Raw genomic sequence first — 55,292 nt, forward strand, 5'->3', positions numbered from 1 at the left:
TCAGATTGACCGTGTTAGCCTGTGGACTAGATCGTGCCGACACGAATAGGATGAAGCAGGAAGAAAAAGCTGGTAATTGTTAGCATTTGTTAGCTTTTTTGTATCGGTTAAGTATCTTGTAGAAAAAGATGAAAACTAGAAAACTTGGTAAACAAGGATTGGTTGTTTCAGCACTGGGACTTGGTTGTATGGGAATGTCTGAGTTCTATAGCGGACGTGATGAGCAAGAAGCAATAGCTACCTTGCACCGCGCCTTGGAACTTGGGGTTAATTTCCTCGACACCGCAGATATGTATGGCCCTTTCACTAATGAGCAGCTAGTTGGTAAAGCCATCAAAGACCGCCGAGATCAGGTAATACTGGCGACAAAGTTTGGCAATGTGCGAAGTGAAGATGGTGGTTTTCTGGGTGTCAACGGTAAACCAGAGTATGTCCACTCCTGCTGTGATGCTTCTCTAAAACGGCTGGGGGTGGAGGTAATTGACCTCTACTATCAGCATCGGGTTGACCCCACTGTACCAATTGAAGACACCATTGGCGCAATGGCAGAATTAGTGCAGCAGGGTAAGGTACGTTACATCGGGATGTCAGAAGCTGCTCCGGCTACAATTGTCCGTGCAAATGCAGTTTACCCAATTACAGCATTGCAAACAGAGTACTCTCTCTGGAATCGTGACCCAGAAGATGAAATTTTACCCACTGTGCGGGAATTGGGAATTGGGTTTGTTCCCTACAGTCCTCTAGGACGTGGTTTTTTATCAGGTACAATCACCAGCCCTGATGACCTTGCGGCTGATGACTATCGCCGAATTTCTCCCCGCTTTCAAGGTGAAAATTTCTACAAGAACCTGCAATTAGTGGAACAGGTGAAGGTAATTGCTACTGAAAAAGGTGTAACTCCTAGTCAGCTGGCTTTAGCATGGCTTTTGGCTCAGGGAGAAGATATTGTTCCTATTCCTGGTACGAAGCGCCGTACTTATTTGTCAGAAAACGTTGCAGCAGTGGAGATTGTTCTCACCCCAGAAGAACTGAATCGACTGGAGTCTGTTGCACCCTTGGGTGTAGCCGCAGGCGATCGCTATCCTGATATGAGTACTGTCAACCGCTAATATCTAGGATTCCTGTTTGATTTTTGTGAAAGTGGCCTGCACTCTGCGCTTAAACATTCTTGACAATAAGCCCTGAAGAGGGTTTAGCATCGCTAAACCCCTACATAAATCAAATATAAATCTTTTCCGCTGACTTCATTGCTGGGGTCAATCTAAAATCTAAAATCCCAAATGGTTTGACTGCTGCTCTATCTAATCTAATTCTCGTCGTCCTTCCATTGCTCTAGCCAGAGTCACCTCATCAGCATATTCTAAATCACCACCCACAGGTAAACCAAAAGCAATACGTGTGACTTTAGTAAATGGTTTTAGTAGCTGTCCTATATATAATGTGGTTGTTTCCCCTTCTATACTGGGACTAATGGCCATAATCACTTCTTTGGGCTGTTGCTGACTGACGCGCCGTACTAAAGATTGGACTGTCAATTGTTCTGGGCCAATACCGTCCATTGGGGAAATTACCCCACCTAAGACATGATATTTACCTTTATACTCGCGGGTTTTTTCCAGTGCAATGACATCACGGGAATCTGCAACTACACAGATAGTTGTCTGATCGCGGTTGGGGTTGCGGCAGATTTCACATACAGGTTCAGCCGAGAGGTGATAGCAAACTTGACACAAGCCTATTTGTTTTTTTGCATCAATCAGGGATTGTGCTAAGGCTGCGACTTCTGCTTCTGGGCGCTTCAAAATATGCAAAGCTAGACGCTGGGCGGATTTGGGACCGACTCCTGGTAGGCGTTGCAGTTGTTCAATTAACCGGGCTAGAGGGCGTGCGTAAACCGTAGTTTTGTCTCCTGGATGTTTTCACCTTTACTATGATGACATTTTTGGGAGGGTTTGGAGTATTGGTGGTGCGATCGCAATTACACTAGACATCGACCGAATTTAAATATGCGTTTTCCAGAACCCTTGTAGAGACGTTGTAAGCAAAGTCTTTACATCCTTTTTCGGAAATATCTAATATAGCAGTCCTAAATGATTCATGAATGATTCATGAACACTTCTGTTCCCTGTACCCTATTCCCTGTTCCCTTGACTCACCGATAAGTTATCAACTCCAATAGGATTGCTATACATTGATAATTATTCAATCTCTTCACATCTAACTAATAGCCTTTCCATGTCCTCAGCTAAGGAAATCAAATCTTTCCAAGAGGAACCACTGACTAAACTTTGAGCGTGCGCTAAACGGTTTCGCAAGTGTTCAGCCGATTTGAGGAACCTTTCACCAAACCGCTTTGATTTCAGTTCTAGTTGCTGAAAAAGTTCTGGTTGATTCAATACCAATTCTCGTTTATCGCAAAATTGCAGATAATCTAATAAATCTGTAGCTTCATTTCTTTCCTGACTCTCACGCCATAACTTTTGAGCAGCTTCTAAACGGTCAGGTTTGAGGACTTTTTGCCAAGAATCTTGGGGATAATAAAGCCTTACTAGTCGTAACAGATTCATTTCTAGCAGCGTCACCAAACCAAAAAGCAACATTCTCACTGGTGCTTTTTGCAAATCACCACAAGTAATAATACCACTTACTTTATTACAGTCTAATACAAATAATCTTGGCGTTTGTTTCAGAATAGGAAACAACTTCATCAGTGGGGTGGAAATAGCGACTAGTTCTTGAGGATGAAACACCCGTTGATAGTCGCTGCATTTTCCAGATTGGCTTTTTAGTAATGTAGTTAGTTCCACATAACCGCTGATAGTATCTCCTGTTTTTACCCCCACCACATCAAAATCCTGTAACTGCATCCAATCTAGTACTTCTGTTACATCTGCGTCAGCTGTTACAGCTTTTAATGGTTCGGCTACATATTCTATGGTGATACTGTTCTCAAATAAGCTGCGTAAATCTTGAGAACGGGATTTTAGCTGTTTCATCTGTCGTTAGGAATAAGACATCCGCAGGACTAGTATTTCATGAAAGTCTACATTTTTACTGTCCTCTAGATGTCATCTGGGACTATTTCCTTTACTCAAAGACAACAGTGCGATTTCCATACACTAAAACGCGATTTTGTAAATGCAATCTTACTGCCCTAGCTAACACAACTCTCTCCAAATCTTTACCCTTTCTGACTAAATCATCCACTTCATCACGGTGACTTACCCGCACCACATCCTGTTCAATAATTGGCCCTGCATCTAAATCAGCAGTAGCATAATGTGCTGTTGCGCCAATAATTTTCACACCCCTTTCAAAGGCTCGATGATAGGGATTAGCACCAATAAAAGCCGGTAAAAATGAATGATGAATATTAATAATTTGAGGAAATTGTTTAATAAAGTCTGCGCTAACAATCTGCATATATTTTGCTAAAACAACTAAATCAATCTGGTATTTTTTTAATAATTCTAGTTGTTTAATTTCCTGTTCTAGTTTATTATGTTTAGTAATGGGAATATAATGATATTCAATACCAAATTGTTCCGCTACTCCCTGTAAATCAGGATGGTTGCTGATAATTATGGGAATTTCAGCAATAAATTCCTTAGCGCGTTGTCGCCAAATTAAATCAAAAAGACAATGGTCTTGTTTACTTACCCAAATAGCTATCCGGGGAACAGTATTAGAAAAGTGTAATTCCCATGTAGCGCCTAAAGGTTGACCAATAGCATTAAATGCAGGTTCAATCAAATCTTTTGGTAAATTAAAACCTTCTAACTGCCATTCTATGCGGGTGAGAAATAAACCAGCAGCAGCATCTGTATGTTGGTCTGCATGGATAATATTACCACCATTAGCATAGATAAAATTGGCAATTTTGGCAACTAATCCCCGTTGGTCAGGACAGGAGATTAGTAAAGTTGCTGTTGACTTCATTAGATAAATATCACTTATTTGCTATTGGTGGGAGTTGGTAAAGGAAGAAGAGGTAAAGGCTGTGATTCAAGATTATTTGCGTTTTGTTTCCACTCGGATAATTCACGATTTACTGCATTGCTAAAATCTGGAGATACTAACAATAGATTCATCTTACCATTTTCTTGAATATTGGGGTCAGTTTGAGCATATAAAAAACTCTTGTTAAAATTAGTTTTTCCTAAATTTAACTGATGGGTTTGCTGATTTTTGAGTTTAATATCGATAGTTGATTGAGGTTTATCTAAGCCATATTCTGGGAGTTGACTAAGTGGAGTTGATAAAGTTGTTTCACTTTTACCTTTTACCAATAAATCCAGTAAATAAGAGACAATTGCATCATTTGCCGGTTCTGATATTGGTGATTTTATTAACCATTTTGGCGGTTCAAGTTTATTGCTACGTTCTAGATTCAAAGTGTAATCTTTGGTTTTTACTGTTAATGACTGAATATCATCAGCAGCGAAAGAGAAAAGCTGCTGTTTTTGTTCTTTAGTTTCTTCTTGCCGAGTTGAATTTTTAGTTTCAATGAAGTAAACAAAACTACCCAAACCCAGGGCTAAAAGTATCAAAATTAAAGTGCTGCGTTTCATTTGGTCATCGATAATTGGTGATTGGTGATTGGTGATTGGGAATAGGTAATTAAGTTATTCTTCATTTTCTCCGCGTCCCCGTGTCCCCGTGTCCCCGTGTCTCCCCATCTCCGCGTCCCCGCGTCCCCGTGTCTCCCCATCTCCCTCCGCGTCTCCGCCTCCCTATCTCCTCAGTAACTAATATCTATCTTCGTTTCCACCAAATAATACCGCCTGTTGTCAAACCAATTAACGGTAAAAGCAACAAAGAAGATATGATTAGAATATTTGCTTGGGTGGTTGACATGGTGATGCGACGATTTTTCGGTTCTTTGGGGCGAATTGAAAGAGGTTGCTGATCTTGCTGACTCAACCAAGTGACTGAATTAAGAAATACATCCCCATTTAATTGTTGTTCAAATAAGCCGTCTGTAGCAAAATCCGAGTTTCCTAATACTACTAACCGCGATTCTTTAGGAGTAAGTTGGGAAGTTGTTGGTGTTGGGGAAGTTGTGGGAGTTGGTGAAGTTGCTGGAGTTGGTGAAGTTGTGGGAGTTGGTGAAGTTGCTGGAGTTGGTGAAGTTGTGGGAGTTGGTGAAGTTGTTGGTGTTGGTGAAGTTGTGGGAGTTGGTGAAGTTGTTGGTGTTGGTGAAGTTGTTGGTGTTGGTGAAGTTGTTGGTGTTGGTGAAGTTGCTGGTGTTGGGGAAGTTGTTGGTGTTGGGGAAGTTGTTGGTGTTGGTGAAGTTGTGGGAGTTGGTGAAGTTGCTGGAGTTGGTGAAGTTGTGGGAGTGGGGATAACTTGGGCTGGTAAATTTCTTTTTAACGCCACACCCAAAGTTAGAGGGCCTTTGAGGTCTTTACCTTCATTAAACTCTAATTTTTCGTTTTGCTGGTCACTTTCTGCCCAACTGTTAGGATAGGGTTTAGTTTTGAGTAAAGAAATAGATTCAATACCAGAAACTGGAGTAATTACTAAAGGTCGGACTAGGGGATAAAAAGAATAACCATTACCGAAATCTTTAGTAATAGGATGCTGTCCATATTCTGTGACGAGGGGTGCAGCAGGCCCAAGTCCTAAACTTTGTCCAGAGATATCAATAGCCAAACGATTATCTAATACCACACCCCAATCTTTTAGCAAGCTATCAATTTTGAGGTTAGTATTGGGGTTAATCATCAACAGTAAGTTACCGCCACGATTAAGATAGTCTTGTAAGGCTTGGACTTCACCCTCAAATAATTCTCGTTTTGCGCCGGCTAAAATCACAACAGATGCATCTTCAGGAACTTGGGAAGATTCTGCTAAGTTCAATGGTGAAGCGGTGAAGTTTTTGTCTGTTAATCCTTGAATTGCTTGGGAGATTGCACCTTTACCTGGTGTAAGTTGATGTTCGCCGTGACCTTGGAGAAAGTAAACTTTTGCGGTAGTATTGCTGGTGATTTGTTGGAGGCGATTAGTTAACTTTATTTCTGAGAGGCGTTCATTTTCATTGACTGTCTGGACTAATTGCCGTTTATTTTCAAATTCTAGGTATACTTCACCAAAATCTTTAACACCAAATTTTTCTGCTAGTCCTGGTCTAATTTGAGGATCAATATATTCAAATTTAAATTTTTGACTTTGACGCTGAAAATTTTCTAGTAATTCTTGGTCTAGAGGATCTTTATCTCTTGCAAAAACCCACACTTTAGCGGTTTGTGGCAAGGTCTTTAGCAATTCTTTAGATTGGGGGGCGAGGGTAAATAACTGTGTTTCGGTTAAGTCTGCCCGCAGGTGGTAGCGAGTACCTAAAAAGTTGATTAATCCCAAAATGGTTAACACTGCTAAAGTTGCAACCAAGGCATTTGTACCTGCTTGGGTTGAACGCTGTTTCCACCATTTATGCTGCTGACTTTGTAATATTATCCACAAGCCGCAAATCACACAACCTGTAATTATAAATGCTAATGGGATTAATCCCCATTTTTGGGTGATGATACCTGCTGTTACGCCGACAGATATAAAGAATGGTCCTAGCCAAAATATTAGTTTCCAAAGTTGTTTTTTAATCATTAGTTATTGGTCATTTGGTAGTAATGCCAGGAATAATTAACCGCAGATGAGATTATGCCTTTACTGTCTTTGAAAGCGGAGTGCATCAATTGATTGGGCTGTGAGAAAGATGCCTAATATAATGTAACTGGTAAATAATATTAAGGCGCTGGTGTCGAAAATTCCTTGAACGAGGGTGTTGTAATGTTTGAGTAGGGAAAGATGACTTAATGCTTGTCCTATGGGACCGGGGATATTTTTGGCGATGGCATCAATAGATAACAGCAAGATCATGACGGCGAAACTGAGGACGGCTGATAAAATTGTGCTGTCTGTTAATGAGGAAATAAACATTCCTAAAGATAATATGGCTGCTGCTAGTAAGATTAATCCTAAGTGACCGAGTAAGGGAATTATGGGTGACATGGGGGGATTTGAACTGCTGAGTGCGATCGCTTCAAATCCTAATAGGGGTAAAATCAATGTGATCAAAAATGTTAGCACTCCTAATAATTTCCCAACGGCTACAGCCCAATTGGTAATTGGTGATGTGGCTAATAGTTCTAATGTTCCCCGTTTGCGTTCTTCGGCATAAAGTCCCATTGAAAGTATGGGTAGGATAAATAATAACAGCCACCCCATGCGGTCTAAAAATGCCCGTACAAATTCATAAGGAACATCTATGGGCGGTATTGGGACTCCTAATTGTTGTCCTTGGATGTCATAGGCTGCTACGGTGGGCAAAATACCTCCTGGGCCTAGCAAAATCATGACGAGGAATAAGCCGGAGATAAACCAAAAGATGCCTGCAATACCATAAGCTAAGGGCGATACAAAATAACTCTGTAGTTCTCGGCGATAAATGGCAATGATATTAGCTAGTACTATACCCATCTATGCGGCTTCTCCTTCTGTGTCTGTTGAGTCTACTTCCGGGGGTAAATTCTTTTCTTCTGTGGTCAGTTGCAAAAACACATCTTCTAGGGTGGCGTTGACACGACGCATTTCGTATAAACCGAATCCTCCCCGAATCAAAGCAGCAGCGATATTCTGACCTGGTTCGGTTCCGGGTTGCGATATGACTCGCAGGTGGCCACGGTTTTGGGTTTGGGTTTGATAACTGGTCGGCATTGATTCTACCAGAATCACACCTGATACATTTTGTAGCACTTGTTTTGCCAGGGTCACTTCTCCTGTAATTTCTAGGTCATATCCAGAACCACCTGTCAGTTGTGTCATCAGGTTTTCTGGGGTATTGGTGGCTACTACTTTACCGCGATTAATGATGGCAACGCGGTTACAGGTCATGCTTACTTCTGGGAGAATGTGGGTTGAGAGGATAATTGTGTGGGTTCCGGCCAGACTTTTGATTAAGTTTCGCACTTCGATGATTTGTCGGGGGTCAAGTCCAACGGTGGGTTCGTCGAGAATAATCGCTGGGGGGTCATGGACTATGGCTTGGGCAATGCCGACTCTTTGACGATAGCCTTTAGAAAGTTTGCGAATTATGACTTTGCGTTTTTCTTGTAAATTGCAGCGTTGCATGGCGGCTTGGACTTTGAGAGAGCGATCGCCTGCCGAGACCCCCTTAATTTGGGCTACAAAGTGCAGAAAACCCTCAACTGTCATTTCGGGGTATAAAGGTGGTGTTTCCGGTAAGTAGCCGATTTTTTGTCGAACTGCGAGGGAATTTTCATGGACATCATACCCTGCTATTTTGGCTGTACCTTTGGTTGCTGGTAAGTAGCCGGCTAAAATTCGCATGGTTGTGGTTTTCCCTGCGCCATTTGGCCCCAATAAACCTAAAATTTCTCCTGGTTCGACATTAAAGGTGACATCAGTGATGGCTGAGGTAGAACCGTAGATTTTACTGAGATGTTCAACTTCTATCATTGGTGTTGTGGTTGATTGCAATTTAACATCCACAATATTGACATTTTCCTGAAGGAAATGTGGAGAGATTTTCGCGCACTACCAGAAAATACTGGATTAATTGAACCGCCTGGATTAATTGAACCGCGAAGACGCGAAGGACGCGAAGAGAAGAAAGAAGGAAAGAAAGAGAAGAAAGAAGTATTCACAAACCAAAAGCAGAAATTATAAAGTATAAACTATAAATTACAAAGTATAAATTATAAATTATGGTTGTTGCTACAATCTATATAAACCCTGTTGCAGGTAATGATACTAATACTGGCTCCCGATTAAGCCCTTTCAAAACTATTACCCGCGCCCTCAAAGCTACCACAACATCTGCCATTATTCAGTTAGCACCAGGAACTTACAGCACCGCTAGTGGTGAAGTTTTTCCCTTGATTATTCCCACACAGATGTTAGTGGTGGGTAACGAAGCTAACAAAGGTAACTTAATTGTGATTACTGGAGGTGGTGAGTATCAAAGTCCTAGTTTTGGTCTGCAAAATATCACTATGTTGTTGCTAGGTGATGCCAGTCTGTTGGGTGTAACGGTGACGAATTCTATCTCTAAGGGTACAGGTATTTGGATTGAATCGACAGCACCAACTTTGGCTAATAATACCTTCAGTAAATGTGGAAGGGAAGGAATATTTACGACTGGTAATGCTAAACCTGCAATTCTAGATAATCTGTTTGTGCAGAATGTGTCCAGCGGGTTAATGATGGCACGTAATAGCAAGGGGGAAGTGCTGCGGAATAGTTTTCAAAATAACCCTATAGGGATAGCAATTAGTGATTTTGCTGCGCCATTGCTGGCAAATAATAAGCTTTCAGAAAACCGGATAGCGATCGCACTTTCTCGTGATGCAAGTCCTGTACTACGGCGAAATCTGATTACCAAAAATAGCCAAGGTGGTTTGTTGGTGAATGGTAATGCTGTTCCTGACTTAGGTAGCGCCCAAGATCCCGCTGATAATATTTTCCGGGATCAAGGTGAATTTGATGTCCAAAATTTATCATCCCAAACATTAACTTCTGTAGGTAATCTGTTGAATCCTAGTCAGGTAAAGGGATTGGTGAAATTTATCGCTGCCACAGCAGAAACGCCCAGTCAAGTGGGAATTAGCAGCAGTTTTTCTGACTTAGATGGACATTGGGCGGCGGCTTTTGTGGAAGCCTTAGTCAACAAAGGTTTGATTAGCGGCTTTCCTGATGGTACTTTTCAACCATCCACACCAATTACCCGCGCTCAATATGCGGCTTTAATTACCAAAACTTTTCAACTACTGACTAGTAATAATTTAGATAAATTTAAAGATGTGAGAACTGATTTTTGGGCAGCTGCTGCTATTGCCAGTGCCGTTGATGGGGGTTTTCTCAGTGGCTTTCCCGACGGGACATTTCGACCAGGGCAAAATTTAACCAAGGTTCAGGCAATAGTCTCAATTGTCAATGGTTTAAAATTGACCGGTGGCAACCCCAATGGGTTAACAGTGTATAGCGATCGCGCTCAAATTCCCAGTTATGCTATCAATGCAGTTACAGTGGCTACGCAAAAATTATTAGTAGTTAATTACCCGCAAACAGAATTACTAGAACCATTACGAGAAATTACTCGTGCTGAGGTGACAGCTTTAATTTATCAGGCTTTAGTCACTAGAGGCTCAGTAGAAGCCATCTCTTCTCCTTATATTGTCAAACCAGAAACAGAGATTCCCTCTTTCTCTGATTTAGTAGGACATTGGGCAGAGCCATTTATCCGCGCCTTAGTGAGTATGAGCTTAACTCAAGGTTTTGCAGATGGGAGTTATCGACCAGATAAACCCATGACTCGCGCTCAATATACGGCTTTAGTCGCGGCGGCTTTTAACCCCATAGCCAAACGCCAAGCCACAGAATTTACTGATGTGCCTCCAGATTTTTGGGCAGCTAAAGCCATTCAAACGGCTGCTAGAGGTGGTTTTGTGAGCGGATTTAGCGATCGCACCTTTCGCCCCGATCAGAATGTTCAACGGTTACAGGTGATTGTTTCCCTGGTGAACGGATTAGGACTACCAGCGGCTGATAATAATGTCTCACTAGCTTACAGCGATAAAAAGTCTATTCCTGAATATGCCCGAAGTGCGATCGCGACTGCCACACAACAGAAAATGATTGTTAATTATCCAGATCCCAAGCTGCTTGCACCAACAAGGGATGCTACAAGGGCTGAAGTTGCAGCTATGATATATCAGGCATTGGTTGCCTTAAAGCGTACTAAACCCATTAATTCACCCTATATAGGACTAATTTAAGGTGACTCTTTCCCATGTCTTTTTTGCACACGCTGGTGATTTTGTCCAGCGCCCAAGTTCTACTATATTATTTTGCATATCAGCAATTGACAAGTAGAATGAAAAACACTGCCTATCAAATTTGCAGCTGATGAGAAAACGCTCATGTAGCCAAAAAGACGCTAGGCTAGATGCGATGGGTGAAACATTTATACCTATTGCCTGGAACTAACAGCCCCATGCTAACAACAGCCCCAGATACGTCCGCAGAATTAGCCGCTAAATTATTAGTTCATTATAGTTTTGAACTCAGTGGGTATAGTGCCAGTGAATTAATTAACAGCTGGCGACGAGAATACCCGCTGCATTGGTTACACTTGGCAGTGGTTGAAGCACTGTATCAAGGTCGTTATAAAGCAATATCAGTACAACAAATTTTAACTTTTTGGCTCCGGCGAGGACAGGTGATTTATCATTTCAATATGGAATTTGAACGCCTGATTTGCAGCAAATTTCCGGAAAGCTTAACCAAAATATCTCCACCAGTATTACCACAGTTACCACAAGCACCGCCGATTGAACAAACAAAAAATGCTCAATTGATCCCTGCTAAAGTTGGGACTGCTTACCAAGAAAGTAAGCTTCCCACTCACTCTTTAGCAAATAGTGAGCAAGAAGGGCGCGTTTTAACATCTCCTTCTTTTAAAGTGGCGACAGATACAAGCAAGCGGCAGTTAGCGACTGTTGTTAGTCAAAAGCTGATTTCTCAAGGGAGTTTGATTCCAGCCAAAGAGCTAAAACATCTGCCAGAAAATGCTAATAACCCCCCCATTGGACAGTTTACGCCCCAAAGGAGCGATCGCTCTGAATCCTTCACATCCAAACTCAAAGCGATATCAGGAGAAGAGCCGGAATTTGCTGTTTAATGGTTTAGGAATCAGGGGGCAGGGGGCAGGGGGCAGGGGAGATGGGGAGATGGGGTGACGCGGAGACGAGGAGACACGAGGACGCGAGGAAAATTAAGAATTCTCTGTTCCCTGTTCCCTGTTCCCTATTTACGAATTACGAATTACGAATTACGTTGGCGTAGCCTGCCGTAGGCATTATTACGAATTACGAATTAATTCAAAGGCTGAATAATTGCTCTTAAACCTTTACTACTCAAAATTTGCACCATTTCGCTGGCGTTATTTTGACTACTAAAAGTTCCAACTTGCATGACTCTACGACCTTGCCAGGTTTTGGAAAAAGCATCAGGGGCTACAGAAAGCACTACTTCCCGCTGTTGGTTATTTGTAACTGGAACTATGACACGATAACGTACACCCCTCGGAGTAGTTGTATAAAGTTTGGGTGCTGATATTATTACTGAATTGTTAGGGAGAGATGCTTGAGGTGCAGTAAACTCAATGACTCCCGGCTCAATTCGCACATAATTTAATTGCCGTGTATCTGATTGTTCTCCAGTGGTAGTTAGCTGGGAATTGTTGCTGGGGAAAGAAGTTTGCACATTAGCTGGTATTGGTGATAGTTGACCATTTGGGTAAGTAGTTCTGTCACTGGGTACTATAGCTAAATACTGATTGGGAGTTTTGGTAATTGTGGGGGCAGCAAAGACAATTTCTCTGCCTTGAGGTGTTTCCTGTAGGGAGAAAGAATCAGGTGGAGAGTTTCTGGCTATAGGGGCTGTTCTGGCGTTAATGTCTACATTGCCAATGATGCGGTTTTTGGCTAGGTTGTTGCCTGGGGCAGAGATTAGCTGCTTGGCAGCTTTAGCATTAATATCATAGCGACCATTATTCCGAAATTGATTTCCACCTGGTTCTGTGAAGTTACCTAAATCTGGTGTAGCTTGGGCAATTATGACCAACCCATCTTCTTGACTGCCTGCAATTAAATTATTCCGCAAAGTCGGGCTGGTATTGGCTTGTGCAATAATTCCTGATCTGTTGTTGAGAATTTGATTTCCGATAATTACGGGAGCAGCATTCTGGGCAATGTTAATGCCAAAACCAGTTTGTTGAAAGACATTTTCCAGGACTTCAGGACGGGAATTACCAGTCACAGTGATCCCATTAGCGCCGTTGCGGTAAAAATAATTGTTGCTAATAGTCGGTGTAGCATTGCCTGTGACGGAAATCCCATCTTGGGTATTACCGCTGAATGTATTTTCCTGAACTAGGAGATTGGTTGATTCCAGCCATAAACCATATCCACGGGGATTGCTGTTGCTGAGAGTGACTCCAGTTAAACTTGTTTGGTTAGCACCAACAATGGTAACGTTTTGACCACCAAAGCTACGACTCAGGTATTCGCCACCGCCAATAATTTTGATATCTCTGCCTTTGTTACGAATGTCTCCTTGAATGGCCACACCTTGTTTGAGGAATAAGGGAAATACCTCTCCGGTTTCAGCACTGTATGTACCCGGCGAGAGGATAATGAGACTATTAGGCTGTGCTACTTGTAAGGCTTGGGTAATTGTCTTCCAAGGAGCGCGATCGCTACCATTACCTAGTTTGTCATCTCCAGCACTTGGGTTGACAAATAGGACGTTAACCTGAGAGAGTATTTTCTCGTTGTCAAGTTTCCGTTCTTCTGAGATGGTAATCTGGGCAATGGCGCTGCTAAAACTTGTGTTTAAAAGTGCTATACTCACGATTCCTAAAGCAAAGCTTAAACTCAATATTGAGGCAGGCCAATCTGAATATCTGCCTAGTTGAGGAAAAACCAGCTTTGTTGGCAGGATATCTGCTCTATGCTTATAAAAAAATTTAAAGGGAGGCATCAAATTTAACTAACTCCTCTAGAACACACACTGAAGTTTTATACTTTCATACAGTAATATTATGTGAATAATATTACTCATATTTTGACCAATTGGCTATTTTTCATGCAAATTTAGTTAGTAAATAGTTAATGATACAAATATTATGAAACAGGCTGGAGGTTTTATGATTGGACTAACAACGGAGTTGTTGTAATGGTCGAAGCCCACAGCCAAAAACAGCAAGTACAGCAAGTGGTTTACCGCATTTTAGACGCAAACTTAGACCGCGCTCGTGAGGGTCTGCGAATTATTGAGGAATGGTGTCGCTTTGGCTTAAATGATGCCCAGTTAGCTGGGGTCTGTAAGCACCTACGTCAAGAGGTAGGTAACTGGCATACGGCACAAATGAGGGCGGCACGAGATACTCCAGGTGATGCTGGTACTGATTTAACCCATCCCCAAGAAGAACAACGAGCTAATATTACATCGTTGTTGCAAGCCAATTTTTGTCGTGTTCAAGAAGCACTGAGGGTGCTGGAGGAATATGGCAAGCTGTATGACCCGAATATGGGTAGTGCTTTTAAGCAAATGCGCTATCAGGTTTATACCCTGGAAAGTAATTTAATGGGTTATCAGCGCCATCAATTATTATGGCGATCGCGCTTATATTTGGTAACTTCTCCGGTAGATAATTTGTTCGAGATTGTGGAAGCGGCTCTCAAAGGTGGTTTAACGCTGCTACAGTATCGAGAAAAAACGGCTGATGATGTGATTCGTCTGGAAAGAGCTAGGAAACTTAAGCAGTTATGTGATGATTACGGGGCTTTGTTCATTATCAATGACCGGGTAGATTTGGCTTTGGCTGTCAATGCTGATGGGGTGCATTTGGGACAGCAAGATATCCCTATCGCTATTGCTCGACAATTGCTAGGATCGCAGCGTTTGATAGGGCGTTCTACCACAAATCCTCAAGAAATGCAAGGGGCAATTGCGGAAGGTGCGGATTATATTGGTGTGGGGCCAGTATATGAAACGCCGACAAAAGTAGGTAAGGCGGCAACAGGTTTAGAATATGTCAGCTATGCGGCTCAAAATTGTCCAATTCCCTGGGTGGCAATTGGGGGAATAGATACTAGTAATATTAATGATGTGATTGATGCGGGAGCGCAAAAGGTGGCTGTGGTGCGATCGCTCATGCAAGCTGAACAACCAACTTTAGTCACACAGTATTTTATTTCCCAACTTTATCGGAAGTAGGTGATTAGTCATTGGTCATTAGTCATTAGTCATTGGTCATTAGTCATTGGTCATTCCTCCCCATCTCCGCGTCCCCGTGTCTCCCCGTCTCCCCGTCTCCGTGTCTCCCCCTCTCCCCGTCTTCCCTGTTTTCAATTACGAATTACGAATTACGAATTACGCATTACGAATTACGGATTATGAATTCTAAAATTATTTTGCAAGTAAATGGAGAAACTCAGAGTTGTTTATCCGAAATGTCTTTACCTGAGTTACTTCAGCAGTTGGGTTTTAATCCCCGCTTGGTGGCGGTGGAATACAATGGTGAAATATTACACCGTCAGTTTTGGTCAGAGACTAAAATCGAAAATGGCGATCGCTTGGAAGTAGTTACAATCGTTGGTGGTGGATAGAATAGAAGGCAGGGACGCGGGGACACGAAGATGGGGAGACGCGGGGACGCGGGGACGCGGAGAAAATGACTAATGACCAATGACCAATGACCAATGACCAATGACTAATGATCAATGACCAATGACTAATGACCAATGACCAATGACCAATGACCAATGACTAATGACTAATGACCAATTAATAATTCAACAAACAAGAATAACGAGATTCAGGTGCATATAGCCAACGGTGATAGGTTTTGCGTTTGGCTAATTCTTGACCTTGACGACCAAGTTTTTCTCGTAGTTGTTGGTCTTGACACAAACGCTTAAAGGCTTGTAAGACTTCATAGCCTGAATCTGGATTTACCAACAGTCCATTCTCTTCATGGTGAACTGTGTCTAAAATACTCCCTAAGCGAGAAGCAATTACAGGTTTACCAAAGTATTCTGCTTCTAAATAAACCATGCCAAAATTATCTATGTTTTTAGCTTTTTCTGACTCTACAGTTAGCATGGCGAAAATGTCGCAGGCTGCATAATAACTGGCTAATTCCCGTTCGGCTACATAGCCTGCAAAGTGTACTCTTTTATCTACTCGCAAACGCTGGGATAGATTTTTTAGCTGTGGTTCACATGGTCCTTCACCGCAAATGATGTAATGAACATCTACACCAATAGTTAATAGTAACGGAATATTATCTATTACTCGGTCGAAGTTTTTATGTTTGAGCAATTTACCAACTGAGAGAATCACAATGGCTGTTTCGGGAATGTTGTAAACTTGACGTAAGCGAACGCGTAATTCGTTGAGATGACTAGGACTGGTGGGAGTACCAAATTTTTCTGGTCTGACTACTGGGTTAATGACGTGGGTAGGAGTATCTACGCGAAATTTAGTTCTTAAAGTATCTCTGATATGGGAACTGTGACAGACAATTCCTTCTGCCCGTTTTAGGGTAATTTTAAATAGCCATCTCCACAAAGGATTAGGTGTAATACTAACCAAGTCATTACCGTGGAGGTAGATGAAAAATCGAATTGGTAAGATATAACTAAGTATTAACAAAGCTATAAAATCTTCACCATGACACCATTCAATGTAGCGGTAACGATAGCGGAAATATAGCTTAATGGCTAGTAATAATGAGCAAATAATATTAAAAAAAGGCTTGAATATCTTGCTCAATACATTACCACAGCAGAAACTAAAGTATGGCCAGCGATAAACTGGAAAATTTTGCGCTTTATCAAATATTTTATCTCCTGAGCAACCAGCGGCTAATACAATCACTCTGTCTGGATCTTGCAAACAGCGATTATATACATATTCCCCAATTACAGCCTCTTGCGGACGGAAGATGCGGGAAATAACTAGGATATCTGGATAAGTTATATTGTCCCTAAATTGTGTTCCTAGTTGTGAAATATGTTCCATGATGATGTTTTTAATAAACTTGATATCCTTGAACTAATTTTTCATTTCTCGCAGTTTGATTGGCGATAAGTGGATTTGAACACTCATAGCTGATCTGGCTAAATATTTTGTCAAGATTCGGAATTGAAAATCAAGAATTAACAATGAAGGGAGATTGATTTTTAAATTGGCTTGTTTATATTTTTGTCTGCAATTGACTATTGATATCAAGTCCGGGTAATTGCTGATCAAAAAAAACTCGACCCGTCACCGTGCGGTTCCCTAATGATAACTATTCAACCGGATACGAGATGATGGGTTATTTTTTGGCATAATCAACTTGAGCTAGATTTTATCGCGGATAGGCTTGTGGCAATTTCTTGGAGAATGCTGGTGAAATTACTAAATCTAGCTGATATTAATAGACTAGCCTAAATATGTCCAAAATCCATGCCAAATTGCCAAAATATCTCTAAAAAATTGATACTTTAGGCAACAGATTGTATTTCCTAAGAATGATTTATATTTGTTCATACTATTGTAAAATTTTGCCTTGTTTATCCTGATATTGAAGGTGTTTATTCTCTTGTGGGCAACAGAATAAACTACCAATCGTATATTTTTACCTCTGTACAGATGTTGATAATTTCCACTCAGAGACATACGTGGTACTTGTTATTTTTTTATTGATTGGATCTGTATTTATAGCAAATATGATTACTCTAACCCCCTGCCAATATGTGCTGAATATTCTTTCCCTATCCGGAAAAAAAATTATCCTGATGAGAAAAAAATTATCTGGGTATGTGTCAGTTTATGAAGTAAGATTTTTGGTTTAATTACAGTGAACAGCGAAGAGAATAATTAATTGATTCCAAAGTTCTGTATTTGCAAAGATGTTTCGCGGTACGGTTATCTACGCGAGAAATCCCCCCTGCGTTTGCTGTCAATCCAAGATAATACCCTGTAGATTGGATATATATAGCAGGGAACAGGGAACAGGAAACTCTTAACAGGCTTAAAAGTCTGCTGACTGGTACTGTATTTGCTTGTGGCTATTGTCTCCTACCAATGGGGGGAGAAAACTTAAAAATACTGCAATTCCAGATTAGTTATGCATAAAAAAATACAAAGAATCTTCAAACCCCTGTTAAAAATCACCTTTGTCCTCAGTCTGGTGCTGGCTTTAGCGCTGGGGAATGCTGATGGTGCTTTAGCTGCACGCAGTGGTGGACGTATTGGTGGGGGTTCTTTTAGAATGCCTTCTAGCCGGACTTATACACCACGCACCTACGCACCTGGTGGTGGGGGATATTATCCTGGTGGCGGTTTTGGTGGTGGTTTTGGTTTTCCGTTCTTACTTCCCTTGTGGGGTATTGGGGGAGGTTTTGGCGGGTTGTTTGGTATTTTAATCTTTTTTGCGATCGCTAATTTCTTAGTCCAAAGTTTCCGCCGTGTTAGTAGTGGAGAAGGTGAAGAAGTAAGCTACAACAGCAATCCCGGTGTTTCTGTCACTCGTTTACAAGTTGGTTTATTAGCACAAGCTAGAGGTTTACAAACCGAACTTAACCAAATTGCCGAAAAAGCTGATACCAACACCCCAGAAGGGAGAACAGAAATTTTGCAAGAAGCGAGTTTGGCTTTACTACGTCATCCTGAATATTGGGTATATGCCGGTGGTGGTAGCCAACAAGTGAAATTAAATGCGGCTGAATCACAATTTAATCGCTTGTCATTGGCTGAACGCAGCAAGTTTAGCGAAGAAACCCTTTCTAATGTTAACAATCAGCTAAAATCCGTTCTGGCTAAAGAATTACCCGGTGAAGTCGATAATCCCACTCGTCTCATTAGTGAAGGGCCTGGAGAATATCTCATTGTCACTTTATTAGCTGCAACTTTGGGTAAATTTGAAATTCCCCAAATTAATAGCGCCGATGATTTACGTCAAGCTTTGCGACAAATTGGTAGTCTTCCTGGTGAGCAACTTTTAGCTCTAGAAGTGTTGTGGACTCCCCAAGCTGAAGGTGATACTTTGACTTCTGATGATTTGTTTGCTGAGTATCCTGATTTGAAGTTGGTTTAACCAAGCTTTCGTTATGTAAGAAAATTTCTCGTTTCTCGTTCCTATACTCTGTATGGGAACGAGATAAGATACGTAGGGTGCGTAAAGCCCTTGCGGGCCAGGCTACGCTTAGAGCGATAGCGTAACGAACCGTAAACTTGATTAATGGTACGTCACAGTAGAGTCAGAGACTCTTGGATAGCATTCCCAGTCAGAGACTGGGAACGAGATCAAAATTAAAAATTAAAAATTTAAGATTAATATAGCTGTAGCCAGGATAATTAGGACATTATTAATCCTTGAAACTTAGATATAATAAGGCTTTCCCTGCTGCCTCCTGCCCTCTGCCTCCTGCCTCCTGCTATAATAATTTTTAATTAATTAATTTTGGGTGCAAGCCCCCACCGAATCTTTGATTCAGTGGTCTACAATTAGTGGTGGGTACAAGCCCCCACTGATTGCCATTTTTAATTAATAATTTTTAATTTTTAATTGGAGCGAAGCGACTTGACTTACTTCTTGCACTGAGAAGAGAATTCTGGGGCTAGACAAACTTTAACTGAATAAGAAATTAGCACCAAACAAGTTAACATTCACATCAGCACCAATAAAGCCAGATGTACCGGATAAAGTGACTAATAACTGACCTGTACCAAAACTAGTATTACCTGCAATCCCATCACTAATTCGCAGTTGTGTATTTATACCTGATTTCAGCACATCAATAGCACTAATACCTGTAAAATTGAGTTTATCACCACCGACACCACGAACAAACTGATAAACGGTATCTGCACCATTACCAAAGACGTAGTTAACGTTATCTACTGCATTATCGTTTAAACCTAAATAAAGGATGTCGTTACCAACTCCACCAATTAAGGTATCTGCACCAGCACCACCATTAAGAGTATCATTACCCGCACCACCACTTAAATTATCTGATCCTGTACCACCTTTGATCAAATCATTACTGACAGTACCAACAAAACTATATTTTCCTGCAAATCCACTTAAATCAAATCGTTCAAATCCTACAATAGTTGTGCCTGTAATATTTAAGAGTTGATTGGTAGTGTTATTGGCATTAATGGAAATACTATTTGCAGTTGTTCCTCCCTTAATAACTAGGGAATCAATTCCCGTACCACCATTGAGAGAATCTTTTTGTTGTAAATTAGTAAAGACGCTGGTAATAGTGTCATTACCACTTTGAGTATTGATAATATCTTTTTCGGCAGTTGTAGTGATACTTTCGTTATTAATAGTGCCTGTAAAAACATTATCTAAGTCGTTGATATTAATGGTTAATGGTTTCTCATAAAATAAATTACCTTGGTCTGTGGTGCGAACTCTGATGCTATAACTATTTTTGGTTTCATAGTCGAAAACGAATTTGCTTTTGAGTTGATTGCCGACTATTGTAAATAGGTTATTATTTGTAGAACCTGTTCCAGTAACTAAGCTGTAGGTGAAAGTATTACCTGGATTTGGGTCGGTGCTGCTAAAGTTACCAATAACTGTATTAATTAGTTGATTTTCGGCAATTTTGTTGTTAGATAAAGTCAAGTTTGTAGGGGCTTGGTTAGGAACATCATCATTAATAATTGTGCCTGTAATAGTTGTATTTGTTCCTATTTTATAGGTTGTTGCTGATGACAAATTCAGAGTTACAGTTTCATTATTTTCAATGATTGTATCGGCAGTGGGGTCAATCTTTAAAGTGGCTGTGGCGGAATTAGCCGCAAAGGTAATTGTGCCAGTAGTTGTATTAAAATTAGTTGCCCCAATTTGAGTATAATCGTTATTAAAAGTAGCTGTTCCCCCAACGTTATAGTTGACAGTTAAGGGGTTGGTTAAAGTGCCATTGCGGGTGAAGGTGTAAACTAGATTTGTTACACCATTTTCGGTGACGCTGGTGGGATTTATAGCCAGGGTAATAATAGGTAGAACTGTGACAGAAAACTGATAATCTAAATAGTCACCAAATAAATTTGTAGCGCGAAGAGTAATATTTGCAGTACCAGTTTGGTTAGGAAGATAATCGAGTGAAAGTTGCTTATTATTAATACTAGGAGTGACTAAGGTGGGCTTAGAGTTGCCAACTACAGTAAATGTAAGTTCATCTTTTTGTGAAACTGTGATGCTACTGTAACGAATAAAATTATTATCTCTCGTAATAGCAGGTTGGGCGGGATTATCAACAATGAGAGGTAGATTTGTAAAGGCAGAATTAATGCCACTTCCGTTGTAAATTGGTATGGCAGAAATAGCATCAATAGTTGCTAAATCATTGTTAGAAAGAACTTGTCCAAAAACGGTAAACCCGCCATTTTGATTATTGAGGTTAGTGGAGTTATCTGCTAGGTTAAAAAACCATTGATTAGTGGCACTATTAGGATCATTACCTAGTTTAGCCATAGCGATGGTTCCGCGCACGTTAGAACGCTGGGTACTAAATTCATTTTGCACCGGTGCGTTAGCAGGAATGGTTCCTACAGCTAGATTATTGACTGTAAACCCACCACCTTGAACAATAAAGCCAGGAATAGAACGATGAATAATACTGTTGGTATACCTGCCATTATTGACATAGTTGCGGAAATTTTGAACTGTTTTTGGTGCGCCGGCTCCATTTTGGTCGAATAGGACTACATTAATTACTCCATTGCCTATTGATGTATTTGCTAAATTAAAATGAGCTACGAGTCCTGTTGTGCTAGGGTCATCAAAGTAGTTAATTAAATTTAGATTAGTATCCGCTGCATTTACTCCCACAGAAATATTATTGATGGGGGTGGTGACAATAGGTGTAAATTTGAGCATATTGTTGATAATAGTTAGGGTTTTTCGTTTTATATTTGCCAATAGATAGGCATTAAAAAACCGCTGAGGTTATTGCCTGCGGCTGGCTTTTTTATTTTTAGATAGTTCTTCCTTATCAAGATTACGATAACAAATCTCAAATCTATTGTCAACCCCCCTAAGACTCTATCTTTGCGTTTAGTTCAAAGTAAAAAAAGCTAACGCGAGAGTAACAAGCTAATTACCCATAATGTAGAGACGTTCTATGGAATGTCTCCACACCTAAATTCTCACTTGGGTTATGAAACTACTGTGTTCACAGGGCTGGCGATGCGGTTTTTTGATGCTATGCTTTTTTTAGCTTTTCTCATCAGTGCTAAGGCGAAGAGGGAACCGACTGTGGGGATGGTTGCGCCTCCGGGGATGTCGAAGGGGACGGCTGTTGAGTTGACGGAACCTGAAGTTAAAAGAGAAGAAGAATCGAAAACAGGCTCTCCTCCTGATAACAGACCATAGGAAGAATCATTACCAAGGCTAATAATCTCTTGTGTAGTAGATAAAGGGGAACTAAAAAAGAGATTTAGATAATTAGACTGACTAGACAAAACCAAAAAGTTTGAATCCCCAGTGACAAAGTCATTGGTAAAAAAATCATAACCAAGAGGTCCGCTACCATAGTGCGTTCCATTTGATATATTTATACTTATGCTAACATAAGATGAAGTTGCGGGATCATAATCAAATTGACCAGTGGCAGTTGCTCCATCCTCAAATTGCACATTCTCTAATGTCCAAACCAAAGCATGAGCAGGAGATGCACTACTAGCCAGAATACCAGCAGCAGCACTACCAACAACTAATGGCAGAATACGAGATAGTTTCATAAGAATTTTCTCCCTAAGAGAGTCAAAAAATATACGCGGCGAATAGCGTCCTGAAGCCACAAAAAGCCGCAGTACGGAGTACCAAAAACTTAAGATAATGCTATGCAGATGCAAACGGAACGTAATCCAAGTAACACTGCAATATCAGTAATTACTCTGTTCTAATTTAAACTATCCTTAAGGTGTAGTCAAGCATCTTGATCTTAATTTCTCAAAATTTTTTGTTTCTTTATGCTAATTTCACGAAAATTTTATTTACGTATTTGTACTGTATATGGGTGCTAAGGGATATTAATAAATTTAATGTTATTGCTGATGATTAAGGCAGGAAAATTTGATAGGGATTTGGGATTGAACAAGCTATATGCGTTCTACCCCCAATACTATATCTTTGCGTTTAGTCTAAAGTCAAAAAAGCCGTTGACGCGAGAATAACAAGCTAATTACCCATAATGTAGAGACGTTCTATGAAATGTCTCTACATTCACAATTGGGTTATGAAACTACTGTGTTCACAGGGCTGGCGATGCGGGTTTTTGATGCTAGGCTTTTTTTAGCTTTTCTCATCAGTGCCAGAGCAAATAGTGAACCTACTGCGGGAATGGTTGCGCCTCCGGGGATATCAAAGGGGACTGGTGTAGCTGCCGATGCGATTCCCTGAAAGGTGCCTTGTAGCCTTCCTGTAGCCGGGTTTCCATCATACTCATATAGGTTTCCTAGATTTCCACCTAATAATAAAGATCTAAATTCAGGTGTAAATAAAATTAAAGGATTATTAGGATTAACATCTGAGAAATTCACGAAGCGATCGCTACCACTAGTCGAGATGATAGCATAAACCAAATCGTGATCTCCAACGATATCACCATTCGTAAAGGTGTCTCCACCGAAATTAAAAGAAAAGTTATAGTTAGGTAAAAACGTAAGGGCGAAAGTTCCATCGCCGAGATCTCCGTCAAAGCTAAAAGTTCCCGTTCCCACGATAGGAGGGGTTATAGTGCCGTCTAAGGTATTATCAAATTGAAAATTAAATACCAAAGCTTGTGCAGGAAATGTACTACTAGCTAGGATACCAGCAGCAGCACTACCAACAACTAATGGCAGAATACGAGATAGCTTCATGTAAAACTCCTTGATAGATCAACAACATTGCATCTACGTTGACTACAGTCACGCTCCCTGGTTGCGATCGCCAGAAACGCAATTCAATCCAGTAGCTTTCCGTAAGTAACAGTACCAGTTACAATTATATACCTTAAGGCATAGTCAAGCATCTTTATGTTAATTTCTCTGTATTTTCCGTTCCTTTACGCTAAGTTCAATTCCAATTCATTTACATATTTATACTTAATCGCCTGAATCAGGATATCCAGGATTATAGGATTTTCAGGATTGTTTATATTATATGTAGCGATATCGCTTGACATTGAAGACAGTCACTACACCAATTAACATTCATCAAATCTAACCTTGATTACTACAAGGGTGCAAGATATCATGTAAGATATAGTGATATGATATTGGATGATTTTTGTGTCATGAAAATTATCTCATTTAGTGAAGCTACAAATAGTCTAAAAACCGTTTTAGATGAAGTTACAGAAAATGCAGACTATACAATTATTACCAGAAGAGATGCTGATGATGCTGTGGTAATGTCTCTGGAGTTTTTTAATAGTTTAATGGAAACTGTTCATTTATTAAAATCTCCCGCCAATGCAGCACATTTAGAACGTTTTATTACTCAATTTAAGCAGGGGAAAATAGTGAACAGAGATTTGCTAGATGAGTAGAATGTTAGCATTAACTGATGTTTATATCACTATTATTTCTTGCCGTTATCATTATTAAGTTGATCATTTATAGTTACAGTTTTTTAACACAATATTTTTTGTATGATTTAGACATTTATAGCTTTTAAATTAATTAGAAACAGTATCTTCATCCTGAAAATCCTCAAATCCTTAAATCCTGATTCAGACATTTACCCATAAAGAAAATGAGGAGGTTATGAAAAATATTTAATCTCTTCATCCTGTGAATCCTTAAATCCTTAAATCCTGATTCAGACATTTTCAAAATTCAATATGATGTTGGGTTGCGCTATTGCTTAACCCAACCTACTAAGGATTCAGACATCAGCCGAAAACACCACCCGCAAACCCGACATTCTCAAACCACCTTCTGCTTCATTCCAAGTGCGACTCGCACTGCGACAAAGTTCCGCACTAAAATTCCACGCACCACCACGCAAAACCCGACGATGGATATCACCATCCACATCCCACACCCTACCATCTGTCGGTGCGCCTTCATAATTTTTATGCCAAGGATCAGCACACCATTCCCAAACTAACCCGTGCATATCATATAATCCAAAGGCATTTGCTATATCAAAACTGCCAACATTTGTGATTTGTTTACGAACATTAGTTGTTGGTGGGACAAAATAAAAATCACCACCACTACAATTAATTAAATCAGCAGTAATGCGTTCTCCAAAATGAAAAGCTGTGGTAGTTCCTGCACGACAAGCATATTCCCATTCTGCTTCACTGGGTAAACGATAATTTCGTCCTGTTTTCATTGACAACCGCAAACAAAATTCCACGGCTTCATACCAAGAAACGTTTTCTATTGGTAAATTGGCACCTTTAAATTTTGAGGGGTTGGGGTTTAAAGGTTGGACAATTTGTGGTAAATCTGTTACCGCTTTCCACTGTGCTTGAGTAATGGGATATTTCCCTATAAAAAAAGATGAAACGGTGACTTGATGTTGAGGACATTCTTCTACATCACCTTCATATTTTGGTGAACCCATCAGAAAAGTACCACTAGGAATGGAGACCATTTCTAAAGCGATATTTTTATTTAATTCTTCTAGAAAGAATTTGGCATTAAGTCTGTCATAGCTAACTTTTCTTCCAGCCGTGTTTACTGTAACTACATCAAAATCAAAGGTTTCTAAAGGTGGTAAAGGGACGATATTTTTTGGAGGTAGTGGTGGTGGTAATGGTGTTTCAATGATTGGAAGAATTTCTATAGCCTCTGGTAGTGATTTTTCTGCTTTCAAATCCTGTAATACTTCTGCTGCTGACTGATATCTATCGCTGGGGAAATGTTGCAATAACTGATCTAAAATAGATGTTAATTTATCACTAATAGTAATCCCTTTTTCTTGTAAACGTTCTTTCCATAACCATTTTGCATTCATGGGATTATAAAGAGGATCTTTAAGTCCATAGGTATCTTGCATAGGTAAATCTTGAGTTAATAACCTGACGCAAGTTACTCCCAATGCGTATAAATCACTAGCTTGACAAGCGAAACCTGCCATTTGTTCTGTTGGTGCATAACCTAATGTATAAATGGCTGTGGCTTGTCTGGCTATGCTGGTGTGAGTAACTTGTTTTGCACCACCAAAGTCAATTAATACAGGTTTGTTATCTGTATCTTGACGAATAATATTTTCTGGTTTGATATCCCGGTGAATTACATTTTTTTGGTGAACAAAATCAAGTACTGGTAATAAATCCGCTAAAAGTTGACGAATTTGGGTTTCGTTATAAGCCTGTTCTTGAACTTCTTGGAGGAGAGTTTTACCAATAATAAATTCCTGGACTAAATACAAACTAGCACCTTGTTCAAAGTAAGCTAATAACCGGGGAATTTGGGGATGATTTTCGCCAAGTTCATATAATCTAAAAGCTTCTTCTTTGAAAAATTCGGCTGCTTTTGCACGTTGTGCTGTTCCCTGAACTTGAGGAAAAAATTGCTTAATTACGCAAGGTGCGTTTAGTCTGTCTACGTCTTCTGCTGCGTAAGTTTTACTAAACCCACCTTCACCTAATAATCGCAAAACACGGTAACGGTTTCTGAGGAGTTGTCCAAATGTACCGTGTCCGCAAACGATGCAAAATTTACTGTAGTCAGGGTTGAAGGGGTTTGAACAGTTGGGATTTTGGCAAATTTGCATAGTTGAGGGGAAGATAGCATCTTTTCCAAAGTCGTCCCCAATATTATCTAATTTATAAAAGATATTTAGGTCAGTAAACAAGGATATCTATCTATGTCCTGACATTGGCAGATTATGGGAATAAAAGTGAAGAGAATATGTTGATTTATTTATGTTTGTGGGGAGGTTTTATCTGTTATCACCCTATTTACTAATTTTCGGGTGACTATAATATGCGCGCACGGATTCCCATTATAATATTAAGAATAGAAGAGTTTTGGGATCTTGTCAAGTGTTTGGGTGATTGGTAATTACTAGTGCAGCGTGACAGTAGAGTCAGAGACTCTTTAATAGCATTCCCAGTCTGAGACTGGGAACGAGATAATTACGAATTACGAATTACGAATTATTTCAAGTTTTATTTTCTCCTGAAACGCGAATTAATTCAGCTATAACAGCGACAGTTCCAGTGACGGAAATTAACACGACGCTAAGAGCGTTAATATCAGGTTTAACTCCGGTTCTAATGCGGCTAAATATTTCCATAGGTAGGGTGTTGGAACCGCTACCTGCTGTAAAGCTGGCGATGAGAAAGTCATCTAAACTGAGAACAAAGGCTAGTAAACAGCCTGATATGATACCTGGCATTAATTGTGGTAAAACTACTTTGAAGAAGGCTTGAATTGGGGTTGCACCTAAATCTAGGGCGGCTTCTTCGAGGTGAGGATCTAGATTATTGAGTCGGGATGAGACTACTAAGCTAATGTAGGATAGACAAAAAACGATGTGGGCGGCAACGATTGTCCAGATGCTGAGGGGAATGGCAAAGGCGGCTAAACAGACTAGAGTGGCAACTGCGATCGCAATATCAGGAATTAATAATGGTAAATAAGATATGCCGCGATACAATTTTTTACCAGGGAAGTTATAACGCGCTAACCCCACAGCCATCATGGTTCCCAAGACGGAAGAAACTGTGACTGCACTAAAGGCAACTAGTAAACTGTTATTCACAGCGGATAAAATGCGATCGTCCCGGAACAGTGTTTTATACCATTCCAGGGTGAATCCTTTCCATGTTGCACTGTAGGGTGATTGGTTGAAGCTATAAAAACCTAGTACCAAGATAGGCAAGTACATGAACACAAATATAACTAGTGAGAAAACCGCCTGCCATGAGACACGCGGTTTTTTGATTGTTTTAGAGATATTCATATTTAGTTCTATTTTGTCATACCTTTTCATACCATAAATAAATTATCAAAGTCAAGGTATGGCCGTTGCTTCCGTACCGTATTCACATCAAGATAGGGCGGGAAGCTTGAAAGCACAATATACTTCTATCTGCTGTATGCGGTTATTTTACCTGGGCTAAATTTTCCCATCCCCAGACTTAAATAAATAGACAAATTACCCTAGGGATTGGGGTAAGTACGAATTGGTAAATTTGGTAAATTTGGTAAATTTAGGGATATTTGGGTTTTTTGTGAAAATTAGTCATCTATTGGCAGTCAAATTGATGATATTTAAATTGCTAATTTACCTCTTGAGGTGAGTATGATTTCCCTACCTAGGATAGACAAAAAATATCCAAGTTACAGCATAAGATTTTAAAGCACTTATCAATATAGTTGGTGTTTTAAGTGATTTACTGCTATGGTGAATCGCTGGACATTAATTTAAATCAAATTAAATCAAACCAATAAACACCACTAATTTACAGTCTTACATTTTAGGAGGTTGATAATGAGAATTGCTCAGATTGCTCCACTTTGGGAGAGAGTACCTCCTCCAGCTTATGGTGGAATAGAATTGGTAGTGGGATTGTTAACTGATGAATTAGTCCGCAGGGGACATGAAGTTACATTATTTGCATCAGGGGATTCTCTGACTTTAGCAAAGTTAATATCAGTTCATCCTCGGGCTTTAAGACTTGATAAAACTGTCAAAGATTGCAGTATTTATGAATCGCTACAACTAGCTTCAGTCTATGAGCGAGCCGAAGATTTTGATATTATTCATTCCCATATGGGACATACGCCCATACCATACACAAAACTTGTGAAAACGCCTACAGTTCACACGTTGCATGGAATTTTTACCCCAGATAATGAAAAAATCTTTAAATATGGCAAAAAACAGCCTTATATCAGTATTTCTGATTCCCAAAGGGAACCGAGTCTAGGCTTAAATTATGTCACCACTGTTTATAATGGCATTGATGTTAGTAGTTATGAGTTTTATCCCGAACCAATAGATGAGCCTTACTTGGCATTTTTGGGTAGGATGTCTCCAGAGAAAGGGCCACATTTAGCCATTGAAATTGCTAAACAAGCTGGTTGGCGATTGAAAATGGCAGGTAAGGTAGATGTGGTAGATGTGGAGTTTTTTGAAAAAGAAATTAAACCACATATTGATGGTGAGCAAATTCAGTATTTAGGTGAAGCTAATCATGCTGAAAAAAATGTTCTCATGGGAAGTGCTGTCGCAACTTTATTCCCTATCACTTGGCGAGAACCGTTTGGTTTAGTAATGGTAGAGTCAATGGCTGCGGGTACGCCAGTAATTGCGATGCGAATGGGTTCGACAGAAGAAGTAATTGCTGATGGTGAAACCGGTTTCCTTTGCAATAATACACAAGAATGTGTGAATGCAATTGACAAGGTAAATAAATTAAACCGTTATGCTTGTCGGCGGTATGTGGAAAAATGTTTTAGTGTAGACAAAATGACTGATGGTTATGAAGCGGTTTATCAACAAGTTCTTGCTGAGAAATTTGCTCAAAATGGTCATTTCCGCACTCCTGTAGTTAATTTAATTTAGCGCGAATTTCCTCGATCCGTTGGCGATTTACTCCTAAGTCGCCATAACCTAAGCGGGAAGCTGAACGTACATGAATGATGTTAGAGTTACGGTCGAGATAGAATTCTACATCATCGACAAATCCCATCAAAGCACTTTTGAATTCTGCATATAAATAATCTTCTGTTTCAGTAATTATCTTAGTTCTAGGTAAAAACTGAATGAGAGTTCTCAGATTAGCTAATGCTTGTTCTGGGGTGGATGTAAAACTCAGGGGTGCGATTTGATGAAGTGAATCTGAAGCCTGACTGGAGACACAGTTAGGGCTAGAAGGACAGGGTGCTAATTTACCTGATTGAACGCCTAAATTATTTGGTCGTTTGCCTGCAAAAATCATAGGGTTAAGTAGGGGTAAAAAAATAAAAATGAGGATGCTAAGAAAGATAAAACCTAAAAAACCTCTTCTTGTTTTTTGAATCGACACGAAAAATATAAATCTATGATGAGGTTGATCATTCCATCATAAATGAAAGTGGTTAATTGAAAATTAAAGAAATAAGACAATTCCTGGATTGCTCCTCCTGGGGAAGGATAGAAAATTATGAGACTTATGGTATGACTCAATGCGCGATTGCCTCTGGCAATAGCGTAGCAAATCGTTTTATCATGCGATTAATTACCATTTAGCCTCAAATAAATTTATGACATCAATAATTTCCATTAACGATAGTCACTCGTTAAAACTTTCACCCCTAGAAGTCCCCAACCGCTTATTACTTGGCCCAGGTCCTTCTAACGCCCATCCTGCGGTATTACAGGCTATGAACACCACACCTTTAGGGCATCTAGATCCCGCATTTTTAGCCTTGATGGATGAGATTCAATCTTTGCTACGCTACATATGGCAAACGGAAAACCCGCACACCATCGCCGTTAGTGGTACGGGTACAGCCGCAATGGAAGCCACCCTGGCTAACACCGTAGAACCAGGAGATGTGGTATTAATTGGTGTAGCTGGGTATTTCGGAAATCGCTTAGTAGATATGGCGGGAAGATATGGCGCAGATGTGCGAACTATAACCAAGCCTTGGGGACAAGTTTTCAATTTAGATGAAATCAGTACAGCAGTAGAAACCCATAAACCCGCAATTTTAGCCTTAGTTCATGCCGAAACATCCACCGGCGCACGTCAACCCTTGGAAGGGGTGGGTGATTTGTGTCGTAAACATGGCACATTGCTATTAGTAGATACCGTTACCAGCTTAGGTGGTGTTCCCATCTTTTTGGATGAATGGGGTGTTGATTTAGCTTATAGTTGCAGTCAAAAAGGTTTAGGTTGTTCTCCTGGTGCTTCTCCTTTTACCATGAGTGCGCGGGCAATGGAGAAGTTGCAAAAACGCCAATCTAAAGTTGCAAATTGGTATTTAGATATGTTGTTGTTAGGGAAATACTGGGGTACTGAACGCACATATCACCACACAGCCCCGATTAATTTATATTATGGTTTACGGGAAGCGCTGCGTTTAATGGCGGAAGAAGGTTTAGCTAATTGTTGGCAACGCCATCAAAAGAATGTAGAGTATCTTTGGGAAAGCCTGGAAGAAATCGGTTTAAAAATGCACGTTGAAAAGGAATACAGACTACCAACTTTAACTACAGTTTGCATTCCTGAAGGGGTAGATGGTAAAGCCGTTGCCAAGCAGTTATTACTTGAGCATAACATTGAAGTTGGCGGTGGTTTGGGAGAACTTGCGGGTAAGGTTTGGCGTGTGGGTTTGATGGGTTTTAATAGTCGTCCTGAAAGTGTGGATAAGTTGGTTGAGGCTTTGAAGCAAGTTTTGGGTAAATAGAATTCTTGTGGGGTGGGCATCTTGCCCGCCATAATTATAAATTACTATAGCAATAGTATTTGATTTTTGAAATATACACCATTGCTGCGGTGGGCATTGCCCACCCTACGAGACTTAAAATTTTATGGCTACGCCACGCAAGCTATCAAATATTATTTATGATTCCTATATCAATAAATTATTCTCACCCAGAGGCACAAAGAGGAGATAATGGTTAGAATCAGGATTTACAGGATTTAAGGATATTCAGGATATTGATAATGAGGATGTTAAGTTAAGTAACCAATATTGAAATTGGCTCGTAATACCGGCAAATGTAGAGAATAAAGAAGAAATGCATATTTCAAAACTTATTGGGTGGATAATATAAAAGTCACGAAAATTGATGAGAATCTGTACTTCTTGTGTTGATATTCGACACAGGACGGTTCAAGAAGTCCCACAACTCAAAGTACAAGTTACGGGGGTGTGTGTAATGAAAGAATACATGAATATTTTAGAAGGGTTAGTTGAGCAGCTGACACTATCTGCAATTTTAGAGATGCTAGAGCGTATATGCCACAAAAAAGCTGAGAATCTGAGAACTCACTGGAAAGATGAGGACTCTGCAAAACGGTGGGATAAAGCCGCTAAACAGATCGAAAATCTCAATGTTGATATTTGAACGTTTCGCAGCAGTCCCTACTCTCAATGTACTCATAGGGTAGGGATTGGAGCGAGTTATTAGATCGTATCAGAGCGAATACTAATCATTAGGGAACCGCACGGAGATGGGGGAACGCGGGGACGGGTCGAGTTTTTTTGAGCAGCAATTAACGGGACTTGATATTAGATATCGCATTTTTTACAGTCCCGGCTTTGGTTCAGAAACGCCAAATATATTTATATATTAATAAGCTATAAGTCGCATTGTTGAGCAAGATGCTAAATAAACTTTCGCAGTTTCTTAACCCCAACACTGAAATTCCCTCCACACCTCCCAGCTATTACTATGAAGGAAATTGTCCGCAAACGGGGGAACTGCTGAAACTTCCTCGTACTCCTTTAGCAGAAGCTATAGCTGAGGGTTTAATGCAACAACTTCAGCAAAATGAAATTTATTCCCGTGAAGGTAAAATGTATGGTATTTTATTGGTTGAATTACCGAATGGTGAACAAAGAGTAATTAAAGCTTTTTCCGGTTTATTGAATAGTTGTAGTGTGGTTGAAGGTTGGGTGACACCAATTCCCGGAAGGGAAGATATTGCATTAGCAGAAACACAAACTTTAGCAAAGTTGGCAGCAATTAAACAAGAGATAATTACTCTCAAACAACTTCCTGAACGAGAAGAATATGCAATATTATCGGCTGAATTTCAACAGCAGTTACAAATATTGAGTTTGCAACATAGTCAAAGTAAAAGAGAACGACAGGAAAAACGTCAACAACTCGGAGAAAACATCACAATCGAAACTATTGCCCAACTCGAAGCAGAAAGCCGTCAGCAGGGAATTGAGCGCAAATACCTCAAACGTCGTCAAAATAAAGTTTTGCAGTCTTTACAGCAAATCATAAATGCCGCAGATACAAAAATCAGAGAACTAAAACAACAGCGAAAAGAACTATCTCGCCAATTGCAAACCCAAATGCACGCTGCTTATAGCCTAACTAATTTCTCTGGAAAATCTCTATCTTTACAGCAACTACTACCAGGAGGAACACCCACCGGCACAGGGGAATGTTGCGCTCCTAAATTATTACATTATGCAGCAACTCATGGATTAAAACCTTTAGCAATGGCTGAGTTTTGGTGGGGAAATTCTTCTGTCCAAGATAAAAATCCAGGTAAATTTTATGGTGCTTGTGTAGAACGTTGTCAGCCATTAATGGGGTTTTTGCTGTCAGGAAAAACTAACCATTCAGCCCAGGGAAAAGAAGAAATTATTTATGAAGACCAATGGTTAATTGCTGTTAATAAACCTCCCGGATTACTTTCTGTACCCGGACGTTATTTTCATAACCAAGATAGTGTTCTGAGTCGGTTGCGTAATTGGTATGATGTAGAATTGATGGCGGTACATCGCCTAGATCAAGAAACTTCTGGTATTCTTTTATTAGCTAAAGATGTATTTACCCATTCTCAACTAAATCAACAATTCCAAAAAAGACAAATTCACAAAGTTTATGAAGCCATCCTTGCAGGTAATCTGATTATTAATGAAGGTGTAATTGATTTACCATTGTGGGGAAATCCTGAAAATCGTCCTTATCAAACAGTTGATTTAGAAAGGGGTAAACCCAGCTTAACTCGCTTCCGGGTAATAAGAAAAGAAGGAGACTATACCCGTATAGAATTTATCCCTCTGACAGGACGTACCCATCAATTACGAGTTCATGCGGCTGATGTGCGAGGATTAGGGATGATGATTTTGGGAGATAAGCTGTATGGTTGCAGTGCTGAGAGAAGTAGACTATATCTGCACGCCAGAGAACTGAGTTTTCAACATCCGCATTTAGGAAAAAATCTGTATCTACAGACAAAAACACCATTTTGAAAAACTCTCCGCTTCACCGCGTCTCCGTGCGGTTCCCTAAGGAGATTTTCTAGACTAAGTAGAGTAACGTAAATAATTAAAGGTTTGTAGTGAGGTCTTTAGACCTCGAAGTAGGGCTGAAGCCCACACTACGAGGAAATTTCAGACTTTGTTACTTTACTTAACATAGTTTGATTTATTATTGCCTACCTACTTAATTTAACTGATTCTATTTTGCTGATGTAGCTTTTATCGGTAAACTCTAATATTGCATAGAAAAAACGTTTACCCTCATGACTGGAGAGCAAAATTTTGGGCATAGAACTACGCAGTTTCGTATTTCTAGACAATCTGCAACCTCAACACGCCGCATATATGGGAACAGTAGCCCAAGGTTTCTTACCATTACCTGGGGATACATCCCTGTGGATTGAAATCTCACCTGGTATCGAAATCAATAAAATTACAGATGTCGCCCTCAAATCTGCCTCTGTCCGTCCGGGAGTACAGGTAGTGGAAAGGCTGTATGGACTATTAGAAGTGCATTCTGGCTCCCAAGGGGAAACACGAGCCGCAGGACAAGCAATTTTAGCCCTGCTGGGAGTGAAAAAAGAAGACTGTCTCAAACCCCGTGTGGTTTCTAGCCAAATTATTCGCAATATTGACGCTTACCAAACCCAACTTATTAATCGCACCCGTCGGGGACAGCTACTGTTAGCTGGACAAACCCTATATGTATTGGAAGTTGAACCAGCTGCTTACGCTGCGTTAGCTGCAAATGAAGCCGAGAAAGCAGCGTCAATTAATATCCTGGAAGTGCAAGCTGTAGGTAGCTTTGGAAGGCTGTATTTAGGTGGAAACGAACGGGATATCCTGGCGGGGGCAGCAGGAGCCTTAACGGCGATTGAGAATGTCCCTGGTCGAGAAAATCCCCAGCAGCGTAAGGAATAAAAGGAGCAAAAATGGCAAATCGAGAGCATCTGGGACTACTCAAAGCAGGTGCAGTTACCTGGCTAGAGTGGAGAAAGCAAAATCCCCAAATTGAACTTGATCTTAGTGCGACTAACCTGCAAGGAGAAAACTTCCGGGGTGCAAATCTCCAAGGGGTAAATTTGACCAAGGTAGATTTAAGTCATGCTTTACTGGTGCGAACAAATCTCAGCGGTGCAAATCTGAGTAATGCTCATCTCAAGCAGGCTATTTTGATTGAAGCTAACCTGAGTGCAGCTAATTTTAGTATTGCTAACTTGAGTGGTGCAACACTGATGCAGGCTGATTTGAGTCATGTAAATTTGATTGGTGCTGATTTGAGTGCAGCCAATCTCAGAGGTGCTGTAATTACAAATGCTAATCTGATCGGGGCTGATTTAAAAGATGCTATTTTGCGAGATGCGGATTTAGGAGAGGCAAAATTAATCCGCTGTAACCTTTGTTTTGCTAATTTGATTGGGGCTAATTTAATTGCTGCTGACTTGAGTGAAGCGAACTTATATGAAGCGGAATTAATGGCAGCTTACCTTTACAAAGCTAATTTGTATAAAGCTAATTTAACTAAGGCACATTTGGGTAGTTCATACCTATTTAGAGCTAACCTGAGTGAAGCTAACTTGACAGAAACTGATTTAAGTGGGACTAATTTGCGAGGTGCAAACCTTGGAGGTGCAAACCTTGGAGGTGCAAACCTTAGAGGTGCGAATATTCAGGGTGCGAACCTCAATGGTGTCAATCTCCAAGGTGCAATTATGCCTGATGGTTCTAGGAATGAGTCCCACACTTACCCATTTTAGGTAGCAATGGGTATGAGTGGGTAGGAATTAAGTTACAGTTACAGACCCCAATCTAAAATCTCAAATCTAAAATTGCTATGCTTCGTCGTAGGGTTCTAAATCCAAGAGGTGAATATAAGGCTCAACTAACTCTGGACGCTGAAACGCAATAGCTCGCAGTAGATGCCAGTCATTCAAACCCTCAAAAGCATTGCTGTAATTATCCAATTCCAGACGCGTAGCCAAATCTTCCACCTCTGCTGCTTTCATGGCAGCAATTTCTGTTTTGGAAATGCTTAGAGTTTTCATAATGCTTGCCCCTCCCTTTTGCAGCGTTTGCTTTCAGCCCTGGGTGGAGTTGCCCTAAAAGCATCCACCCAATCTATATTACTCATTAGTGGGCATCTATTTTGTAAAAATTTTGCTTATTTACACCCTGCTTTGTAAAAAATTGGTAACTTGGGCTAACCAATTGTGTTCACCACAAAACTTCGCAGCACTCCTAACATTTCCGGACTGATTTCGTGTCCCATGTCAAATTCATGGTAATCTACCGCTACTCCTAAAGATTCAGCAACTGCTTTGGCTTTGATAGCCGCTGGCAATGGTACAACTTGATCTTGTCTGCCATGCATGATTAATGTGGGGGGAAAACTACTGTGTTTGAGCTTTTCTACCCCAGGATGTAAATACCCACTCATCACCACTAAACCAGCTAGGGGTAAGTTTAATCCTACATCTAAAGTCATGGCACCACCTTGAGAAAACCCACTCAAAATAGTCCGCGATAAGGGTACTCCTGTGACACTCTCTAAAGATTGCAACCAATCTATGAGCATTTGCCGACTTTCTGTCAATCCTTCATACATATTCTCATCTCGCAGATCATACCACGCTCTGCCGGTAGAAGAATAGGGAGATGGATAAGGTGCATTGGGAAGTAAAAATTCATAGTCAGGTAGGTTTAAATAGGGCAATAACGATGCTACGTCTTGAGCATTTGCACCCCAACCGTGTAAGGTAACGATTAAAGCGGATGGGTTTTGCTGTGTTTTTGGGGAAAACTTGATGAAATCTAATGTTGCAGTCATGAGTGATTTTATTCGGCTGAGTTATTAGTTAAGGTCGATCTCTAAAAATCATATGTTTTTTATGATCGAAAGTAATAATACCTTGTTTTTGTAATTTGCCAATTAAGCGTGTAATGGTGGCTCTGGTAGTGCAGCAGGAACTAGCCATATCTTCGTGAGTGAAGCGAATAGAGAGACGAATTCCTTCTGGTACTGGTTTTCCGACTTGCTGTTTTAAAAGCTCTAATAGATGGTGTAATCGGTCTTTTACTCGCCGTCTACCTGCAATCACTAAAAAAGATTCTGTCTGTTGTAATCGCTGTTGAATTTTAGGTAGAAGGGTATGGCTAATTGCGGAGAAAAGTGTAATTTCTGATAAGTAAATTGATACTAATTCCACATCTGTCAGGGCTGTTGCTTGATAAATGGGTAGGGATGTCATGCTAGAACCGAAAACCATTTCTTCTGTTGCTAACCCTGTTAATACTTCTTGATCTGTTTCACAAAATGTACTCAGCTTAACTACACCTTTGCATACATACCAAATTAATAGTGGGTTGAGGGAAATAGTTTCTCCTTTAGAATATTTATGTACAGGACGATGTTCAATCAAGTTCTTCTGATTCTCAACTGTTGCTGATTCTCTTGGCTGATATTCAGAAATGTCACGTATTAACCAGTAGAGTTTACTAGATTTGCGAGGTTGGTGTTTGGCAGATGTTACCGTCAAAGCAGCTTTAAATGAATTACCATGATGTGGCTTTAATGGTAATAATATTCCTCTAACTTTCTGAGATTTAGATATCTGGATGAGTTGTTCGTAAAAGTACTGATGTTGTTCTAAGGTGATGAAGCTGATTATTGATTTACCAACCAGAAAATGCTGGGAAATATTGAGTAATTTCGTGGCGGCGCGGTTAGCTTCTAAGATGATACCTTTTGCATTAGTTACTAAATAGGCATCTGGTGCAAATTCAAATAAATGTTGATAGTGTTGGCGATCTGCTTCCAGCAATTTGTGTGTTTGGATCAGTTCTTCGTTGTGCTGGTAAAGTTCTTGTACCTCTAATTGTAAGATTTTTGAGGTGGTGTAAAGTTCTTTAAAGGCTTCTGGTACCAGGTCTGATGGAATCCAAGGTAATACACTAGCTGTTTGGTGCAAATCTGCTAAACGTTGGTGCAATAATTCTGCGCGTTGGACAAATTTTTCTATGTTCACCTTAAATTCCCCGTGACTACTTGCAGAGTTTTGGACAAAATTCCACTACGTTAAACTTGGGAAATTCGATAGCAATTCCAAAATAGTTTAATCATGAAATTAAATTTATTTAAAACAAAAAAATACAGTTATTTACCCCTGAATATATAAAATTATCATAAAATTCATTATCAAATTATTAATAAATTTAAAGTTTATTGACAAGCAAAATGCCTGTTTTAGCAACAGCTAAATTACTTATTATATCAAGTTCGGTTGTTAGGTCAGCGTATCCTTATATCTGACGCGGGGAGGAGGAGACACGGAGAGATTTTTAGAATAAGTGATTATCCGGTTTTGATATTACTGATTGATGTTGAATTCTTCAAATTGCGTAAATATTATTACTGTTTCCCAGACAGACTTGTTCATAAAATTGACCGGCAATTTCCCAAGTGAATTCGGTTTCTACTAGTTGTCTACCGTTAGTAGAGAGTTGAAATCGGAGTTCTGGCTGTTCAAATAGTTGAGTAATAGCGGCTATGTATTCTGCGGGTTGATTGGCTCGTAAGGCTCGAAGTGGGGTGGTTTCACCATCTACAGCTAGTCCTTCTAAACCGCGATCGCTTGCCACTATCGGTATACCCGCAGCCATAGCTTCTAGAGTTTTATTTTTTATACCAAATCCTGTCCGCATAGGTACTACGCAGATGGTAGATTTGTGTAGATATTCTGCCATTGAAGGGACACGTCCAGTGACATTAATTCCTGGTTGATTTTGCAGTTCTAAAACTTCTGGTGCAGGACGAGAGCCGACAATATCAAAGGTTGTATCTGGATAACTTTTTTGAATTTCTGGTAATACTTCATTGCTGAAAAAACAGACAGCATCAATATTTGCTAAATTATCCATTGCCCCGATAAAAATTATTCTCTGTCCCCCTGGATCTTGGAGACGGTTGGGAAAGGTAACTAAATCTACACCATTAGGAATAACTGCAATTTCCGCATTTTGGTTCAATTGTTGCAGTTGTTGTTTATCTTCGGCTGTGGTAACTACAAGTTTAGAGAATTTAGAACAGTAGTTTTGTTCATAGCGCCGCAACAATGGTAAATTAATTTTGTCTCTGAATTTATTTTCTGATGTGCCTGTTGCTAACTGATTCAGACAAGTACCATAAACAGAACTATGAATATTAACTATGGTTTTTACTTGCTTTTGAAAATGGGGACGGATATAAATTTCGTTGACGCTATGTTCACAGGTAATTACATCACATTTCCCGGCTTTTACAAAGTTGTCTACCCATGTTTGCATTTCCACTGAGTAGCGGTTGAGGACGCTGGGGGGTGTACCTTTTAACAAAAATGTCCCCAAGCGCTGAATTTTCTGCGGTATTCCTGCGGTGGTTCCTGTATCTGGGGGACGCTCAAAAACGACTAAGTTATCTACGCAATCTCGTAAATCTGCTATTTCCGACTCCGTAACATCAGACTCGCGCTGAGTGACTAGGGTGATACTATGGCGTTGACTGAGGTATTTGAGTAGATTAAAGGTTCTGACTTGGGTTCCCCCCCTTGTCGGTGGATAGGGAAAGGTGGAAGATAGTATTAATATTTTCATAAATGTGACCGTGAAGTTTGGTATATTACCGAGTTAAGCAATAACATAATATACTACAATTACTCTCAGTTGGCCGATCTAGATTATGCCTAAAGTTAGTGTTTGTATTCCTACTTATAACCGAGCCAATTTACTTCCTTACGCTGTTAGTAGTGTGTTAGCTCAAACTTACAAAGATTTTGAAATCATCATTTGTGATGATGGTTCTACTGATAATACTGCTCAAATAGTAAGTCAATGGGATGATCCCCGAATTCGCTATATCAGACAACCTGTTAATGGTGGACGTAGTCGTAATATGCGTTCTGGTTTTGAGGCTGCTTGTGGGAATTATTTTATCAAATTTGATGATGATGATGCTATTACTCCGGAATTTTTAGAGAAGACTGTGGCTGTTTTAGATGCTGAACTGAGTGTGGATTTTGTTTGTACAAATCATTGGATTATTAATCAAAATAATGAAAGAATTGAATCAGCAACACAGGAAAATTCTAGTAAGTGGGGAAAGGATAAACTAGAAGCTGGTGTGATTCCTGATTTAGTTAGGGAAACTTTTATTAAGCAAAGTTTACAAGTTGGTTCAACTTTGTTCCGTCGAGATTGTTTGATGGAAGTTGATTATATGCGTCCCCAAGCTGATGGATGTGAGGATTTTGATTTATTGGTGCGTTTGGCTATTGCTGGTAAGCAAGGGTATTTTTTACCTGAATTTTTGATGGAATATCGTTTTCATGGTGGACAAACAAGTTTAAAACAAAATCTGCATTTTCTGTCTGCTAAGGTTTTTTGTATAAGTAGTTACAAGTTTCCTGATGAGGAATTAGAGAAAGTGCGATCGCACAAATTGGCTATTACTCAGCAAGCTTTGGGTTTAAGACTGATTGAAAAGGGTGATACGGTGGAGGGAAGAAGGCTTTTGCAGCAATCAACTCAGGTTTTGGGGAGCGATAAAAAAATCATGTTTGGTTTGATGCTATCTTATTTACCAATCAGTTTACGGAAGTTGGCTTTACAGGTTTTTCGTCAGATTCGTCCCAAGGATTATACTGAGCAGGTGCGAGGAGCAAGTGCTTGATAGATATATCTCGTTCCCAGTCTCAGACTGGGAATGCCATTAAGAGGCTCTGCCTCTACTTTACAAAGAAGTCAGAGCCTTCTAAAATTCATTCCCATACAGAGTATGGGAACGAGAAAAAAGTTAGAGAAGGCTAATTTCTACACCATTCATCAATGATGGTTAACAGTGTTTTTTCACCTAATCCTTTAACGGATTTGACTACATCACGATAATCTTCAAATACCTGCTTTGGTTTTTTGGATCTAGCATCTACTATTGCTTTAGAAATTTTTTCAGCCCCAGGAATTCTAGAGCGTTGTAATCTGATCGCTAACTCGTCTTTTTCCAAAGTATTTAATAAGCTTAGTGGATTAAGTTCCTGTGGAATAATACGCTCAAATTGTTTGAATTTCTCATCTATTCTTTGTCTTTCTTGTGTAAGTTCAGATTTTAGCTCATTGAGTTGTTTCTCAAAGCGTAATTCCAGATTTGTTAGACGTGATGAGTCTAAATTTGTTGTTTCAGATTTAGTGGATGGTTGAGTTACGGTAACTGGTACTTCAATAGTTGCAACTTGCTTTTTTATTAAATCTTCAACTTTTGGTGAGATGATAAAAGCATTAACCATTTCACATTTACGAGGATTTTTTTCTCTTGCTCTAACAGCAGCATAATACTCGAAATCGCCATTAACTACAGTGTAACTCTCTGGTGCAGTTAATTTAACAACCAATGGTTTAATAATTCCTCCAGTTTCTATAATCGAGTCTGCAAGGTTTTCTAAGTCGGATTCGTTAAAATTTGAACGTAGAACATTTGAGGTTACGCTTTTAACATCAACTAATGAAAAATTAATCATTATTCTATCCTCATTTTTTGTAAAACTTCATCTGCTAAAATATCAAATTCCATAGCAGATTTTTGAGCTTCGGTTTTTACTTCTTCTGCATACTTATGAATAGACTTGGGATCAGGATATTCTAATTCACCAACTGATATAGTCTGATTCATGCATTCAGATAGCATGGTTCTATCATAAATCACTGCTTCCATTAAAGGTAGATTGTAATGTTCCGAAATCACACTTCTTTGCTTGGGAAAACTATACTGTAAAAATTTAGAATTGGTTGATATTTTGGAAGATAGGACACCAATCAAATTAATGGAATTTTTTCCTATCATCTCTCTAAATTCATTGACTTCGGCAATAAAGTTCTTAACGCTTAATAATCCTTGATTAGCAAATGGCTTTAAGTCTGATGGAATTATCAGATAATCAGCAGCAACTAATGCGACTTTAGCATATAAATCTCTAGATGGAGGTGTGTCAATAATAACTATATCATATACTTCTTCTACCTTCTTTAACTTAGTAAGTAACCTAGTTTTACTAGCATCAATTTGATTTAGCTTGTATTGTCCTTCGATTAAGTTAATATGTGCAGGAATAACATCTAGTTCAGGATTATTAAAGTAGTCCGATTTACGAATTACATCAGGTATAGAGTAGAAATCACCAGATTCTAGCAGATGATATACGTTACAATCTTGCAAGTTATCATCTTCTTCAAATTGAAATTTGATTAAACCTGTAGCAAAAGTAGTATTTGCTTGAGAATCTAAATCAATCAAAAGTACACTTTTACCTTTTTTTCTCAAAGCCGCAGCAAGATTGACAGCAATTGTTGTTTTACCAACTCCGCCTTTATTGTGGTAGATTGCAATTGTCTTCATAGAATGCTCCTTTATTGGTTCTAAATTCGATACTTGAACTTCTAACTGTTCCTTAAACTGCTGTTTTTTCAAACTCTCCCTACCAATTAAACCCCTAATTTCTGCTATCTTTTTCTCAACATCATTACCATCACATTGAAAAACCAACTGAATATCATCTCGTAACTTTTGATAAATTCTGATTTCCTTTCCGTTAGTTAACAAACCAAAGCGCACATTTAAGCTAGTTAAATAATGCCTAAGTCGCAAAACATGATGATTTAAATTTTGCTTTGGACTTTTTGCCTCCATAACTACACTTAATGGGGAATTGGCATCTAAAATCAAAGGAACGACTTGGACTCCAAATGCCAAAAAGTCTAAACGGATACTACCAACAGCAACTTCTTGATGCCAAGTATCAGGGGTATACCCTAACTGTGGTAGCAAATATTGAACGATAAGTTTGCTTTCAACTTCGCTTTCGTTACGGCACAGTTCAGGGTTAAAAAGCAAGATTCTTTACCTCGAAAAACAGTAATCATTCCCGAAAATCCGCTATGTGGTCGATTATGCCATATTTTGAGTTTATTGAGTTATGAAGATTACTTAAAAATCTGTAGGAAAAGGCAATTAAGCTTAGTATTTTTACGTAAAATTAACATAGCAGCTTATCCAAATAATTCAAAATTTACCAAATTTAAATTTTGGCTAAATTAAGTAATAATACGTAATTTACATCTAGAGCAATCTTTCTGAAAGCTGTACAAATGGACTTTATCTGGGTAATATAGGTGGTTTCCCTTGCCTGGTAAGATATAATCTGACTGCTTGAAGCACTTTTCCACATCCCCCTAAAAGAGTAAATTAACCAAAGTTGAAATCTATTAGATAATATGTACGCTACCTCAATGAGAAAGCGTCAGCAGAGGAATTAACCAATGGGATATGTAATTGCAACTGCAAACATGAAAGGTGGAGTCGGTAAAACCACTCTCACAGTCAATATAGGGACTTGTTTAGCGAAAAATCACGGAAAAAAGGTACTGATTTTAGATTTAGATAGTCAAATTAGCGCTACACTCAGTCTCATGTCACCTGTGGAGTTTGCAAAACGTCGCAAACAAAGAAAGACATTTAGATATTTGATAGATGAAGTTATTAACCCAGAACCTGATGCTAAATTGACAATTCATGATATCATTCAATCTGAAGTTTGCAATCTTCCAGGATTAGATTTGTTACCGGGAGATATTGATTTATATGATGAATTTGTAGTTTCGGAAATGTTGCATAACCAATCTGTTGCTTTGGGTGAGCAAGATTTTGAAACAATTTGGAATCGCTTTGAAAGAGTCTTAGTTAATAACATCTTAAAACCAGTGCGCGATGAATATGATTTTATTCTTTTAGATTGCGCTCCTGGCTATAATCTCATGACTCGTAGTGCTTTGGCTAGTAGTGATTTTTATATTCTTCCAGCGAAACCAGAACCGTTGTCTGTGGTGGGAATTCAACTATTAGAAAGACGCATTGCTCAATTAAAAGACAGTCACGAACATGAAGCAAAGATAAATATCCAAATGTTGGGAATTGTCTTTAGTATGTCCAGTGCAAATCTACTGAATGGTAGATATTATAAACAGGTAATGCACCGAGTTGTGGAAGATTTTGGTGTTGATAAAATTTGTAAAGCACAGATTCCTGTTGATGTAAATGTGGCTAAAGCTGTTGATAGTTTTATGCCGGTTTCTTTACTTAGTCCTAACTCTGCTGGTTCTAAAGCATTTATGCAGTTAACTCAGGAATTGTTGCAGAAATTGTAAGAGGATGTTTTAAAAGTTATCAAGTTTACCTAAAAACCCCTCTCCAAACCTCTCCCCCCACAGGGAGAGAGGCTTTGATTTCTTCTATTTTAGAACTCTCCAGCTAAAGCTGGAACACAACGTTCACAGAGTAAAGGATGTTCTGCTGATTCACCAACATGGGTAGAATAGTTCCAACAGCGATCGCATTTTTGCCCGTCTGCATTCATTACCCCAATATCCCAATTATCCTCACCTTGAACACGCAAGGTTTTCAATCCTTGTAATGCGTCAGGAGTATCTAATAATTCCACCTGAGAGGTAAGGAATAAATACCGTAATTCATCAATTCCGTTACTGCTAATTTTTAAAGGTTCAATAGCATTGCGTAATTTTTGATCAGCGATATAAATTAACGCTTTTGCTTCTAGGGAAGAACCAATAATTTTTTCTACCCTCGCTTGTTCTAAAACCTTATTCACATCAGTGCGAATGCGTCGCAGTGTTTTCCAAAATTCTGCTAATTCGGGATTATCCCATTTATCATCTAACTGCACCCAACCAGCTTGAAACACTGATTTATAGGGTGTTGTGTAAGGGATAAATTGCCAGATATCTTCAGCAGTATGACACAAAACTGGTGCGATCGCTCTGGCTAAATTCTCCAAAGCAATCTGCAACACCGTTTGACAACTACGACGACGGAAAGCATCAGTAGAACTGATATACAATCTATCCTTCGCAACGTCTAAATAGAAATTCGACAAATCCACAACGCAGAAATTCTGCACAGTTTGGAAAAAGCGGAAAAATTGGAAACTATCAAAAGCTTCCGTCACCTCATTAAACACCTCACGAATGCGGTGTAGCATATATTTATCCAAATCTGGTAAATCTTCAAAAGCTACAGCATCCTTTTGAGGATCAAAATCATGTAAACTACCCAACAAAAACCGCGCTGTGTTGCGAATCTTATTTCTGACATCAGCTAATTGTTTAATGATGTTACTTCCTACGCGCTGATCACCAGAATAATCAACCGAAGACACCCACAAACGCAACACATCCGCACCATAAGCAGGTTCTTTTTTCTGATCTTTTCCACCATTAATGATCACATTTGGATCAATCACATTTCCCTCGGATTTACTCATTTTCCGGCCTTGTTCATCCAAGGTAAAACCATGAGTTAATACAATTTTATACGGTGCAATTCCATTTACCGCAACGCTAGTTAATAAAGAAGATTGAAACCATCCCCGATGTTGATCAGAACCTTCCAAATATATATCTACAGGATAAGTTAATTCTGGTCTTTGCTTCGCCACCGCAGCCCAAGAAGAACCAGAATCAAACCACACATCCATTGTATCCTTACCACGGCGGTAAATCTTGCCATTATTGCGATATTGTTCCGGTAACAACTCAGCCACCGACAACTCCCACCAAGCATCAGAACCCTTTTCGGCAAAAATAGCTTGAACGTGGTTAATCGTGTCCGCATTGAGCAAAACTTCCCCAGTTGCTTCATCATAAAACACCGGAATAGGAACACCCCAAGAACGCTGACGAGAGATACACCAATCTGATCTTTCCGCTATCATAGGGGTGATGCGGTTTTCACCTTGGGCGGGAATCCAACGCACAGATGAAATAGCCTTTAAAGCATCTTCCCTAAATCCTGCTACAGAAGCAAACCATTGTTCAGTAGCGCGGAAAATCGTCGGTTTTTTCGTTCTCCAATCATAAGGATACTTGTGAGGATAAGCTTCCTCCTTCAACAGAGAACCCGCTTCACTCAAAGCGTCAATAATCGCTTGATTTCCCTCTCCCAAAACATTCAAGCCAGAAAATTTACCAGCCTCATCTGTAAAATTACCACTATCATCCACCGGCGCAAGAATCGGCAAACCGTAACGCTGACCAACAATGTAGTCCTCTTGGCCATGACCAGGAGCAGTATGCACCAACCCAGTCCCCGACTCAGTAGTGATATAATCACCACCAACCACCACCGGACTTTCACGGTCAAACAAAGGATGACGGTAAGTAGTATGTTCCAAATCCTTACCAGAGAAACGCACCTTCACCGTCAACTCAGCATCCAAAACCGCAGCCAACCGTTCCACCAACTCAGCCGCAACAATCAGATATCTGCATCCTCTCTGTGCCTCCGCGTCTCTGCGTGAGACCTCCACCACCGCATACTCCAGCGCCCCATTCACAGCCACCGCCAAATTACCCGGTATCGTCCAGGGAGTAGTAGTCCACACAGCCACGCCCAAATCAGGCAGGAAGCCATCCAAACTAGCTTTTAACCCTTCGGAAACCTTCTGCACCGGGAAAGCAGTGTAAATACTCCGAGAAACGTGACCTTCAGGATATTCTAACTCCGCTTCAGCCAAAGCGGTTTTAGAACTAGGACTCCAATGCACCGGCTTTAAACCGCGATAGATATAACCTTTGAGGAACATTTCCCCAAAAACGCCAATTTGCGCGGCTTCGTATTCTGGCTTTAAGGTTAAATAAGGATTTTCCCAATCACCCCAAATCCCATAGCGTTTAAAGCCTTCTCGTTGTTCGTCTACGGTTTTTAGTGCGAACTCTTTCGCTTTTTGACGCAATTGCAAAGGAGTGAGATTTTGCCGTTCTGCCTGTTTCATATTTTGCAGAACTTTCAACTCAATTGGCAATCCGTGACAATCCCAACCAGGTACGTAACGAATTTTACGACCTTTTAGCAATTGGTAACGGTTAATAATATCTTTGAGAATCTTATTTAAGGCATGACCAATATGCAACTGGCCGTTAGCATAGGGAGGACCATCGTGCAGTATAAATAATGCGCCAGGGTTGTTTTCTGAGAGTTGAGAATAAATGTTGTTTTCTGCCCAGAATTTTTGGATTTCGGGTTCGCGCTTAATGGCGTTTGCCCGCATATCGAAGTTAGTCTTGGGTAAGTTGACGGTATCTTTGTATTGTCCGGGTTCAGTCACAGTTTCATGCCTAAGATATGTTTGCAGTTATTTGATCAATTATAAGTCGTCGGTTGGGTTGTTCGCGTCAGCGTTGCGGAGCAATGGAACGAAACCCAACAGCAGTTATGGGTATTTTGGGGTTAATGTTGGGTTATGCCTACGGCTCCCGTAAGGGATACACTTCGTTCTACCCAACCTACGGGACTTAGCAAGTATAATCAGGTACTTTTTATTATAAATTAAATATATTATTACTCCTATCACTACGATGAAAAACAACATAGCATTACAGAAAACTGATCAAGGCTGGAAATTTATTGATGAGTCTGAGTTAGAAACCTTTGTTTGGGACAATTTAGAAGAAATATTTCAACTAAAATCCTTAACACGCCAATTATATATCAAAGGAGAGATTTGTGATATTGTGGCAATTGGCAAAAATAATCAACTGACTATTATTGAATTAAAAAATACAGAAGATCGTTACGTTATTAATCAACTGACACGCTATTATGAAAATTTATCAGAAGAACAACCTTTTAAAGATAATGTTGATTACAATCAAGAAATTCGTTTAGTTGCAATATGTCCTAATTTCCATCGTCATAATTTCATAGACAAAAAACATAGTCGTTTAAATTTTGATTTATTTACTTTTTCGATTATATGTAAGCAAAGTGAATTTTATTTTTATTTATCGCACATTGATAACCAATCAGAAGCAAAGCTGATCAAAATCAATTATCAAGAAGTTAATTTACAAAATCAACAAAATGATAATATTCCTGAACCGCCAAGATTATTATTAGATTGGTTAGGGGCATTAACAAGTACAGAATTAGAAAATTTAACACAAATCAGACAGCAGATCTTAAGTTTTGATCAGAGAATAGAAGAAATTATTGTTAATAAAAGTATTGTGTATGCCAGTAAATATGGCAAAGATAAAATGAGACAATGTGCAGAACTTTCATTTGATAGAAAATCAAAGAAGATAATATTATTTTTATGGCTAATTATTCCCAATCGTAAAAATAACACTATTGCTAGAATGCACGTTGATACAACCGAGGAATATCTCACATATTGGCGATATGCTCCTGTAAAATCAGGAAGTATTTTGTGGGAAAAATTCTTTAATAAAATCTTTTATTCCGTGCCAGAAAATTCAGGAAGATTATTTTCAGAAGTTATATATTTAGGACGAGTATACAACAGAATATTTGTTGATGAAACTAAAAATATTGTTAATCGAGCCTTAAAAATATGGCTAGAAAGAATCAATTAAACTAATTTAAATTGTAGGTTGGGTTGAGGAACGAAACCCAACATCACCCGTTGGCATCTTACAATTAATGTTGGGTTTCATTTCATTCAACCCAACCTACTCATTTCCAATATCATCATCAAAAATAATTTCCTCACCCGCACCCCACATCATGTCATACATACCTTGACGCACAGCACGGTGAAAACTGGAATATTCCCAATCCTTTGGTGCTGTTACCAAACCATGTTTCACCGGATTATAATGAATATATTCAACATGATTTTGAAAATCAATTTCATCTCTAATTAAATGTTCCCAAAAACGATATTGCCATATAGCCCGTTGTTTTTTATTTTTTCTAGATATAGATATATTTTCTGGTGATATAGTTTCACATTTACGACTAAAATAACTTTTAATTAACCGCCAACGAGTTGAAAAATCCTGATCATTTTCTGGTAACGTCCAAATACAGTGGAGATGATCAGGTAAAATAACAACAGCATCTATAATAAATGGATGTTTCTGCATTACATAACCAAAAGCTTCTCTTAATAAAGAAACATTTTTTGGTAAACATAATATTTTTTGTCTTTTCTCTGTCACGACTGTAAAAAAGTATGTTCCTCCTGCCACTTTGGCGCGGCGATATTCCATACTATAAATATCCTGTGATTAAAGTTGTGTTTTATAAACTTGATTTTACCCCGTAGGTTGGGTTGACGCAAGGAAACCCAACATTAATTATAAAGCGAAGCATAACCCGACATTAATTATAATATGTCGGTGGGTGGTGTTGGGTTATGCCTACGGCTCCCGTAAGGGATACACTTTGTTCTACCCAACCTACAGGAGTTGCAGTGTGGGTATATCCTATTTTAAAATGGAAGCTAGTAACAATTGCCAGAATCATGATTAACCCGCAAATTTTAGAAGCTATCAAAGAAATGCCTAATGTCGAAAGATTAGAAGTAATTGAATTTGCCTTAAAACTCATGCGTGAAGAAATGCAAAATCCTAAAAAACTCAGCTTAACTGCTGCTGCGGAAATTATGCGTTCCTATTATGAAACAGAAAGCAGTTTAACAGAATTTGCCGATACTTGTAATGAATATTTTTATGAGTATCAAGATTATGCGTAGAGGTGAAATCTGGCTGTATAAAGCTGATCCTACAGTAGGGGATGAAATTAGCAAAACGCGACCTTGTATTATTGTTAATAATGATGATATAGGTACTTTACGCTTAAAGGTTATTGTACCTATTACCGGCTGGAACGAAGTTTTTGCACAAGTACCTTGGATGATACGTATTGAACCAACAGCAGAGAATAATTTAAGCAAATTATCCACAGCAGATACTTTTCAAATTCGTTCAGTTTCTCAACAACGACTAATTAAACAAGTGGGAACTGTTTCCGAAGAAATTATGAAGGAAATTAGTAATGCTTTAGCTATTGTTTTGAATATTAAATGACTAAAAATATACCCCAATTACTAGACGTAGTAGCATTAACAGTTGATTTACCTGAATATAACTTATTGCGTGGTCAAGTTGGTACAATAGTGGAATCACTAGCTGATGGTACTATATTTGAAGTAGAATTTAGTGATAGTAATGGACAAACATATCAATTTGTTGGTTTACGTCCAGAACAAATGATGGTCTTACATTTTGAACCAACATCCCCTAATTTAGTACCGGAAATGGTTACAGTGTAAGTAATTTTTTGGTTGGGTTATGCATACGGCTCCCGTAAGGGATACACTTCGTTCTACCCAACCTACGAAATATTAAAAGTTATAGACAATGAGTAAAAAACCCGCCAGAGTGTAGAGAAAAATGGCGGGTTTATTGATAGATTTCAATGCAGTAGTACTACAAAGCAAAAATCCTAGACCTTAACTGGCTGCTTGGTTTCTGTAGCCTGGTAAGGATTGTTATTGTTAATAGGTTGTGGTTCTACAAAAGCTTCTCGACCTGTAATCAATCGAGAACGACGATTACGACTAATATAATTCCATGCCCACTGAAATACAACTAATAATTTAGTATCAAACTCGATTAAGAAGTAGATGTGAATTAATAGCCAAAATACCCAAGCAATGAAACCTGTGAGTTTGATAAAGCCTAAATCTACAACAGCTAAATTTTGCCCAATCATTGCCAAACTACCCACATCGGTGTAATGAAATTCTGGCAAAGTATGACCGTGAAGCCGTAGTTGAATCAGTCCACCGACATACTCTCCTTGTTGTTTAGCTACGGGTGCAACACCAGGTAAAGGTTTACCAGTTTGATGGGAGAAGTTAGCTAAATCTCCAATTACGAAAATGTTTTTATAACCCTTGATAGTCAAGTTTGGTTCTACAATTACGCGACCAGCGTGATCACACTCTACATTTGCACGTGCTTCTAGAATTTTCCCCATTGGTGAACCCTGAACACCTGCTGACCACAATATAGTTTTTGAGGCAATTTCTTGAACTTCATTACCTTGTTTGAAAGTAACAATGTCATTTTCAATATTTGTCACCCTGGTTTTAGTGTGGATAACCACACCCAACTTTTGCAAAGATACTTCTGCTACTGCGGATAACTCTGGTGCAATGTGTGGGAGAATGCGATCGCCCCCTTGCAATAGTACAACCTTTGTTTCTGAAGTGTTGATGTTGCGGAAATCATCTTGCAGGGTTTTGTATGCCAACTCAGCGATCGCACCTGCCAATTCTACACCTGTTGGACCACCCCCCACAAGCACAAAAGTCAACAAAGCACGGCGTTTTTCGGGATCAGTTTCATTTTCTGCTGCTTCAAATGCCGAAAATATGCGGCTACGCATTTCTATGGCATCTTCCACGGTTTTCAAGCCAGGAGCAAATTCTTTCCAGTTATCCTTACCAAAATAGGAATGGTTAGCACCTGTGGCAACGATTAATGTATCATAATGGACTACTTGATCAGCAAGAATAACTTGTTGCTTTTTTGGATCAATATCCTTTACTTCTCCCAGCAACACTTTTGTATTCTTGCTTTTGCTGAATACAGATCGCAATGGTGCAGAAATATCAGCAGGAGATAGCGTACCTGTGGCAACTTGATATAAAAGCGGCTGAAATAGGTGAAAGTTACGTTTATCAATGAGAGTAACATTTACATTTGCGTTAGCAAGAGCCTTTGCTGTATACAGTCCACCAAAGCCACCACCAACGATAACAACCTGATGTGGTGCATTCTTCTCACGTGAAACTGCCATAAACCATATTTCCTTTTGTTAAGAGACGTGTAACCTTTCTTAACAAAGATGTAACAAAATTATAATGTATTTTGCCGTTTATTTAGAACTATTGAAAAAATAATAAAAGTAGTTAAAGTTACTAATCGGTCATTATTAAAAGGAAATAGGCTGGAAATTAATGTTGGGTTTTCTCAACCCAACCTACAATTTTTTTTGGTTTGGATGGTTTACAATCTATAGAGTAAGTCAACATCAATTTCTGATACCAACCCTAAACTTATCACCAAAATAAAATTAGAACAGTATCTAGATTTTTGCTTGCGATAAAAACAGCAAATTCGCCAACTTATAAAATATTCGCGCACCCACATTACCATCCCACTCAGCATCACCTACTTCGCAGACATCAAAACCAATAATCTTTCGGCCACTATTCACCAATTCTCGGAATAAACAATAAGCTTGTTCTAATTCCAATCCCCCTGGAACTGGTGTACCTGTATGGGGACAAAGTTTAGGATCTAAACCATCGACATCAAAACTAATGTACACATTTTCTGGTAAATGACTAATTATTTCTTGACATAAACTAATCCAAGTCATTCCCGAATATAACTTTTGTTTAATTGCCGATTCATAATAAGCAATAATGCGCTCATTTGAGTTGTTAATTATATCTACTTCATCTTGACAAATATCTCGTATAGCCACTTGTACTAATTTAGAAATTTGCGGTATTTTCATTGCATTGAACATGATAGATGCATGGGAAAATTCAAATTCCTCATAGGCATCGCGTAAATCTGCGTGTGCATCAATATGCAAAATACCATAATTCTCATATTTAGTGGCTAAGGCTTGGAAATACCCCAATGGTGAACTATGATCACCACCAATCACAGCGACTTGCTTACCCTGATTTATCGCTGTTTGACATTGGGTAAATAGCCATTCATTAACCTGTTCACCTGCTTGATTAATTGCTGTTAGCACAGGGGTTAAATCTGGTGTATCTGTCAGTGCTTTCCCTTCTGCTTGTCGTTCGATAATTTTAGCTGCTTCCTGACGGTAGTAGTTATTTTTTTCTAAAATATCTTGGGGAATTTCTAGCATAAAAATTCCCTGTTTCCAGCCATCAGGATGATCAAAATCGAATAAATCTATTTGCAGTGAAGCATCAAGAATTCTCTGTGGTCCGTTGGCTGTTCCAGCACCGTAAGAAACGGTAACTTCCCAAGGTACAGCAAAGACAATTAAGTTTGCAGAATCATAATCAAATGGTAAACCCAATAGATTCCCATTAATTTCAGCTATCCCGCTGGGATTGTAGTCTTGGAGTTGATTATTCATTGCTCATGTTCTAGATTTACATCAGCAGAGAAAACGCTGCTTGGCTAACATTTGCATTGTAGCAGCATAGACTATTAATCAACTTAAAATCGCCAATATCTATAATTAGGTTTTTGGGTATTACCCACTCTACAATTATTGTACCAAGTGCAAGAGGTGATTTATAAAACACTACTAAGTGTAGTTACTGATTATTATACTGATTATTAGAAAAAAGGTTTGGGAGTAAACCAAACCTCTATAATTGCTGTGCTTAACAACGTACTAAATTAATTTAGTTCTAGTCTGCTTGCAGATCATCTTCCTAGAGGATGTGTCCAAATACCCCAAAAACTGATAAGCTATTCTTTTGTATAAAAATACATAAGTATATGCTTTAGGCATGAAAAAGGCTTGGTGTTAGTCCAAGCCTTTGTATATACCAGGTGTTTACCATATATAGCTAATTTAACCTCTCTTTTGATGTGCTTCATCTCTCTATAAGGTGTGTACAAATTTTCTAAAAGCTGCTATTTAGTATCACTCTAACTTCAATTTTAGAAAAATTTTTATGTCGTAAATAGTGCTAATAGCAGCTAACTATACCTTTTTTGATTTTAAATTTCGGATATTTGCTTGTTGAATAATTGCCAGATAAGCTTTTCGGCGTTCCATCTGTCGTAATCATTTTTCAAATTGCTAATTGTATTACATACGAAAAAGGCTTGGTTCAGAACCAAGCCTATATATATACCAAGTGTTTACCATATCTAGTTAATTTAGACTGACTTCAACTATACGACATCTACCTATAGGATGTATACAAAATTTATAGAACCTGTTAAGGATTTCTTTGAGGACAGCTAACTAAAAATATCTCTTCATCTTCAATAAATTCTAGATGAGATTACCCAGGGTTGTCTAAAGATGATGCTTACTTAAAATCAAGGCTAAGTGCAATAGTAAGTCTTGAATAAAAATAGAAAACAATACCATAACTGAGCCAATTTATTGAGTATACCAATATTCTCAATATCGTTATTGCGGTCTAATTGTTAAGTTAATAAAAAAGGTTTAGCGCTCGGCTAAACCTCCATAGAAAGCAGTTATTTCGACACACCAAAATTAATTTACTTCTATTATTTTTTATAGTCATCTTCCTTGAGTGGGTATCTAATTATTCCTAAATATGATAGTGAGTACACTTTTTACAAATTGATCTAAATCTACTACCAAAAGAAAGATTAAAAATCAAAATGAGCAGCTTTTAAAATAATATTATCACTAAGTTATAAATTAGTATAATTTAGTCGTAATCATTTGGCAGTCTATTAGTTCAAATGGTAGATTATATATGGATTTGGGATGATGGAGATCCTAAAGAAGAAGTATCTATTTTCAATAAATTGCAATAAATATTACATGGAATATGGTAACTATATTAAGTAATACTTCTGTATAGTATTGTTACTAAAAGCTTATACCAAGATATTTAGTGACAGAATTATGGATGACGAAATTTTGTGTATCTACTCGTAACGGTTTTTGCTACTGTGGAAAATTACAACAGCAAGTTGCCTGAAGGTATATGATTAAAATAAGTTTTAATTAAAGGATTTTGGGAAAGACTTAATGCTATTTTAATGACAGCTTTTACCTCTACTTTAGATTTAGCATTGTGGGTATGAGGTGTGGGTAAATAAGACTTTAGATCCATTAGTAAGTCCTATTGAGCATAAACCAGTAAACTTTTTGAGTGAGAGAAGACAAAAAATGAAGCGGTTTTTAACAAGTATTTTCATGCTGACAACTTTGTTAATTGCACCTAGTTGTTCCTCAGAAAATCAATCTAGTGAAGTAAAAGTTTCACCTAGTATGAAAATGAATAATGAAAAAAATTCCATGAGTGAACATGAGGGACATTCAATGGAACATATAAATCAGGAAAATAACTCAAAAACGACTACAAAAGCTAAGTTGACTGCACCTAAAAATCTAGTTCCCAATCAGCCTATTAATCTAGTCATAGATATTCAAGATTCCGCTGGAAAACCAGTTACTAAATTTGACAATTTCCAGGAAAAGCTAATGCATTTAATTGTAGTTAGCAATGATTTGAGATTTTTCGAGCATATTCATCCAGAATATCAAGAGAATGGCAGCTTTAAAGTCAGTCCTAAATTTCCAGAATCTGGAGAATATACCATATTTAGTGATTATAAACCAGCGGAACAAAAAGAGAGAGTATCTTTAATGAATATCTCTATTCCTGGTTCAGTTCCCCTGCCAAAAAGTTTAGAAAAATTTCAAAAAAGCCAAACTATATCTAACACCAAAATTAATCTCGATGTTTCTGAAAAAAACATCAAACCCGGAAAAGATATTACTCTTAAATTTGATTTAAAAGACAGCAATAATCAACCAATTAAAGACTTACAGCCATATTTAGGAGAGAAAGGACATTTAGTAATTATCAAAAGTTCCTCACCTCTGACAGCAGCAGATTATATCCACGCTCATGCACTCAAAAATACCACGAATGGAGCAATCGAATTTAAAACCAAATTACCCCAAAAAGGAACCTATAAAATGTGGATGCAGTTTAACCGCAATGGAAAAGTTAATACTGCTGACTTTTGGGTAAATGCAGAATAGACTTAACCCCCCAAATTCTGCTGTATAGCAGGAGTCAGGAGTCAGGAGTCAGGAGTCAGGAGTCAGGAGTCAGGAGTCAGGAGTCAGGAGTCAGGAGTCAGGAGTCAGGAGTCAGGAGTCAGGAGTCAGG

47 protein-coding genes are annotated in these 55,292 nt (G+C 39.0%); 21 read left to right on the top strand and 26 right to left on the bottom strand.

Annotated features, from left to right (window positions below; genetic code table 11):
- The first annotated feature begins 128 nt into the window (after positions 1-128).
- Positions 129-1,109, top strand: coding sequence for an aldo/keto reductase (locus H6G68_RS20005; RefSeq protein ID WP_190908211.1), 981 nt, complete (start codon positions 129-131; stop codon positions 1,107-1,109).
- A gap of 192 nt (positions 1,110-1,301) precedes the next feature.
- Here H6G68_RS20005 and recR read toward each other — a convergent pair whose 3' ends face one another.
- The 7 genes from recR to H6G68_RS20040 form a co-directional block, all read right to left on the bottom strand.
- Positions 1,302-1,859 (bottom strand): recombination mediator RecR, encoded by a 558-nt coding sequence (gene recR / locus H6G68_RS20010; RefSeq protein ID WP_199332671.1) that lies wholly within the window; start codon positions 1,857-1,859, stop codon positions 1,302-1,304.
- Between the two features lie 339 nt (positions 1,860-2,198).
- Entirely contained in the window at positions 2,199-2,996 is a 798-nt protein-coding gene (locus tag H6G68_RS20015) for a CBS domain-containing protein (RefSeq protein WP_190908212.1), read from the bottom strand.
- A 91-nt stretch (positions 2,997-3,087) separates the two neighbouring features.
- Positions 3,088-3,939 carry a formyltetrahydrofolate deformylase gene (gene purU / locus H6G68_RS20020; protein ID WP_127053207.1) on the bottom strand — a complete coding sequence of 284 codons (852 nt, stop codon included), beginning with the start codon at positions 3,937-3,939 and terminating at the stop codon, positions 3,088-3,090.
- Positions 3,940-3,953: 14 nt separating this feature from the next.
- Positions 3,954-4,571, bottom strand: coding sequence for a DUF4340 domain-containing protein (locus H6G68_RS20025; RefSeq protein ID WP_190908213.1), 618 nt, complete (start codon positions 4,569-4,571; stop codon positions 3,954-3,956).
- 184 nt (positions 4,572-4,755) lie between these two features.
- The gene (locus H6G68_RS20030) at positions 4,756-6,603 is read right to left on the bottom strand and encodes a GldG family protein (RefSeq protein WP_190908214.1); all 1,848 of its coding nucleotides are present in this window, start codon (positions 6,601-6,603) and stop codon (positions 4,756-4,758) included.
- 60 nt (positions 6,604-6,663) lie between these two features.
- Positions 6,664-7,476, bottom strand: a complete 813-nt coding sequence (locus tag H6G68_RS20035; RefSeq protein WP_190908215.1) for an ABC transporter permease — start codon at positions 7,474-7,476, stop codon at positions 6,664-6,666.
- Positions 7,477-8,475 carry an ABC transporter ATP-binding protein gene (locus tag H6G68_RS20040; protein WP_190908250.1) on the bottom strand — a complete coding sequence of 333 codons (999 nt, stop codon included), beginning with the start codon at positions 8,473-8,475 and terminating at the stop codon, positions 7,477-7,479.
- Between the two features lie 15 nt (positions 8,476-8,490).
- Here H6G68_RS20040 and H6G68_RS20045 point away from each other — a divergent pair, with 15 nt between their 5' ends.
- From H6G68_RS20045 to H6G68_RS20055, 3 genes are all read left to right on the top strand, one after another.
- Entirely contained in the window at positions 8,491-8,685 is a 195-nt protein-coding gene (locus tag H6G68_RS20045; RefSeq protein WP_190908216.1) for a hypothetical protein, read from the top strand.
- A 38-nt stretch (positions 8,686-8,723) separates the two neighbouring features.
- The gene (locus H6G68_RS20050) at positions 8,724-10,793 is read left to right on the top strand and encodes an S-layer homology domain-containing protein (protein ID WP_190908217.1); all 2,070 of its coding nucleotides are present in this window, start codon (positions 8,724-8,726) and stop codon (positions 10,791-10,793) included.
- Positions 10,794-11,011: 218 nt separating this feature from the next.
- Positions 11,012-11,698, top strand: coding sequence for a hypothetical protein (locus H6G68_RS20055; RefSeq protein WP_242045332.1), 687 nt, complete (start codon positions 11,012-11,014; stop codon positions 11,696-11,698).
- 194 nt (positions 11,699-11,892) lie between these two features.
- Here the strand turns inward: H6G68_RS20055 and H6G68_RS20060 are convergent, their stop codons facing one another.
- Entirely contained in the window at positions 11,893-13,431 is a 1,539-nt protein-coding gene (locus tag H6G68_RS20060; RefSeq protein WP_339327875.1) for a DUF1565 domain-containing protein, read from the bottom strand.
- Positions 13,432-13,755: 324 nt separating this feature from the next.
- Here H6G68_RS20060 and H6G68_RS20065 point away from each other — a divergent pair, with 324 nt between their 5' ends.
- The gene (locus H6G68_RS20065) at positions 13,756-14,799 is read left to right on the top strand and encodes a thiamine phosphate synthase (RefSeq protein WP_127053193.1); all 1,044 of its coding nucleotides are present in this window, start codon (positions 13,756-13,758) and stop codon (positions 14,797-14,799) included.
- Positions 14,800-14,978: 179 nt separating this feature from the next.
- Positions 14,979-15,191, top strand: a complete 213-nt coding sequence (gene thiS, locus H6G68_RS20070) for a sulfur carrier protein ThiS (RefSeq protein ID WP_190908220.1) — start codon at positions 14,979-14,981, stop codon at positions 15,189-15,191.
- 178 nt (positions 15,192-15,369) lie between these two features.
- Here the strand turns inward: thiS and H6G68_RS20075 are convergent, their stop codons facing one another.
- Positions 15,370-16,608: a glycosyltransferase family 4 protein gene (locus H6G68_RS20075; RefSeq protein WP_190908221.1), complete on the bottom strand. Its 1,239-nt coding sequence runs from the start codon at positions 16,606-16,608 to the stop codon at positions 15,370-15,372.
- A gap of 1,093 nt (positions 16,609-17,701) precedes the next feature.
- Between H6G68_RS20075 and H6G68_RS20080 the strand changes: the two genes are divergently transcribed.
- A complete protein-coding gene (locus H6G68_RS20080) occupies positions 17,702-18,670 on the top strand; it encodes a DUF1517 domain-containing protein (protein ID WP_190908222.1) in 969 nt (322 codons plus the stop codon).
- A gap of 534 nt (positions 18,671-19,204) precedes the next feature.
- Here the strand turns inward: H6G68_RS20080 and H6G68_RS27690 are convergent.
- The 3 genes from H6G68_RS27690 to H6G68_RS20095 all read right to left on the bottom strand — a co-directional run bounded on the left by H6G68_RS27690 (position 19,205) and on the right by H6G68_RS20095 (position 23,460).
- A complete protein-coding gene (locus H6G68_RS27690) occupies positions 19,205-21,475 on the bottom strand; it encodes a peptidylprolyl isomerase (protein ID WP_199332670.1) in 2,271 nt (756 codons plus the stop codon).
- A gap of 278 nt (positions 21,476-21,753) precedes the next feature.
- On the bottom strand, positions 21,754-22,338 hold the full coding sequence (locus H6G68_RS20090) for a hypothetical protein (RefSeq protein ID WP_190908223.1): 585 nt from the start codon (positions 22,336-22,338) through the stop codon (positions 21,754-21,756).
- A gap of 495 nt (positions 22,339-22,833) precedes the next feature.
- Positions 22,834-23,460 carry a hypothetical protein gene (locus H6G68_RS20095; protein WP_190908224.1) on the bottom strand — a complete coding sequence of 209 codons (627 nt, stop codon included), beginning with the start codon at positions 23,458-23,460 and terminating at the stop codon, positions 22,834-22,836.
- Positions 23,461-23,876: 416 nt separating this feature from the next.
- On the opposite strand from H6G68_RS20095, the gene H6G68_RS20100 reads away from it, so the two are divergent.
- Complete coding sequence (locus H6G68_RS20100; RefSeq protein WP_190908225.1) at positions 23,877-24,131, top strand: type II toxin-antitoxin system Phd/YefM family antitoxin; 255 nt, start codon at positions 23,877-23,879, stop codon at positions 24,129-24,131.
- A 338-nt stretch (positions 24,132-24,469) separates the two neighbouring features.
- On the opposite strand, the gene H6G68_RS20105 is transcribed toward H6G68_RS20100, so the two are convergent.
- Complete coding sequence (locus tag H6G68_RS20105) at positions 24,470-26,314, bottom strand: bifunctional serine/threonine-protein kinase/formylglycine-generating enzyme family protein (RefSeq protein WP_190908226.1); 1,845 nt, start codon at positions 26,312-26,314, stop codon at positions 24,470-24,472.
- 390 nt (positions 26,315-26,704) lie between these two features.
- Positions 26,705-27,508, bottom strand: a complete 804-nt coding sequence (locus H6G68_RS20110) for an ABC transporter permease (protein ID WP_190908227.1) — start codon at positions 27,506-27,508, stop codon at positions 26,705-26,707.
- Positions 27,509-28,039: 531 nt separating this feature from the next.
- On the opposite strand from H6G68_RS20110, the gene H6G68_RS20115 reads away from it, so the two are divergent.
- Positions 28,040-29,116, top strand: a complete 1,077-nt coding sequence (locus tag H6G68_RS20115) for a glycosyltransferase family 4 protein (protein ID WP_190908228.1) — start codon at positions 28,040-28,042, stop codon at positions 29,114-29,116.
- Here H6G68_RS20115 and H6G68_RS20120 read toward each other — a convergent pair.
- Positions 29,103-29,492 (bottom strand): DUF1499 domain-containing protein, encoded by a 390-nt coding sequence (locus tag H6G68_RS20120; protein WP_190908229.1) that lies wholly within the window; start codon positions 29,490-29,492, stop codon positions 29,103-29,105. The genes H6G68_RS20115 and H6G68_RS20120 overlap by 14 nt on opposite strands.
- A 304-nt stretch (positions 29,493-29,796) precedes the next feature.
- Between H6G68_RS20120 and H6G68_RS20125 the strand changes: the two genes are divergently transcribed.
- The 5 genes from H6G68_RS20125 (at position 29,797) to H6G68_RS20145 (ending at position 35,246) form a co-directional block, all read left to right on the top strand.
- Positions 29,797-30,945, top strand: a complete 1,149-nt coding sequence (locus H6G68_RS20125; RefSeq protein WP_190908230.1) for an alanine--glyoxylate aminotransferase family protein — start codon at positions 29,797-29,799, stop codon at positions 30,943-30,945.
- A gap of 475 nt (positions 30,946-31,420) precedes the next feature.
- Positions 31,421-31,609, top strand: a complete 189-nt coding sequence (locus H6G68_RS20130) for a hypothetical protein (protein ID WP_071190151.1) — start codon at positions 31,421-31,423, stop codon at positions 31,607-31,609.
- A 257-nt stretch (positions 31,610-31,866) separates the two neighbouring features.
- Entirely contained in the window at positions 31,867-33,480 is a 1,614-nt protein-coding gene (locus H6G68_RS20135; protein WP_190908231.1) for an RluA family pseudouridine synthase, read from the top strand.
- A gap of 291 nt (positions 33,481-33,771) precedes the next feature.
- Entirely contained in the window at positions 33,772-34,410 is a 639-nt protein-coding gene (locus tag H6G68_RS20140) for a beta-carboxysome protein CcmP (protein ID WP_190716476.1), read from the top strand.
- 11 nt (positions 34,411-34,421) lie between these two features.
- The gene (locus H6G68_RS20145; RefSeq protein WP_190908232.1) at positions 34,422-35,246 is read left to right on the top strand and encodes a pentapeptide repeat-containing protein; all 825 of its coding nucleotides are present in this window, start codon (positions 34,422-34,424) and stop codon (positions 35,244-35,246) included.
- 75 nt (positions 35,247-35,321) lie between these two features.
- Here H6G68_RS20145 and isiD read toward each other — a convergent pair whose 3' ends face one another.
- The 4 genes from isiD to H6G68_RS20165 form a co-directional block, all read right to left on the bottom strand.
- Positions 35,322-35,534 carry a protein IsiD gene (gene isiD / locus H6G68_RS20150; protein ID WP_071190114.1) on the bottom strand — a complete coding sequence of 71 codons (213 nt, stop codon included), beginning with the start codon at positions 35,532-35,534 and terminating at the stop codon, positions 35,322-35,324.
- 155 nt (positions 35,535-35,689) lie between these two features.
- Complete coding sequence (locus tag H6G68_RS20155) at positions 35,690-36,316, bottom strand: alpha/beta hydrolase (protein ID WP_190908233.1); 627 nt, start codon at positions 36,314-36,316, stop codon at positions 35,690-35,692.
- A gap of 28 nt (positions 36,317-36,344) precedes the next feature.
- Complete coding sequence (locus tag H6G68_RS20160; protein WP_190908234.1) at positions 36,345-37,514, bottom strand: PAS domain-containing protein; 1,170 nt, start codon at positions 37,512-37,514, stop codon at positions 36,345-36,347.
- A 364-nt stretch (positions 37,515-37,878) separates the two neighbouring features.
- The gene (locus tag H6G68_RS20165; RefSeq protein ID WP_190908235.1) at positions 37,879-39,117 is read right to left on the bottom strand and encodes a glycosyltransferase family 4 protein; all 1,239 of its coding nucleotides are present in this window, start codon (positions 39,115-39,117) and stop codon (positions 37,879-37,881) included.
- Positions 39,118-39,202: 85 nt separating this feature from the next.
- Here H6G68_RS20165 and H6G68_RS20170 point away from each other — a divergent pair, with 85 nt between their 5' ends.
- A complete protein-coding gene (locus H6G68_RS20170) occupies positions 39,203-40,192 on the top strand; it encodes a glycosyltransferase family 2 protein (protein ID WP_190908236.1) in 990 nt (329 codons plus the stop codon).
- 133 nt (positions 40,193-40,325) lie between these two features.
- Here the strand turns inward: H6G68_RS20170 and H6G68_RS20175 are convergent, their stop codons facing one another.
- Both H6G68_RS20175 and H6G68_RS27325 read right to left on the bottom strand, forming a co-directional pair.
- On the bottom strand, positions 40,326-41,033 hold the full coding sequence (locus H6G68_RS20175) for a ParB N-terminal domain-containing protein (RefSeq protein WP_190908237.1): 708 nt from the start codon (positions 41,031-41,033) through the stop codon (positions 40,326-40,328).
- Positions 41,033-42,403: an AAA family ATPase gene (locus H6G68_RS27325; protein ID WP_190908238.1), complete on the bottom strand. Its 1,371-nt coding sequence runs from the start codon at positions 42,401-42,403 to the stop codon at positions 41,033-41,035. Before H6G68_RS27325 ends, H6G68_RS20175 begins: the two co-directional genes overlap by 1 nt.
- A gap of 425 nt (positions 42,404-42,828) precedes the next feature.
- Here H6G68_RS27325 and H6G68_RS20185 point away from each other — a divergent pair, with 425 nt between their 5' ends.
- Positions 42,829-43,713, top strand: coding sequence for a ParA family protein (locus tag H6G68_RS20185; protein WP_190908239.1), 885 nt, complete (start codon positions 42,829-42,831; stop codon positions 43,711-43,713).
- An 89-nt stretch (positions 43,714-43,802) separates the two neighbouring features.
- On the opposite strand, the gene ileS is transcribed toward H6G68_RS20185, so the two are convergent.
- Entirely contained in the window at positions 43,803-46,688 is a 2,886-nt protein-coding gene (gene ileS, locus H6G68_RS20190) for an isoleucine--tRNA ligase (RefSeq protein ID WP_190908240.1), read from the bottom strand.
- A gap of 250 nt (positions 46,689-46,938) precedes the next feature.
- Between ileS and H6G68_RS20195 the strand changes: the two genes are divergently transcribed.
- Positions 46,939-47,958, top strand: a complete 1,020-nt coding sequence (locus H6G68_RS20195; RefSeq protein ID WP_190908241.1) for a recombinase RecB — start codon at positions 46,939-46,941, stop codon at positions 47,956-47,958.
- 96 nt (positions 47,959-48,054) lie between these two features.
- On the opposite strand, the gene H6G68_RS20200 is transcribed toward H6G68_RS20195, so the two are convergent.
- On the bottom strand, positions 48,055-48,597 hold the full coding sequence (locus tag H6G68_RS20200) for an REP-associated tyrosine transposase (protein WP_190908242.1): 543 nt from the start codon (positions 48,595-48,597) through the stop codon (positions 48,055-48,057).
- A 146-nt stretch (positions 48,598-48,743) separates the two neighbouring features.
- Here H6G68_RS20200 and H6G68_RS20205 point away from each other — a divergent pair, with 146 nt between their 5' ends.
- From H6G68_RS20205 to H6G68_RS20215, 3 genes are read left to right on the top strand one after another with little or no spacing between them, the layout of a single operon-like run.
- Entirely contained in the window at positions 48,744-49,082 is a 339-nt protein-coding gene (locus tag H6G68_RS20205; RefSeq protein ID WP_242045333.1) for a hypothetical protein, read from the top strand.
- A complete protein-coding gene (locus tag H6G68_RS20210; RefSeq protein ID WP_190908243.1) occupies positions 49,075-49,416 on the top strand; it encodes a type II toxin-antitoxin system PemK/MazF family toxin in 342 nt (113 codons plus the stop codon). Before H6G68_RS20205 ends, H6G68_RS20210 begins: the two co-directional genes overlap by 8 nt.
- A complete protein-coding gene (locus tag H6G68_RS20215) occupies positions 49,413-49,661 on the top strand; it encodes a DUF4926 domain-containing protein (RefSeq protein ID WP_190908244.1) in 249 nt (82 codons plus the stop codon). The genes H6G68_RS20210 and H6G68_RS20215 overlap by 4 nt, the downstream gene beginning before the upstream one ends.
- Before the next feature lie 173 nt (positions 49,662-49,834).
- Here H6G68_RS20215 and H6G68_RS20220 read toward each other — a convergent pair whose 3' ends face one another.
- The 3 genes from H6G68_RS20220 to H6G68_RS20230 form a co-directional block, all read right to left on the bottom strand.
- Positions 49,835-51,196 (bottom strand): NAD(P)/FAD-dependent oxidoreductase, encoded by a 1,362-nt coding sequence (locus H6G68_RS20220; protein WP_190908245.1) that lies wholly within the window; start codon positions 51,194-51,196, stop codon positions 49,835-49,837.
- A 288-nt stretch (positions 51,197-51,484) separates the two neighbouring features.
- Positions 51,485-52,528 (bottom strand): agmatinase SpeB, encoded by a 1,044-nt coding sequence (gene speB / locus H6G68_RS20225; RefSeq protein WP_190908246.1) that lies wholly within the window; start codon positions 52,526-52,528, stop codon positions 51,485-51,487.
- Positions 52,529-54,068: 1,540 nt separating this feature from the next.
- Positions 54,069-54,224, bottom strand: a complete 156-nt coding sequence (locus tag H6G68_RS20230; protein ID WP_190908247.1) for a hypothetical protein — start codon at positions 54,222-54,224, stop codon at positions 54,069-54,071.
- 56 nt (positions 54,225-54,280) lie between these two features.
- Between H6G68_RS20230 and H6G68_RS20235 the strand changes: the two genes are divergently transcribed.
- A complete protein-coding gene (locus tag H6G68_RS20235) occupies positions 54,281-55,162 on the top strand; it encodes a hypothetical protein (protein ID WP_190908248.1) in 882 nt (293 codons plus the stop codon).
- Positions 55,163-55,292: the final 130 nt, after the last annotated feature.

The sequence above is a fragment of the Anabaena catenula FACHB-362 genome, from assembly GCF_014698735.1.
GTDB lineage: Bacteria > Cyanobacteriota > Cyanobacteriia > Cyanobacteriales > Nostocaceae > Anabaena > Anabaena variabilis_A.

Excerpts from the sequence above, each read along its gene's own strand:
- H6G68_RS20005 (WP_190908211.1), top strand. The coding sequence starts at position 129 with ATGAAAACTAGAAAACTTGGTAAACAAGGATTGGTTGTTTCAGCACTG.
- H6G68_RS20015 (WP_190908212.1), bottom strand. The coding sequence starts at position 2,996 with ATGAAACAGCTAAAATCCCGTTCTCAAGATTTACGCAGCTTATTTGAG.
- purU (WP_127053207.1), bottom strand. The coding sequence starts at position 3,939 with ATGAAGTCAACAGCAACTTTACTAATCTCCTGTCCTGACCAACGGGGA.
- H6G68_RS20025 (WP_190908213.1), bottom strand. The coding sequence starts at position 4,571 with ATGAAACGCAGCACTTTAATTTTGATACTTTTAGCCCTGGGTTTGGGT.
- H6G68_RS20030 (WP_190908214.1), bottom strand. The coding sequence starts at position 6,603 with ATGATTAAAAAACAACTTTGGAAACTAATATTTTGGCTAGGACCATTC.
- H6G68_RS20035 (WP_190908215.1), bottom strand. The coding sequence starts at position 7,476 with ATGGGTATAGTACTAGCTAATATCATTGCCATTTATCGCCGAGAACTA.
- H6G68_RS20040 (WP_190908250.1), bottom strand. The coding sequence starts at position 8,475 with ATGATAGAAGTTGAACATCTCAGTAAAATCTACGGTTCTACCTCAGCC.
- H6G68_RS20050 (WP_190908217.1), top strand. The coding sequence starts at position 8,724 with ATGGTTGTTGCTACAATCTATATAAACCCTGTTGCAGGTAATGATACT.
- H6G68_RS20055 (WP_242045332.1), top strand. The coding sequence starts at position 11,012 with ATGCTAACAACAGCCCCAGATACGTCCGCAGAATTAGCCGCTAAATTA.
- H6G68_RS20065 (WP_127053193.1), top strand. The coding sequence starts at position 13,756 with ATGGTCGAAGCCCACAGCCAAAAACAGCAAGTACAGCAAGTGGTTTAC.
- thiS (WP_190908220.1), top strand. The coding sequence starts at position 14,979 with ATGAATTCTAAAATTATTTTGCAAGTAAATGGAGAAACTCAGAGTTGT.
- H6G68_RS20075 (WP_190908221.1), bottom strand. The coding sequence starts at position 16,608 with ATGGAACATATTTCACAACTAGGAACACAATTTAGGGACAATATAACT.
- H6G68_RS20080 (WP_190908222.1), top strand. The coding sequence starts at position 17,702 with ATGCATAAAAAAATACAAAGAATCTTCAAACCCCTGTTAAAAATCACC.
- H6G68_RS27690 (WP_199332670.1), bottom strand. The coding sequence starts at position 21,475 with ATGCTCAAATTTACACCTATTGTCACCACCCCCATCAATAATATTTCT.
- H6G68_RS20090 (WP_190908223.1), bottom strand. The coding sequence starts at position 22,338 with ATGAAACTATCTCGTATTCTGCCATTAGTTGTTGGTAGTGCTGCTGCT.
- H6G68_RS20095 (WP_190908224.1), bottom strand. The coding sequence starts at position 23,460 with ATGAAGCTATCTCGTATTCTGCCATTAGTTGTTGGTAGTGCTGCTGCT.
- H6G68_RS20100 (WP_190908225.1), top strand. The coding sequence starts at position 23,877 with ATGAAAATTATCTCATTTAGTGAAGCTACAAATAGTCTAAAAACCGTT.
- H6G68_RS20105 (WP_190908226.1), bottom strand. The coding sequence starts at position 26,314 with ATGCAAATTTGCCAAAATCCCAACTGTTCAAACCCCTTCAACCCTGAC.
- H6G68_RS20110 (WP_190908227.1), bottom strand. The coding sequence starts at position 27,508 with ATGAATATCTCTAAAACAATCAAAAAACCGCGTGTCTCATGGCAGGCG.
- H6G68_RS20115 (WP_190908228.1), top strand. The coding sequence starts at position 28,040 with ATGAGAATTGCTCAGATTGCTCCACTTTGGGAGAGAGTACCTCCTCCA.
- H6G68_RS20120 (WP_190908229.1), bottom strand. The coding sequence starts at position 29,492 with ATGATTTTTGCAGGCAAACGACCAAATAATTTAGGCGTTCAATCAGGT.
- H6G68_RS20125 (WP_190908230.1), top strand. The coding sequence starts at position 29,797 with ATGACATCAATAATTTCCATTAACGATAGTCACTCGTTAAAACTTTCA.
- H6G68_RS20130 (WP_071190151.1), top strand. The coding sequence starts at position 31,421 with ATGAAAGAATACATGAATATTTTAGAAGGGTTAGTTGAGCAGCTGACA.
- H6G68_RS20135 (WP_190908231.1), top strand. The coding sequence starts at position 31,867 with ATGCTAAATAAACTTTCGCAGTTTCTTAACCCCAACACTGAAATTCCC.
- H6G68_RS20145 (WP_190908232.1), top strand. The coding sequence starts at position 34,422 with ATGGCAAATCGAGAGCATCTGGGACTACTCAAAGCAGGTGCAGTTACC.
- isiD (WP_071190114.1), bottom strand. The coding sequence starts at position 35,534 with ATGAAAACTCTAAGCATTTCCAAAACAGAAATTGCTGCCATGAAAGCA.
- H6G68_RS20155 (WP_190908233.1), bottom strand. The coding sequence starts at position 36,316 with ATGACTGCAACATTAGATTTCATCAAGTTTTCCCCAAAAACACAGCAA.
- H6G68_RS20165 (WP_190908235.1), bottom strand. The coding sequence starts at position 39,117 with ATGAAAATATTAATACTATCTTCCACCTTTCCCTATCCACCGACAAGG.
- H6G68_RS20170 (WP_190908236.1), top strand. The coding sequence starts at position 39,203 with ATGCCTAAAGTTAGTGTTTGTATTCCTACTTATAACCGAGCCAATTTA.
- H6G68_RS20175 (WP_190908237.1), bottom strand. The coding sequence starts at position 41,033 with ATGATTAATTTTTCATTAGTTGATGTTAAAAGCGTAACCTCAAATGTT.
- H6G68_RS20185 (WP_190908239.1), top strand. The coding sequence starts at position 42,829 with ATGGGATATGTAATTGCAACTGCAAACATGAAAGGTGGAGTCGGTAAA.
- H6G68_RS20195 (WP_190908241.1), top strand. The coding sequence starts at position 46,939 with ATGAAAAACAACATAGCATTACAGAAAACTGATCAAGGCTGGAAATTT.
- H6G68_RS20200 (WP_190908242.1), bottom strand. The coding sequence starts at position 48,597 with ATGGAATATCGCCGCGCCAAAGTGGCAGGAGGAACATACTTTTTTACA.
- H6G68_RS20205 (WP_242045333.1), top strand. The coding sequence starts at position 48,744 with ATGCCTACGGCTCCCGTAAGGGATACACTTTGTTCTACCCAACCTACA.
- H6G68_RS20210 (WP_190908243.1), top strand. The coding sequence starts at position 49,075 with ATGCGTAGAGGTGAAATCTGGCTGTATAAAGCTGATCCTACAGTAGGG.
- H6G68_RS20215 (WP_190908244.1), top strand. The coding sequence starts at position 49,413 with ATGACTAAAAATATACCCCAATTACTAGACGTAGTAGCATTAACAGTT.
- H6G68_RS20220 (WP_190908245.1), bottom strand. The coding sequence starts at position 51,196 with ATGGCAGTTTCACGTGAGAAGAATGCACCACATCAGGTTGTTATCGTT.
- speB (WP_190908246.1), bottom strand. The coding sequence starts at position 52,528 with ATGAATAATCAACTCCAAGACTACAATCCCAGCGGGATAGCTGAAATT.
- H6G68_RS20230 (WP_190908247.1), bottom strand. The coding sequence starts at position 54,224 with ATGGATCTAAAGTCTTATTTACCCACACCTCATACCCACAATGCTAAA.
- H6G68_RS20235 (WP_190908248.1), top strand. The coding sequence starts at position 54,281 with ATGAAGCGGTTTTTAACAAGTATTTTCATGCTGACAACTTTGTTAATT.